This window comes from Streptomyces sp. NPDC031426, assembly GCF_055581585.1.
On sequence record NZ_JBVIJE010000010.1, the window covers coordinates 402 to 58,072 of the forward strand.

The 57,671-nt window shown below is 70.4% G+C and carries 46 protein-coding genes (1 of these 46 only partly in view); 13 read left to right on the top strand and 33 right to left on the bottom strand.

Going from position 1 to position 57,671, the window contains the following annotated elements:
- Positions 1–108: 108 nt before the first annotated feature.
- The 3 genes from ACZ5NH_RS21695 to thyX all read right to left on the bottom strand — a co-directional run bounded on the left by ACZ5NH_RS21695 (position 109) and on the right by thyX (position 3,810).
- The gene (locus tag ACZ5NH_RS21695; protein WP_468777418.1) at positions 109–1,794 is read right to left on the bottom strand and encodes a ribonuclease J; all 1,686 of its coding nucleotides are present in this window, start codon (positions 1,792–1,794) and stop codon (positions 109–111) included.
- 155 nt (positions 1,795–1,949) lie between these two features.
- Positions 1,950–2,849 (bottom strand): 4-hydroxy-tetrahydrodipicolinate synthase, encoded by a 900-nt coding sequence (gene dapA / locus ACZ5NH_RS21700; protein WP_388627752.1) that lies wholly within the window; start codon positions 2,847–2,849, stop codon positions 1,950–1,952.
- Positions 2,850–3,060: 211 nt separating this feature from the next.
- Positions 3,061–3,810, bottom strand: a complete 750-nt coding sequence (gene thyX / locus ACZ5NH_RS21705) for an FAD-dependent thymidylate synthase (protein ID WP_468777420.1) — start codon at positions 3,808–3,810, stop codon at positions 3,061–3,063.
- Positions 3,811–3,990: 180 nt separating this feature from the next.
- Here thyX and ACZ5NH_RS21710 point away from each other — a divergent pair, with 180 nt between their 5' ends.
- A complete protein-coding gene (locus ACZ5NH_RS21710; RefSeq protein WP_388627755.1) occupies positions 3,991–4,227 on the top strand; it encodes a hypothetical protein in 237 nt (78 codons plus the stop codon).
- Between the two features lie 88 nt (positions 4,228–4,315).
- On the top strand, positions 4,316–4,876 hold the full coding sequence (locus ACZ5NH_RS21715) for a hypothetical protein (RefSeq protein ID WP_468777422.1): 561 nt from the start codon (positions 4,316–4,318) through the stop codon (positions 4,874–4,876).
- A gap of 113 nt (positions 4,877–4,989) precedes the next feature.
- On the opposite strand, the gene ACZ5NH_RS21720 is transcribed toward ACZ5NH_RS21715, so the two are convergent.
- From ACZ5NH_RS21720 to ACZ5NH_RS21745, 6 genes are all read right to left on the bottom strand, one after another.
- Positions 4,990–5,442 carry a tetratricopeptide repeat protein gene (locus ACZ5NH_RS21720; RefSeq protein WP_388627758.1) on the bottom strand — a complete coding sequence of 151 codons (453 nt, stop codon included), beginning with the start codon at positions 5,440–5,442 and terminating at the stop codon, positions 4,990–4,992.
- 13 nt (positions 5,443–5,455) lie between these two features.
- A complete protein-coding gene (dapB, locus tag ACZ5NH_RS21725) occupies positions 5,456–6,208 on the bottom strand; it encodes a 4-hydroxy-tetrahydrodipicolinate reductase (protein ID WP_468777424.1) in 753 nt (250 codons plus the stop codon).
- Positions 6,209–6,234: 26 nt separating this feature from the next.
- A complete protein-coding gene (locus tag ACZ5NH_RS21730) occupies positions 6,235–7,614 on the bottom strand; it encodes a M16 family metallopeptidase (protein ID WP_468777426.1) in 1,380 nt (459 codons plus the stop codon).
- Positions 7,611–9,830, bottom strand: a complete 2,220-nt coding sequence (locus ACZ5NH_RS21735; RefSeq protein WP_468777428.1) for a polyribonucleotide nucleotidyltransferase — start codon at positions 9,828–9,830, stop codon at positions 7,611–7,613. The genes ACZ5NH_RS21730 and ACZ5NH_RS21735 overlap by 4 nt, the downstream gene beginning before the upstream one ends.
- A 343-nt stretch (positions 9,831–10,173) precedes the next feature.
- Positions 10,174–10,461 (bottom strand): 30S ribosomal protein S15, encoded by a 288-nt coding sequence (rpsO, locus tag ACZ5NH_RS21740; protein WP_031118350.1) that lies wholly within the window; start codon positions 10,459–10,461, stop codon positions 10,174–10,176.
- A 182-nt stretch (positions 10,462–10,643) separates the two neighbouring features.
- A complete protein-coding gene (locus ACZ5NH_RS21745; RefSeq protein ID WP_468777430.1) occupies positions 10,644–10,874 on the bottom strand; it encodes a hypothetical protein in 231 nt (76 codons plus the stop codon).
- Between the two features lie 211 nt (positions 10,875–11,085).
- Here ACZ5NH_RS21745 and ACZ5NH_RS21750 point away from each other — a divergent pair, with 211 nt between their 5' ends.
- On the top strand, positions 11,086–11,415 hold the full coding sequence (locus ACZ5NH_RS21750) for a DUF397 domain-containing protein (protein ID WP_451009711.1): 330 nt from the start codon (positions 11,086–11,088) through the stop codon (positions 11,413–11,415).
- A gap of 58 nt (positions 11,416–11,473) precedes the next feature.
- On the opposite strand, the gene ACZ5NH_RS21755 is transcribed toward ACZ5NH_RS21750, so the two are convergent.
- The 3 genes from ACZ5NH_RS21755 to eccD form a co-directional block, all read right to left on the bottom strand.
- Complete coding sequence (locus ACZ5NH_RS21755; protein ID WP_468777432.1) at positions 11,474–12,070, bottom strand: hypothetical protein; 597 nt, start codon at positions 12,068–12,070, stop codon at positions 11,474–11,476.
- A complete protein-coding gene (locus ACZ5NH_RS21760) occupies positions 12,067–12,750 on the bottom strand; it encodes a PQQ-binding-like beta-propeller repeat protein (protein ID WP_468777434.1) in 684 nt (227 codons plus the stop codon). Before ACZ5NH_RS21760 ends, ACZ5NH_RS21755 begins: the two co-directional genes overlap by 4 nt.
- 407 nt (positions 12,751–13,157) lie before the next feature.
- The gene (eccD, locus tag ACZ5NH_RS21765) at positions 13,158–14,663 is read right to left on the bottom strand and encodes a type VII secretion integral membrane protein EccD (RefSeq protein WP_468777749.1); all 1,506 of its coding nucleotides are present in this window, start codon (positions 14,661–14,663) and stop codon (positions 13,158–13,160) included.
- Between the two features lie 300 nt (positions 14,664–14,963).
- Between eccD and eccCa the strand changes: the two genes are divergently transcribed.
- Positions 14,964–18,929, top strand: coding sequence for a type VII secretion protein EccCa (gene eccCa, locus ACZ5NH_RS21770; protein WP_468777436.1), 3,966 nt, complete (start codon positions 14,964–14,966; stop codon positions 18,927–18,929).
- 134 nt (positions 18,930–19,063) lie between these two features.
- Here the strand turns inward: eccCa and ACZ5NH_RS21775 are convergent, their stop codons facing one another.
- The 8 genes from ACZ5NH_RS21775 to ACZ5NH_RS21810 all read right to left on the bottom strand — a co-directional run bounded on the left by ACZ5NH_RS21775 (position 19,064) and on the right by ACZ5NH_RS21810 (position 28,873).
- A complete protein-coding gene (locus ACZ5NH_RS21775) occupies positions 19,064–21,214 on the bottom strand; it encodes a protein kinase domain-containing protein (protein ID WP_468777438.1) in 2,151 nt (716 codons plus the stop codon).
- 28 nt (positions 21,215–21,242) lie between these two features.
- Positions 21,243–23,444: a protein kinase domain-containing protein gene (locus ACZ5NH_RS21780; RefSeq protein WP_468777440.1), complete on the bottom strand. Its 2,202-nt coding sequence runs from the start codon at positions 23,442–23,444 to the stop codon at positions 21,243–21,245.
- 9 nt (positions 23,445–23,453) lie between these two features.
- Positions 23,454–24,440, bottom strand: coding sequence for a protein kinase family protein (locus ACZ5NH_RS21785; protein WP_468777442.1), 987 nt, complete (start codon positions 24,438–24,440; stop codon positions 23,454–23,456).
- A 110-nt stretch (positions 24,441–24,550) separates the two neighbouring features.
- Positions 24,551–24,853, bottom strand: a complete 303-nt coding sequence (locus ACZ5NH_RS21790; protein ID WP_468777444.1) for a WXG100 family type VII secretion target — start codon at positions 24,851–24,853, stop codon at positions 24,551–24,553.
- A 40-nt stretch (positions 24,854–24,893) separates the two neighbouring features.
- Entirely contained in the window at positions 24,894–25,235 is a 342-nt protein-coding gene (locus ACZ5NH_RS21795) for a WXG100 family type VII secretion target (protein ID WP_451554083.1), read from the bottom strand.
- Between the two features lie 114 nt (positions 25,236–25,349).
- Positions 25,350–26,546 (bottom strand): S8 family serine peptidase, encoded by a 1,197-nt coding sequence (locus ACZ5NH_RS21800; protein ID WP_468777751.1) that lies wholly within the window; start codon positions 26,544–26,546, stop codon positions 25,350–25,352.
- A 99-nt stretch (positions 26,547–26,645) separates the two neighbouring features.
- Positions 26,646–28,346, bottom strand: a complete 1,701-nt coding sequence (locus ACZ5NH_RS21805) for a WXG100 family type VII secretion target (RefSeq protein WP_468777446.1) — start codon at positions 28,344–28,346, stop codon at positions 26,646–26,648.
- A gap of 74 nt (positions 28,347–28,420) precedes the next feature.
- Positions 28,421–28,873, bottom strand: a complete 453-nt coding sequence (locus ACZ5NH_RS21810) for a hypothetical protein (RefSeq protein ID WP_451554085.1) — start codon at positions 28,871–28,873, stop codon at positions 28,421–28,423.
- Positions 28,874–29,348: 475 nt separating this feature from the next.
- Here ACZ5NH_RS21810 and ACZ5NH_RS21815 point away from each other — a divergent pair, with 475 nt between their 5' ends.
- The 3 genes from ACZ5NH_RS21815 to ACZ5NH_RS21825 are packed head-to-tail and all read left to right on the top strand — an operon-like array spanning position 29,349 to position 32,682.
- Positions 29,349–29,825, top strand: a complete 477-nt coding sequence (locus ACZ5NH_RS21815) for a hypothetical protein (RefSeq protein WP_468777448.1) — start codon at positions 29,349–29,351, stop codon at positions 29,823–29,825.
- 11 nt (positions 29,826–29,836) lie between these two features.
- On the top strand, positions 29,837–32,146 hold the full coding sequence (locus ACZ5NH_RS21820) for a hypothetical protein (protein ID WP_468777753.1): 2,310 nt from the start codon (positions 29,837–29,839) through the stop codon (positions 32,144–32,146).
- 26 nt (positions 32,147–32,172) lie between these two features.
- Positions 32,173–32,682 carry a hypothetical protein gene (locus tag ACZ5NH_RS21825; protein ID WP_468777449.1) on the top strand — a complete coding sequence of 170 codons (510 nt, stop codon included), beginning with the start codon at positions 32,173–32,175 and terminating at the stop codon, positions 32,680–32,682.
- A gap of 196 nt (positions 32,683–32,878) precedes the next feature.
- On the opposite strand, the gene mycP is transcribed toward ACZ5NH_RS21825, so the two are convergent.
- Positions 32,879–34,120 carry a type VII secretion-associated serine protease mycosin gene (mycP, locus tag ACZ5NH_RS21830; RefSeq protein ID WP_468777451.1) on the bottom strand — a complete coding sequence of 414 codons (1,242 nt, stop codon included), beginning with the start codon at positions 34,118–34,120 and terminating at the stop codon, positions 32,879–32,881.
- Positions 34,121–34,131: 11 nt separating this feature from the next.
- Positions 34,132–35,658 carry a type VII secretion protein EccB gene (gene eccB, locus ACZ5NH_RS21835; protein WP_468777452.1) on the bottom strand — a complete coding sequence of 509 codons (1,527 nt, stop codon included), beginning with the start codon at positions 35,656–35,658 and terminating at the stop codon, positions 34,132–34,134.
- A gap of 196 nt (positions 35,659–35,854) precedes the next feature.
- Between eccB and eccE the strand changes: the two genes are divergently transcribed.
- The 3 genes from eccE (at position 35,855) to ACZ5NH_RS21850 (ending at position 41,388) form a co-directional block, all read left to right on the top strand.
- Positions 35,855–37,192, top strand: a complete 1,338-nt coding sequence (gene eccE / locus ACZ5NH_RS21840; RefSeq protein ID WP_468777454.1) for a type VII secretion protein EccE — start codon at positions 35,855–35,857, stop codon at positions 37,190–37,192.
- 14 nt (positions 37,193–37,206) lie between these two features.
- Positions 37,207–37,968 (top strand): hypothetical protein, encoded by a 762-nt coding sequence (locus ACZ5NH_RS21845; protein ID WP_468777755.1) that lies wholly within the window; start codon positions 37,207–37,209, stop codon positions 37,966–37,968.
- 348 nt (positions 37,969–38,316) lie between these two features.
- Positions 38,317–41,388 carry an SCO5717 family growth-regulating ATPase gene (locus ACZ5NH_RS21850; protein WP_468777455.1) on the top strand — a complete coding sequence of 1,024 codons (3,072 nt, stop codon included), beginning with the start codon at positions 38,317–38,319 and terminating at the stop codon, positions 41,386–41,388.
- A gap of 73 nt (positions 41,389–41,461) precedes the next feature.
- On the opposite strand, the gene ACZ5NH_RS21855 is transcribed toward ACZ5NH_RS21850, so the two are convergent.
- The 9 genes from ACZ5NH_RS21855 to rimP form a co-directional block, all read right to left on the bottom strand.
- Positions 41,462–42,409 (bottom strand): bifunctional riboflavin kinase/FAD synthetase, encoded by a 948-nt coding sequence (locus tag ACZ5NH_RS21855; protein ID WP_388627804.1) that lies wholly within the window; start codon positions 42,407–42,409, stop codon positions 41,462–41,464.
- A gap of 140 nt (positions 42,410–42,549) precedes the next feature.
- The gene (locus tag ACZ5NH_RS21860; protein ID WP_468777457.1) at positions 42,550–46,101 is read right to left on the bottom strand and encodes a trypsin-like peptidase domain-containing protein; all 3,552 of its coding nucleotides are present in this window, start codon (positions 46,099–46,101) and stop codon (positions 42,550–42,552) included.
- A gap of 377 nt (positions 46,102–46,478) precedes the next feature.
- On the bottom strand, positions 46,479–47,384 hold the full coding sequence (truB, locus tag ACZ5NH_RS21865; protein ID WP_388627809.1) for a tRNA pseudouridine(55) synthase TruB: 906 nt from the start codon (positions 47,382–47,384) through the stop codon (positions 46,479–46,481).
- A complete protein-coding gene (gene rbfA / locus ACZ5NH_RS21870; protein WP_388627812.1) occupies positions 47,381–47,833 on the bottom strand; it encodes a 30S ribosome-binding factor RbfA in 453 nt (150 codons plus the stop codon). Before rbfA ends, truB begins: the two co-directional genes overlap by 4 nt.
- A 51-nt stretch (positions 47,834–47,884) precedes the next feature.
- A complete protein-coding gene (locus ACZ5NH_RS21875; RefSeq protein ID WP_365718710.1) occupies positions 47,885–48,178 on the bottom strand; it encodes a DUF503 domain-containing protein in 294 nt (97 codons plus the stop codon).
- Positions 48,179–48,369: 191 nt separating this feature from the next.
- Entirely contained in the window at positions 48,370–51,441 is a 3,072-nt protein-coding gene (infB, locus tag ACZ5NH_RS21880) for a translation initiation factor IF-2 (protein WP_468777458.1), read from the bottom strand.
- Between the two features lie 144 nt (positions 51,442–51,585).
- Positions 51,586–51,882 carry a YlxR family protein gene (locus ACZ5NH_RS21885; protein WP_388627818.1) on the bottom strand — a complete coding sequence of 99 codons (297 nt, stop codon included), beginning with the start codon at positions 51,880–51,882 and terminating at the stop codon, positions 51,586–51,588.
- 130 nt (positions 51,883–52,012) lie between these two features.
- A complete protein-coding gene (nusA, locus tag ACZ5NH_RS21890; RefSeq protein WP_388627821.1) occupies positions 52,013–52,999 on the bottom strand; it encodes a transcription termination factor NusA in 987 nt (328 codons plus the stop codon).
- A 2-nt stretch (positions 53,000–53,001) separates the two neighbouring features.
- Entirely contained in the window at positions 53,002–53,520 is a 519-nt protein-coding gene (gene rimP / locus ACZ5NH_RS21895) for a ribosome maturation factor RimP (protein ID WP_468777460.1), read from the bottom strand.
- A 304-nt stretch (positions 53,521–53,824) separates the two neighbouring features.
- Here rimP and ACZ5NH_RS21900 point away from each other — a divergent pair, with 304 nt between their 5' ends.
- From ACZ5NH_RS21900 to ACZ5NH_RS21910, 3 genes are all read left to right on the top strand, one after another.
- Positions 53,825–54,334 (top strand): hypothetical protein, encoded by a 510-nt coding sequence (locus tag ACZ5NH_RS21900; RefSeq protein WP_468777462.1) that lies wholly within the window; start codon positions 53,825–53,827, stop codon positions 54,332–54,334.
- Entirely contained in the window at positions 54,331–54,825 is a 495-nt protein-coding gene (locus tag ACZ5NH_RS21905) for a ferritin-like domain-containing protein (RefSeq protein ID WP_468777463.1), read from the top strand. The genes ACZ5NH_RS21900 and ACZ5NH_RS21905 overlap by 4 nt, the downstream gene beginning before the upstream one ends.
- A 61-nt stretch (positions 54,826–54,886) precedes the next feature.
- The gene (locus ACZ5NH_RS21910) at positions 54,887–55,789 is read left to right on the top strand and encodes an aminoglycoside phosphotransferase family protein (RefSeq protein ID WP_468777465.1); all 903 of its coding nucleotides are present in this window, start codon (positions 54,887–54,889) and stop codon (positions 55,787–55,789) included.
- A gap of 52 nt (positions 55,790–55,841) precedes the next feature.
- Here the strand turns inward: ACZ5NH_RS21910 and ACZ5NH_RS21915 are convergent, their stop codons facing one another.
- Both ACZ5NH_RS21915 and ACZ5NH_RS21920 read right to left on the bottom strand, forming a co-directional pair.
- Complete coding sequence (locus ACZ5NH_RS21915) at positions 55,842–57,545, bottom strand: proline--tRNA ligase (protein ID WP_468777467.1); 1,704 nt, start codon at positions 57,543–57,545, stop codon at positions 55,842–55,844.
- An 87-nt stretch (positions 57,546–57,632) separates the two neighbouring features.
- Positions 57,633–57,671, bottom strand: the 3' portion of a protein-coding gene (locus ACZ5NH_RS21920) for a GNAT family N-acetyltransferase (protein WP_468777469.1). The gene runs 492 nt beyond the window's last position; only the last 39 of its 531 coding nucleotides appear in the window; its start codon lies beyond the right edge, outside the window; its stop codon occupies positions 57,633–57,635.

The following is a 57,671-nucleotide window of genomic DNA, read 5'->3' on the forward strand; positions in this document are numbered from 1 at the left end:
CTGGGCTTTTTTTTTTTCCCTTCCCCCCCCCCCCCCCCCCCCCTCCTCCCCCCCCCCCCCCCCCCCCCCCCCCCCCCCCCCCCGCTCGGGTGATGCTCCGACGGACCGTCAGACCTCCACGACCACAGGCAGGATCATCGGCCTGCGGCGATACGTGTCCGAGACCCACTTGCCGAGAGTGCGCCGGACGAGTTGCTGGAGCTGGTGCGGCTCCACGACACCGTCCTGGGCGGAGCGCTCCAGCGCTTCCGTGATCTTCGGGATGACGTCGGCGAAGGCCGAGTCCTCGATGCCGGAGCCGCGCGCCTGGACGTGCGGGCCACCGGTGATCTTGCCGGTGGACGAGTCCACCACCACGAAGACCGAGATGATGCCCTCGTCGCCGAGGATCTTGCGGTCCTTCAGGGCGGGCTCGCCGACATCGCCGACGGAGAGGCCGTCGACGTAGACGTAACCCGCCTGGACCTTGCCGGAGATCTTGGCCTTGCCCTCGACCAGGTCGACCACGACGCCGTCCTCGGCGATGACGATCCGGTCGTGCGGGACGCCGGTGAGTGCTCCTAGCTCGGCGTTGGCGCGCAGGTGGCGCCACTCGCCGTGGACCGGCATGAGGTTCTTCGGGCGGCAGATGTTGTAGAAGTACAGCAGCTCGCCCGCGGAGGCGTGGCCGGAAACGTGCACCTTGGCGTTGCCCTTGTGGACGACATTGGCGCCCCAGCGGGTCAGGCCGTTGATGACGCGGTAGACCGCGTTCTCGTTTCCGGGGATGAGCGAGGACGCCAGGATGACCGTGTCGCCCTCGACGATCCGGATCTGGTGATCCCTGTTCGCCATCCTCGACAGTGCCGCCATCGGCTCGCCCTGGGAGCCCGTGCAGACCAGGACCACCTCGTGGTCGGGCAGGTCGTCCAGCGTCTTGACGTCGACCACCAGGCCCGGCGGGACCTTCAGATAGCCGAGGTCACGGGCGATGCCCATGTTGCGGACCATGGAGCGGCCGACGAAGGCGACCCGGCGGCCGTACTCGTGAGCGGCGTCCAGGATCTGCTGGATGCGGTGGACGTGGCTGGCGAAGCTCGCCACGATGATCCGCTTGCGGGCGCCGGCGAAGACCTGGCGCAGCACGTTGGAGATGTCGCGCTCGTGCGGAGTGAAGCCCGGGACCTCGGCGTTCGTGGAGTCGGTGAGCAGGAGGTCGATGCCCTCCTCGCTCAGCCGGGCGAAGGCGTGCAGGTCGGTGAGGCGGTTGTCCAGCGGGAGCTGGTCCATCTTGAAGTCGCCGGTGTGCACCGCCATGCCGGCGGGGGTGCGGATGGCGACGGCCAGCGCGTCCGGGATGGAGTGGTTGACGGCGATGAACTCGCAGTCGAAGGGGCCGATGCGTTCACGGTTCCCCTCGGCCACCTCAAGGGTGTACGGGCGGATCCGGTGTTCCTGGAGCTTGGCCTCGATCAGGGCGAGGGTCAGCTTGGAGCCGATCAGCGGGATGTCCGGCTTCTCGCGGAGCAGGAACGGGACACCGCCGATGTGGTCCTCGTGGCCGTGCGTCAGGACGATGCCCTCGATATCGTCGAGGCGGTCCCGGACGGACGAGAAGTCCGGCAGGATCAGGTCGATTCCGGGCTGCTCCTCCTCGGGGAAGAGCACTCCGCAGTCGACGATCAACAGGCGGCCGCCGTACTCGAAGACCGTCATGTTTCGGCCGATCTCGCCGAGACCGCCGAGCGGGGTGACCCGAAGACCGCCCTCGGGGAGGGGCGGGGGCGGCCCGAGTTCAGGATGCGGATGACTCAAAAGACTCTCCTCACCACACGCGCCACGTACCGGTCGGGCACGTGGCGCGTGAGACGTTCGTGCAGAAGCAGTTGTCGTTGTGGGGTGCGGGCACCGGTGGCCCGTCTTTTCTGTTGATCTTCAGTTGTGAAGCCTGGGTGGTGCCAAGTCTGTTGTCAGAGCTGTACCCCGCCTGCGGCAAGATCGATCTTGAGCTGGGCGATCTCCTCGGGCGAGCACTCCACCATGGGCGGGCGCAGCGGGCCCGCGGGCAGTCCCTGGAGGGCGAGCGCGGCCTTGGTGGTCATGACGCCCTGGGTGCGGAACATGCCGGTGTAGACCGGGAGCAGCTTCTGGTGGATCTCGGTGGCCTTGACGACGTCGCCGGAGACGTACGCGTCGACGAGGGCGCGCAGGTCGGGGGTGACGACGTGGCCGACGACCGAGACGAAGCCGACCGCGCCCACGGAGAGCAGGGGCAGGTTGAGCATGTCGTCGCCGGAGTACCAGGCGAGGCCGGACTCGGCGATGGCCCAGCTGGCGCGGCCGAGGTCGCCCTTGGCGTCCTTGTTGGCGACGATCCGGGGGTGCTCGGCGAGCCGGACGAGGGTCTCGGTGTTGATCGGGACGCCGCTGCGGCCGGGGATGTCGTAGAGCATGACCGGCAGGCCGGTGGCGTCGGCGACGGCCGTGAAGTGCCGGTACAGGCCCTCCTGCGGGGGCTTGTTGTAGTACGGCGTGACGACCAGCAGGCCGTGCGCGCCGTCGCGCTCGGCCTGGCGGGCCAGCTCGATGCTGTGGTGGGTGTCGTTGGTGCCGACGCCGGCGACGACGTGGGCGCGGTCTCCGACGGCCTCCAGGACGGCTCGTACGAGGTCCGATTTCTCCGCATCGCTGGTGGTGGGGGACTCGCCGGTGGTGCCGTTGATGATCAGGCCGTCGTTGCCTGCGTCCACCAGGTGGGCGGCGAGCCGCTGCGCGCCGTCGAGGTCGAGTGCGCCGTCCGCCGTGAAGGGCGTGACCATGGCGGTGAGGACCCGCCCGAAGGGGGTCTGCGGAGTCGAGGTCGGAGCCATGGGTAACACGCTACTCGGTGCTCCCTGTGCGGTCTGCCCTCGGGGGGTCGGGAAAGTCAGGACAAATGCGGAGCCCGGCACTGCCTGCTCGGGGGTTCAAGCAGTGCCGGGTCCGTTTGATCAGGCTAGATGAACTTCTCTAAATGCCGCAATACGGACACTTCGCGAGGCTGATCCGTACATCCGTTCCGCGCGGGCGAAGAGGGCTTCGCTACGGGGCCACCCGTCCGTTGGCGTTGAAGGCTGCGTAGGTCAGCGGCATGAGCTTCGCCCACTCCGCCTCCATCTTCTCGCCGACCATCTCGATCTCCCGCTGCGGGAAGGACGGCACCTTGGCCAGCTCGTGCTGGGTGCGCAGGCCGAGGAAGTGCATCAGGGAGCGGGCGTTGCAGGTGGCGTACATCGAGGAGTAGAGGCCGACGGGGAGGGCCGCGCGGGCGACCTCGCGGGCGACGCCCTCGGCGAGCATCTTCTGGTACGCCGCGTACGCCTGCTCGTACGACTCCCGCAGGGTGCCGGTGACCGCCTCGTGCTGGGCCGGGGTGCCCTCGGCGAAGACGTACTTGCCGGGGCGGCCCTCCTGCACGAGCTTGCGCTCGGCGCCGGGGACGTAGAAGACCGGCTGGAGCTCCCGGTAGCGGCCGGACTCCTCGTTGTACGACCAGCCGACCCGGTGCCGCATGAACTCGCGGAAGACGAAGATCGGGGCGCTGATGAAGAACGTCATCGAGTTGTGCTCGAACGGGCTGCCGTGCCGGTCGCGCATCAGGTAGTTGATCAGGCCCTTGGAGCGCTCGGGGTCCTTCTTCAGCTCGTCCAGGGACTGCTCGCCGGCGGTGGAGACCCGCGCGGCGAAGAGGACGTCGGCGTCCGAGGCACTGGACTTCACCAGCTCGACGGTGACGTCAGTGCGGAACGTGAGCGACTCGGGGGTGGTCACGGGGGTTGGGGTCCTTCCCATCACAGCTGTGGTTCGCGCCCACCTTACGGGGCACCCGCCCGGGCCACGGCAGTACCTCGACGGTACCTGGCCTCAAAAATCCCACCACGGATTTTTTCCGACATGGGCACCTTTTGTGTCACTCAAGCGTCTGTATCAGTGAGGCCTACACGTTCGACCCCGAAAGGAGACGTTCCCCCGATGTTCCGTCGGCGCGAGCCCGTACCCTTCGCCTTCCTGGCCGAGGCGGACAGGTTCCGCAGCAATGTCACTCCCCCGCCCCGTCCGCGCTCTTCCCTCGGGGAGATAGCCGGGCGCTGGCTGCTGGGACTCACCCTCGTCGCCGGGCTGGTGGGAGCCCTGATCCTCGGCATGCCGGCGATGTCCACCCCGTCCAGTACGCCGACACAGCAGTCCCAGGCCTCCCAGGGGCACTGACTCTTCCGGCCACCCAAGGGTGGTGAGCGGGCACAGCGGCGGATAGCCTCACCGGCACAGCCACGCATGCACCGAGTGAGGAACAGCCGTGCCCCTGTCCTTTCTGACGGCCGACCGCACCTTCGAGGCCGCTTCCGAGAGCGCGCTGCCGTACGACGACCGGGAGCGCTGGCGGCGCCCCTACCGTCCCGGTCCCTGGCGGGTGGCTGTGGCGGCGCTGGCGCTGCTGCTCGCCTCCTTCGTGCTGTTCGCCGCGGTGGCCATCGCCCTGACCGGCTCGGTGTCCTCGGCCGGGGCGGTCTTCGTCGGGGCAGTCCTCGTCATCGCGGGCTCGCTGCGGCTGCTGCGCATGGGCGTGTGGGTGAGCGGGCGGGGGCTGCGCCACGTCGGCTTCCTGGTGACGCGTACGGCGCCGTGGGCGCGGGTGCTCTCGGTGCGGACGGTGCAGCAGCCGGTGCGCTGGCTGGGGCTGCCGCGGACGGTGCAGGGGCAGGCGCTGACACTCGTACGCAGGGAGCGGGCGGCCGAGGACACGTCTGAGTTGCTGACGACGCACACGCTGGACTTCCTGGGCCGCCCGGCCGCGTTCGATCGCGCGGCGGACACGGTGGAGGCTTGGGCGGCGGAGTACGGCGGCAGGCGCCGCTGACCGAACTGCGGCCCTGTGCTGGTGCGGGCCCCGCCGCGCGCCGGGAGGTGCCGCCGTGCCGCCCCCAGCGGCATGACTGCCCGTAGCCAGGTGGGTACGGCCGCCGGCCGGCGTCAGGCCTCGACCGGCCTGCCGTCGTGCAGGGCGATGGCCCGCTGCATCGCCTTGCGGGCGCGTGGGGTGTCGCGGGCGTCGTGGTAGGCGACGGCGAGGCGGAACCAGCAGCGCCAGTCGTCGGGGGACGCCTCGGTCTCGGCCTTGCGCTTCGCGAAGACCTCATCGGCCGAGTCGCGGTCGATCCGGCCGCTGGGCAGGCGCTTCAGCTCGTCGACCGGCAGGCCGCCCTCGGCGTCGAGTTCGGCGGCGAGGGCGTTGGCCCTGCGGACGAACTGGGTGTTCTTCCACAGGAACCACAGGCCGATGACCGGCAGGATCAGCACCGCCACCCCGAAGGTGACGGTCAGGACCGTGCCGGACTGGATGAGCAGCACGCCGCGGCTGCCGACCAGGACGAAGTAGAAGACCAGGACGGCGGCCGTGACGAGGTAGGTGATCTTCGCGCGCATCGGGGAGTCTGTCTCAGCTCAGGTCCAGGAAGTGTTCCAGGCCGAAGGTCAGGCCCGGAGCGGTCACCACGCGGCGGGCGCCGAGCAGGATGCCCGGCATGAAGCTGCTGTGGTGCAGGGAGTCGTGGCGGATGGTCAGGGTCTCCCCCTCGCCGCCGAGCAGCACCTCCTGGTGGGCCAGCAGGCCGCGCAGGCGGACGGCGTGGACCGGGATCCCGTCGACGCTGGCGCCCCGCGCGCCGTCCAGGGCCGTCACCGTGGCGTCCGGCGCCGGGGCCGTACCGGCGGCCCTGCGGGCCTCGGCGATGAGCTGAGCCGTGCGCATGGCCGTACCGCTCGGCGCGTCCACCTTCTTCGGGTGGTGCAGCTCGACGACCTCGACCGACTCGAAGTACGGCGCGGCGATCTGCGCGAACTTCATCGTCAGCACGGCCCCGATGGAGAAGTTGGGCGCGATGAGCACACCGGTCTCCGGAGACTCGGCCAGCCAGCCCTTCAGCTGCGCGAGGCGCTCCTCGGTCCAGCCCGTCGTACCGACGACCGCGTGGATGCCGTGGTGCACGCAGAAGTCGAGGTTGTCCATGACCGAGTCGGGAGTGGTCAGCTCGACGGCCACCTGAGCGCCGGTCTCCACCAGCGTCTGGAGCTTGTCGCCCCGGCCGAGGGCGGCGACCAGCTCCATGTCCTCGGCGGCCTCGACCGCCTTGACCGCCTCGGACCCGATCCGGCCCCTGGCACCGAGGACCGCCACGCGCAGCTTGCTCATCTCTTGTGCTTCCTTGTCAGGAGTGGTTAGGCGACGGCGTCGTGCAGCCGCGCGGCCTGCTTGTCCTTCAGCGGGCCGATGACCGACAGCGACGGGCGCTGTCCCAGGATGTCGCGGGCGACCGAGCGGACCTCGTCCGGGGTGACCGCGGCTATCCGGTCCAGCATGTCGTCGACGGACATCTGCTCGCCCCAGCACAGCTCGCTCTTGCCGATGCGGTTCATCAGCGCTCCGGTGTCCTCCAGGCCGAGGACGGTGGAGCCCTGGAGCTGGCCGATGGCGCGGGCGATCTCGTCGTCGGTGAGGCCGTTGACGGCGACGTGGTCGAGTTCGTCGCGGCAGATCTTCAGCACGTCGTGCACCTGGCTCGGCCGGCAGCCGGCGTACACCCCGAACAGACCGCAGTCGGCGAAGCCGGAGGTGTACGAGTACACGCTGTAGGCGAGGCCGCGCTTCTCCCGGACCTCCTGGAAGAGGCGGGAGGACATGCCGCCGCCGAGGGCGGTGTTGAGCACGCCCATGGCCCAGCGGCGGTCGTCGGTGCGGGCGAGGCCCGGCATGCCGAGGACGACATGCGCCTGCTCGGTCTTGCGGCCGAGCAGCTCGACCTTGCCGGAGGTGCGGATCGTACGGCTGCCGTCGCGCGGGCCGATGGGCTGCGCTTCTAGGCCGGTGAACGCGCCCGCCTTCTCGAAGGCCGCGCGGACCTGTCGTACGACCTTGTTGTGGTCGATGTTGCCGGCGCAGGCGACCACCAGGTGGGTGGGGTCGTAGTGCTTCCGGTAGAAGCGGCGGATGCGGTCGGCGGTGAGGGCGTTGACCGTGTCGACCGTGCCGAGGACGGGGCGGCCGAGGGCGTTGTTGCCGAACATGGTGTGCGCGAACAGGTCGTGCACACAGTCGCCCGGGTCGTCCTCGGTCATGGCGATCTCTTCGAGGATCGCGCCGCGCTCGACGTCGACGTCCTCCTCCAGGATCAGCGAGCCGGTCAGCATGTCGCAGACGACGTCGATGGCCAGCGGCAGGTCGGTGTCGAGCACGCGCGCGTAGTAGCACGTGTACTCCTTGGCCGTGAACGCGTTCATCTCGCCGCCGACGGCGTCGATGGCGGAGGAGATGTCCAGCGCGCTGCGCTTCTGCGTGCCCTTGAAGAGCAGGTGCTCCAGGTAGTGCGTGGCGCCGTTGAGGGCCGGGGTCTCGTCGCGGGAGCCGACGTGCGCCCAGATGCCGAAGGTCGCGGAGCGGACCGAGGGCAGGGTCTCGGTGACGATGCGCAGGCCGCCCGGAAGGGTGGTCTTGCGGACCGTGCCGATGCCGCCTGTGCCCTTGATGAGGGTTTGGGTACGGGCGACGGCCCGCGCCTCCGAAGAGGGGCGGGCCGTCACCTTGGAGCTACGGGACGTCACTGCTCGGCGTCGTCCTTGTTCTCGTCGTTGCCTTCCTCGCCCTCGATCACCGGAACGAGGGAGAGCTTGCCGCGGGAGTCGATCTCGGCGATCTCGACCTGGACCTTCTGGCCCACGCCGAGGACGTCCTCGACGTTCTCCACGCGCTTGCCGCCGGCCAGCTTGCGGATCTGCGAGATGTGCAGCAGACCGTCCTTGCCGGGCAGCAGGGAGACGAACGCACCGAAGGTGGTCGTCTTGACGACCGTACCGAGGTAGCGCTCGCCGACCTCGGGCATCGTCGGGTTGGCGATGCCGTTGATCGTGGCGCGGGCGGCCTCGGCGGAGGGGCCGTCGGCGGCACCGATGTAGATCGTGCCGTCGTCCTCGATGGTGATCTCGGCGCCCGTGTCCTCCTGGATCTGGTTGATCATCTTGCCCTTGGGGCCGATGACCTCGCCGATCTTGTCGACCGGGATCTTGACGGTGATGATCCGCGGGGCGTGCGGGCTCATCTCGTCGGGCCGGTCGATGGCCTCCATCATCACGTCGAGGATGTGCAGGCGGGCGTCGCGGGCCTGCTTGAGGGCCGCGGCCAGGACGGAGGCGGGGATGCCGTCCAGCTTGGTGTCGAGCTGGAGGGCGGTCACGAACTCCTTGGTGCCGGCGACCTTGAAGTCCATGTCGCCGAAGGCGTCCTCGGCACCGAGGATGTCGGTGAGGGTGACGTAGTGCGTCTCGCCCTCGATCTCCTGGGAGATCAGACCCATGGCGATACCGGCGACCGGGGCCTTCAGCGGCACACCGGCGTTCAGCAGCGACATGGTGGAGGCGCAGACCGAACCCATGGACGTCGATCCGTTGGAGCCGAGGGCCTCGGACACCTGGCGGATCGCGTACGGGAACTCCTCGCGCGTCGGCAGCACCGGCACGAGCGCGCGCTCGGCGAGGGCGCCGTGGCCGATCTCGCGGCGCTTCGGGGAGCCGACGCGGCCGGTCTCACCGGTGGAGTACGGCGGGAAGTTGTAGTTGTGCATGTAGCGCTTGCGGGTCACCGGGGAGAGGGTGTCCAGCTGCTGCTCCATGCGGAGCATGTTGAGGGTGGTGACGCCCAGGATCTGGGTCTCGCCACGCTCGAACAGCGCGGAACCGTGCACCCGCGGAATCGCCTCGACCTCGGCGGCGAGCGTACGGATGTCCGTCACGCCGCGGCCGTCGATGCGCTTCTTCTCCTTGATCACGCGCTCGCGGACCAGCTGCTTGGTGAGCGAGCGGTACGCGGCGGAGATCTCCTTCTCGCGGCCCTCGAACTCCGGCAGGAGCTTCTCGGCGGCGAGACCCTTGACGCGGTCCAGCTCGGCCTCGCGCTCCTGCTTGCCGGCGATGGTGAGCGCCTGGGCGAGCTCGGGCTTGACCGCGGCGGTCAGGGCCTCCAGGACGTCGTCCTGGTAGTCCAGGAAGATCGGGAACTCGCCGACCGGCTTGGCGGCCTTGGCGGCGAGGTCGGACTGGGCGCGGCACAGGACCTTGATGAAGGGCTTGGCGGCCTCCAGACCGGCGGCGACGACCTCCTCGGTCGGCGCCTCGGAGCCACCCTCGACCAGCTTGATGGTCTTGTCGGTGGCCTCGGCCTCGACCATCATGATCGCGACGTCGCCGTCCTCCAGGACGCGGCCGGCGACCACCATGTCGAAGACGGCGTCCTCGAGCTCGGTGTGCGTCGGGAAGGCGACCCACTGACCGCGGATCAGCGCGACGCGGACGCCGCCGATCGGGCCGGAGAAGGGCAGACCGGCCAGCTGCGTGGACGCGGACGCGGCGTTGATCGCCACGACGTCGTACAGGTGGTCGGGGTTGAGCGCCATGACCGTGCAGACGACCTGGATCTCGTTGCGCAGGCCCTTCTTGAAGGACGGGCGCAGCGGGCGGTCGATGAGGCGGCAGGTGAGGATGGCGTCCTCGGAGGGGCGGCCCTCACGGCGGAAGAAGGAACCGGGGATCTTCCCGGCCGCGTACATCCGCTCCTCGACGTCGACCGTCAGCGGGAAGAAGTCGAGCTGGTCCTTGGGGTTCTTGGAGGCGGTGGTGGCCGACAGCACCATGGTGTCGTCGTCCAGGTACGCCACGGCGGAACCGGCGGCCTGCTTGGCCAGGCGGCCCGTCTCGAAGCGGATCGTACGGGTGCCGAAGGCGCCATTGTCGATGACGGCCTCGGCGTAGTGGGTCTCGTTCTCCACTAGCGTTTTCTCCGTTACATATCGTCTTTCGTCCCTTGGCTGCCCGTGTGGCAGGGGGACTGCGGTGGAGAAGCGCGCCGTGCGGTGCGGGCCGGTCTTCGATCGAAGCACCCGGGGCTCGCTTCCCCCCGGGGGCCACTACCGAGGACCGGCGGCGGCTAGGTGCGCTTCTCCTCGTTCTGTGTCGTACGTCGTTCTGTGTCGTACGTATTGCGTTGTGCTACCACACTACAAAGCGTGAGTGACACTCCGCACGTTTCCGCACGTGCGAGGAAGGTTTCCGCACGTACGACGAAGGGAGCGGCCCCCGGGTCCTTCCGGGAACCGCTCCCTTCACGGCGTCTTACTTGGCGCCGGCCGCACCACGGCGGATGCCGAGGCGGTCGACCAGCGTACGGAAGCGCTGGATGTCCTTCTTCGCCAGGTACTGGAGAAGGCGGCGGCGCTGACCGACGAGGATCAGCAGGCCACGACGGGAGTGGTGGTCGTGCTTGTGGGTCTTGAGGTGCTCCGTCAGGTCGGAGATCCGACGGGAGAGCAGAGCGACCTGGACCTCGGGGGAGCCGGTGTCACCCTCCTTGGTACCGAACTCGGCCATGATCTGCTTCTTCGTAGCGGCGTCGAGCGACACGCGTACTCCTCATAGTCTGTTGAATGCCACCGAGTGCCCCCGGTCTACATCTCGGGGGAGCTTCCGTTACTCGGGAGGCGGGGATCCGCTGGGCGCGGCCACCAGAGCCCTTTCAGTGGGCTCCGGAGGTGCGTACACAAACGGCCGTCACTCAGGGTACCAGTACGGTTCGGCCGTCCGTGTCACCCGTCGCGCCGGGCGTTCCAGATGAGGACGGCCACGACCACGAGGACCAGGACGATGACCGTGATCCACACGAAGCCGCCGCCACCGGATCCGTGGCTCCCGTAGTGGTGGTGGCCGCTGGAGTAGCTGCCGTGATAGCTGCTGTGGTGACCGCCGCCCCGGCCGCGCCCCAGGGCGAGGGGGCCGGTCGACGGGAGGGACCATGGGGCGGTGCCAGGCATGCTCATGCCCGGGAATTTACGTGCCCATGGCATGTCATGGGCACGCGCGTTGCGTGCCTGTGACGAAATCTCCGCGCCCCGGGCACAAGCGGCCGCCCGGTGAGATCGACCGTCCCTCCCCCAGGCGTTGACCAGCCGGTTTCACGGTACGCGTGCGTGGTCTCCCAGTAGGGTGACGGCGCAACGCTGTCCGTATGCCGAAGGGGGCCGCTTCACCATGGCCGAGACACAGGGCACGAGCGCCGGGACACCGGCGCCGGAATCGCAGGAAGACGTCAAGGCGCGCAAGGAGCGGGAACGGGACGAGCTGTACGCGCTCGACATCTCCGGCGTGGAGTGGCAGTGCGCGCCCGGCACGGAGGAGCACGAGGAGCGGGTCGAGATCGCGTACCTGCCCGGCGGGGCGGTGGCGATGCGCTCCTCCCTCGACCACGACACCGTGCTGCGCTACACCGAGGCGGAGTGGCGTGCGTTCGTGCTGGGGGCGCGGGACGGGGAGTTCGATCTGGAGCCGTCGGAGCGCAACGGGGGACTTTCGGCGCAGTGAGCGGAAGACGGAAAAGGGGCGGCACGCGCGCGTGCCGCCCCTTCCGCCTTGCGCCGTGTCAGTGCTTCACTCCCGCGGTGCCCACTCCGATCACCGACAGCACCGGGTTCTTCGGGTGCACGAGGTCGCCTGTCAGCACACGGCGGGCGAAGAAGGCGTGCCCCTGTTCGTACAGGATGTCCGACTGCTCCGGGTCGCTGAGTTCACCCTCATCGTCCGCCGGGAGACGAAACAGGAGGTACGCGGTCTCCTTGTCGGTCCGGGGGTTCCAGTCCACCACGGCCGCCGGCTGGACGTCGTCCTGAGAGGTGCGGAAGATGATCAGATCGTCACCGTTCCTGCGGACGGGGACGACCCGCTGGAAGAGCCGGCCCACGAACTTGGTGACGGCGGTGCCCTTCTTGACGTCGAAGGTCGTGATCTGGTTCTCCGGCTTCCTGGTGACGTCGTCAGTGTCCTTGCTCATGACGAAGACCCGATCGCGGCCGACCACCATGCCGGAGCACTTGTCGACGGCGTCGAAGAAGCCCTCGACGTTGCCGCCACACTTGGGGTCGTAGCCGTTGATCGAGATGGTGGCCAGCCGCTCACCGCTCTTCGGATCCAGAGTGATCAGATCCGTGACCCGGAAGTCCCCCGCCTCGACGGCGATCACGGGTGGATCGGCGGACGGCAGGTAGATGCTCCGCAGACCATTGCTGACCGAGTAGCGCCACACGGTCTCGCCGGGGTGCGCGGCTCCAGCTTCTCCACCCGGTAGGTGGGGTCGCCGGAGTCGCCGCACTTGACAAGGGCCAGCAGGGCCCCACCACCGGCATAGGCCGAGTCGTGGCACTGGGAGGTGCCGCGCGTGCCCCACAGCCGCTTGCCGCTGTCCATGTCATAAGCCGCCGACCCGTCGACCCAGGCGATGGCCACGACGCCCCGGGTCAGGGAGACGTTGGTGCTGGTGATGGAGGCGGCGTCGGCCGCCGGCAACTTCCGCTGCCAGAGCTTCTTGCCGGTGTCGAGGTCGACCATGAGCACCTCGTCACAGGCACCTGCCTGGGGAGAGTTGAAGTTCCCGGGCTCGACGACAACAGCTGTCCGGTCGTCGGCGGTGACGTCGCGGCTGACGGCGCAGACGTGACCGCCGAGTTGGAGGGTCCATGCCTTCGCGTCCGAGTCGGGGTTCGGCTCGATCCTGTAGCCCTCAATGCGGTCGGCGAGGGCCCGCGCGACGATCTTGGGGGTGGCCCAGGTGGCGGGCGCGATCCGCTGCTGGCTACCGGTGAGGCCACCTTCGTTGTGTTGTACGACGACCTGGCCCTCCGGTGAGACCGGAGTCTTCTCCAAGGTGCTGCGTATCGCGTCAGGTGCCTGCTTGACCGCCGTGGTGTCGGTCCGCTCCTTCGTGCGGCCGCCCGCGTGGTAGCCAGAGCAGGCCCGTGCCGAGGCACACGACGGCGGCCAGTACCGCGGCGACCACGCCGAGGACACGCCTCCGCCGTCCGACCAGCGACCGGTCCGCCGGCGGTGCGGACTCGGTGGACATCGACGGAGGCGGGCCGAAGCTCACGCTGCCAGGTCCTTTCGGTGATGTCGCCGCAGATCGTCGCTGGTGACCACGGCTGTGCCGCACATGACCGTGGTGATGGTGATCGCGTTCTTGTGGGGTCTGGGCTTCGAGCGCCTCGCAGCGGCACGCACGGGCCCGCTTCCGAGCGCCGCGGTTGCTGAGTCTCCCCGGCGGCCCGAGCAGATCATTTGCTGGTCATCGCCCGTGCGGTCGCGTACACGTTGAAGACGGCCAGGGTCAGCGGGATCAGCGTGAGCAGGACGAAACCCTCGCAGATTTCCAGGAAGCGGCCCCAGAACGGGGTCAGACCGCCCCGCGGCAGGATCAGGCCCATCGCCGTCACCACCGCCGTGGCCGCGGCGATGGCGGCGATCAGCCAGATGGTGCGGATGTCCAGGGCGGTACGGTCGCCGGTCAGCGCCTCGAGCATCACATGGCCCGGCGGGTTGAGGGCGAGGCCGAGGCCGAGCAGGACCACGGAGGCGAGGCCGGCGGCGAGGACGGGGGCGACCTGGGCGGTGTAGCGGAAGAGGCCGGCGCGCATCAGCATCGCGACGCCGGTGGCGAATGCGAGGACCTGAGCCCAGATGCCGTCGGAGAAGCCCAGTACCGCCGAGGCGCCGACGGCGAGCACGGCGCAGCCGCCGACGAGGCCGACGAGGAGTTCGTGACCGCGCCGGGCCTGGGCCTCGACGCGCTCGGTGTCCACCGGCTCCGGCACGGTGGACTCGGTGCCGTAGGCGGACCGGCTGGGGCCGCCGCTGCTCGGGGTCTCGAAACCGATCGGCAGCCGGGCGAAACGCATGGACATGCCCGGCAGGAAAGCGAGCGCGCCCACGGCAACGGGTGCGCACAGGGCGGCCATCTCTGTCGCGGACCAGTGCGTGAGGGTCGCGACGAAGACGACGACCAGGGTGACCGCCGAGGCGAACACGAAGGCCACGAACGGGCTGTCGCCATGCGGGGAGCACAGGGCGAGAACCAGTGCCGCGACGAGAACGGCGGCACACGCGAGCAGGAACTGCAGTCTGCCGATGCCCTCGCCGTGGGTGAGCGGCAGCAGTCCGCTGCCGGCTACGCCGACGTTGGGCAGCGCCCCCAGGCCGAGGGCCACGGCCGAACCGCGGTCGTCGTAGACCCGGGCGCGGATCGCGGAGAGGACGACCAGCAGGACACCGGCGACGGCCGCGAGGATGCCGGCCAGGCCATGCATGTCGTGGCGCGGGTCGGCGGTCCAGGCGACGAACGCGAGCAGCGTCGGCAGCACTCCGCCGCCAACAAGGCCCGCGGCCCGGGTCAGGTCGGCGCTCCACAACTTGTGCTGCTTGGTGACGGCAGAGGCGACGGCCTCGGCGACGTCGTCGAAGACGGCCGGCGGCAGGGACTCGGCGAACGGCCGCAGGGTGAGGAGTTCGCCCTCAAGAATGCGCTGGGTGGCGAAGGAGCGGGCGCTGTCCAGCACGGTGCCGTCTGTGCGGACGAGGTGGTAGCCGACCGGAACGCCCGCCTCGGGGCTCTGCTGGGACAGCCGGAGGATCTCCGGATAGAGGTCGGCGACCGGGACGTCGTCGGGCAGTGCCACGTCGATACGGCTGTCGGGCGCGACGATGGTGACCCGGCAGAAGCCGAGTCCAGTGCCGGACCCGGCGGGGGCTCCCGTCCCGGGTCCGCCGGTGGCGGCGGCCGTCATGCTCACCTGCTGCTCCCCCTCAGTGGTGGTGGTGCGTCTACTTCGTGAAGGTCTCGTGCCGGTTCGCCCCGCGCGCGGCGGCACGGGTGCCGTACGGCAGAGTTCCCGGGCCTTCCCCCCTCGGCATCGAGGGAGTTGTCCCGGTATGTCCAGCCTGCTCAGCGTGTGCTCACGCGAACATCCGGCACCCTACCGCTCACCCGTGTGCCGTGAACTCAGTAGGATCACGCGGCGGCCTGCGCTCGCCGGACACGGGGCGGCGGGTGGAAAGCCTGGGTCGGGCAAGGGAATTGGTGAGCAGTGAGCCAGATTGTCGTCAAGCGCCCCGCTAGGGCGCTGCCGTCCGAAGTGCCCACGGAAGAGGTCGTTGTCCAGCCACCGCCCGAACTGCCGCGGGGGCATCAGGAGAGCGTCCTGATGCAGCTCCTGCCCACGCTGGGCATGGGCGGCTCGGTGGTGTTCTTCTTCACGAACGGTCAGCCGTTCATGAAGATCATGGGCATGATCATGATTGCCTCGACGGTGGCGATGTCCATCGCGATGGTGGTCCGCTTCCGCCGCGGCTCCCAGGGCCAACTGGCCGACATGCGCCGCGACTACCTCAGCTATCTGTCGCAGACCCGCAGGTCCGCCGTGAAGACGGCGAAGGCCCAGCGGGACGCCCAGTACTACCTGCACCCCTCCCCCGAGCAGCTGTGGGCGCTCGTCGCCGAGGGCAGCCGGGTGTGGGAGCGGCGGCCGGGCGACGAGGACTTCGCGCATGTGCGCATCGGACTGGGCCCGCAGCCGCTGGCGACCCCGCTCATCGCTCCCGAGACGGGACCGGTCGAGCAGTTGGAGCCGCTCACCGCGGGCGCGATGCAGCGCTTCCTCGCCACGCACAACACCGTCGGCGACCTGCCGATGGCGGTGTCCCTGCGCGCCTTCTATCACCTCACGGTCAGCGGTGAGCCGCAGTCCGTACGGGCCTGTGGCCGCGCCCTGGTCGGCTCACTGGCCTCCCTGCACTCCCCGGAGGACCTGGTCATCGCGGTGGCCGCGGGCCGTGAGGCGCTGCCGCACTGGGACTGGGCCAAGTGGCTGCCGCACGTCCAGGCCTCCGGTGAGGTGGACGGGGCGGGCACCCGCCGGCTGATCGGCACCGACCCGCGCGAGCTGGAAGATCTGCTGTCGCTCCGGTTGACCGGCCGCCCCCGCTTCCACCCCGCCGCGTCCCCGCTGCTGGACGCGCCGCACATCGTGCTCGTCCTGGACGACATCTCCCTGCTGCCGGACTCGGTGCTCGCCAACCCCGAGGGCCTGCAGGGCGTCACGGTCGTCGAGGTCGTACCCGGCGAACTCACCACGGCGGGTGGCGACCTGTCCGTCGTCGTGCAACCGGGCCTGCTGCGCCTGGAGTCCGGGCACGGCGAGGTCTATGAGGGCGCCCCGGACGCGCTTTCCTACGAGTCCGCCGAGGCGCTGGCCCGGCAACTGGCCCCGCTGCGCATGGTGTCCGGTGGCGACGACGACGAACCGCTGCTCGCAAACCTGGAGTTCACCGACCTCCTCGGCCTCGGCGACGCGGCGTCGGTCGACACCAAACGGACCTGGCGCCCGCGCGCGCTGGCGGAACGTCTGCGCGTACCGATCGGTGTCGGCGAGGACGGCCGGCCCGTGATGCTGGACCTGAAGGAGGCCGCGCAGGAGGGCATGGGCCCGCACGGCCTGTGCGTCGGTGCGACCGGTTCCGGCAAGTCGGAGCTGCTGCGCACCCTGGTCCTCGGCCTCGCCGTCACCCACTCCTCCGAGACCCTGAACTTCGTCCTCGCGGACTTCAAGGGTGGCGCGACCTTCGCCGGCATGGCGCAGATGCCCCACGTGGCGGCGGTCATCACCAACCTGGCCGACGACCTCACCCTGGTCGACCGCATGGGCGACTCGATCCGCGGTGAGCTCAACCGCCGCCAGGAGCTGCTGCGCGACGCGGGAAACTACGCCAACATCCACGACTACGAGAAGGCCCGCGCGGCCGGTGCCCCGCTCCAGCCGATTCCGTCGCTGGTCCTGGTGATCGACGAGTTCAGTGAGCTGCTGACGGCGAAGCCGGACTTCATCGAGATGTTCGTGCAGATCGGCCGTATCGGCCGTTCGCTGGGCGTGCATCTGCTGCTGGCCTCGCAGCGCCTGGAGGAGGGCCGCCTGCGCGGCCTCGAGACGTACCTGTCGTACCGCATCGGCCTCCGGACCTTCTCGGCGGCGGAATCCCGTGCCGCCCTCGGCGTCCCCGACGCCTACGAACTCCCCAATGTCCCCGGTTCCGGCTTCCTGAAGTTCGGCACGGACGAAATGGTGCGCTTCAAGGCGGCGTACGTCTCGGGCGTGTACCGTTCCGGCCCGCAACGCGCCGCGCTGGGCGGCGGCCCCCTGCCGGTGGACCGGCGCCCGGTGCTGTTCACCGCCACCGAGGTGCCGGTGCAGTACACGGCCATCCCTCAGCAGCGCGTCGAGTCGGCTGCCAAGGTCGACGAGGCGCTGGCCGACACGGTCCTCGACGTGATCGTGCGCCGGCTGGAGGCCCAGGGCCCGGCCGCGCACCAGGTGTGGCTGCCGCCGCTGGAGAGCCCGCCCTCGCTGGACGCGCTGCTGCCCGGCCTCGCGGCAGTACAGGGCCGCGGTCTGACCCAGCCGAACTACGAGGGTGCCGGCCGCCTGGTCGTCCCGGTCGGCCTGGTCGACAAGCCGTACGAGCAGCGCCGCGACCGCCTCATGCTCGACTTCTCGGGCGCCGCGGGCCACATGCAGATCATCGGCGGCCCCCAGTCCGGCAAGTCGACTCTCCTGCGCTCTCTGATCTGCTCCTTCGCGCTCACACACACGCCGTACGAGGTGCAGTTCTATGGCCTGGACTTCGGTGGCGGCGGTATGGCCGCGGTCGACGGCCTGCCCCACGTGGGTGGCGTCGCCTCCCGCCTCGACCCGGAGCGCGTCCGACGCACCGTCTCCGAGGTGTACGGCGTCCTGACCCGCCGCGAGGAGTACTTCCGCTCCGCCGGCATCGCCTCGATCGCCGACTACCGCAACCGCCGCGCCCGCGGCGAGATCTCCGTGACGGACCAGCCCTGGGGCGACGTCTTCCTGATCATCGACGGCTGGGGCAACTTCCGCACCGACTACGAGGCCCTCGAACCGGTGGTCCTGGACCTCGCCGCACGCGGCCTCGGCTACGGCATCCACGTGGTCATCACGGCATCGCGTTCGATGGAGGTCCGGGCGAACCTCAAGGACCACCTGATGAACCGCCTGGAGCTGCGCCTGGGTGACGTCATGGACTCGGAGATCGACCGCAAGGTGGCGGTGAACGTCCCCACCGGGGTTCCCGGTCGCGGTCTGTCCCCCCAGAAGCTGCACTTCATGGCGGCGGTGCCGCGCATCGACGGCCTGACCTCCGACACCGACCTCGCCGAGGCCACGGCGGCGCTGTCCACCGAGGTCGGCCGCCACTGGCAGGCCCCGGGCGCACCCAGAGTACGGCTGCTGCCGCGCCAGCTGGAGGCGGCCCAGCTGCCGCCGGGCGACCGCTTCCCGAAGCAGGGTGTCGCCTTCGCGCTGGACGAGGACAACCTCGAGCCGGTGTTCGTGGACTTCGAACAGGACCCGTTCTTCCTCATCTTCGGCGAGAGCGAGTCCGGCAAGTCCAACCTGCTGCGTCTGCTGCTGCGGCAGCTGTCCCTGCGGTACGGCGGCGACGAGGCGAAGTTCTTCGTCGTCGACAACCGTCGCTCCCTGCTGGACATCACCCCCGCCTCCCACCTTGCGGAGTACATCCCGATGTCCAGCCAGATGGACCACCACATGACGGCCCTCGCCGACCTGATGCAGCGCCGCACGCCCACGGCCGACGTCACTCCGCAGCAGTTGCGGGACCGGAGCTGGTGGCGGGGCCCGCAGGTGTTCGTGGTCATCGACGACTACGACCTCGTCTCCACGTCCAGCGGCAACCCGCTGAGCGGCCTGACGGAGATGCTCCCCTTCGCCCGCGACGTCGGCGTCCGCTTCATCATCGCTCGCTCCTCCGCGGGCGCGAGCCGTGCCTCGTACGAGCCATTCATGCAGCGCATGAAGGAACTCGGCGCCCAGGGAATCGTCCTGGCCGGCGACCCGGCGGAGGGTGACATCCTCGGCGGCGTTCGCCCCCGGCCGATGCCCGCGGGTCGGGGTGTCTTCGTGTCGCGGAAGCGGGGGAAGCCGTTGGTTCAGACGGGGTTGGTGGACGTGGAGTACTGAGGTATACGGCGCTGCCGGCCTCTGCCTGGTGGCAGGTGGAGGCCGGCGCAGATATCAGCGGATGTTCACAAAGGGCCTTTCTTCATCTTCTCGTGTCGTGCCCGCAGGCAGCACGCACTGACTCGGCACGCCTCTCAGAAAACCGGCAATGCGTACAACGTCTCGCCGTTGGTCACGAAGACACGGTTACCGTCGGCTGCGAAGGTGAGGCTCCCGGCGTCACTTGTGAAGCCGAGGTTCCCAAGGGGGCCGGAGAGACTGTAGGACCAAATCTCTTTGGCCATGGCCGCAGTGTCCGTCGCTTTCACGCTGGGGGCACTCCCGGCATCGATCAGCCAGACTCCGTTGCCCTGCCGCAGGATGGGGAAATCGCCTGCTTGCAGGGCCTGCCCGGCTTCCCATCGTTCCTTGCCGTCGCTGACGTCGTAACCGTAGGGCTCGGCGTCCCCCTCGCTGTCACAGGCAGTGGAATACACGATGTCGCCGTAGACGCTGGGCCGTGACCATTCGTCGACGCTGTTGTCGTAGTAGGCCCTCTGCGTGTGGGACCACAGCTGCTTGCCGTCCGAGATCCTGCGCGCGGAGAGTGACTTGCCATTGAGGTAGACCACTCCCTCCTGGGCCACGGGGACGAGAGTCCGCTTCTTCGCCAGGTTCCGGGCCGTCCACTCCGTGCGCCCGTTCGTCGTGTTCACGGCCATGGCATGCCCGGTGGTGGTGGCGACGACGAGCCTTCCCTGGTCGGCGGCGGCTCTGGGCAGGAGCTTCGCGTGGAAGTCATCCGGTACCGATGCGGTCCAGCGGATCCTGGCGTCGGAACGGCCCACGGCACGCAGACGGTGGTCCTTCGTCACCAAGTAGATCGCGTCCGCGTCCGCGGTCAGCAGCACGGCGACGTCCGCCTTTGCCGTCCACTTGGGCTCACCGGTGGAGGGCACGAAGGTGTGCAGGACGCCGTCGTTGTCGGCGGCCGCGAGCAGTCGGTCCGAGAGCGAGAGGTAGCGGCACGACATCTGCATCGTCGGAGCGTTCCAGCGGCGCTTGCCGTCGACGACGTTGAGAGCCACCACACCGGTGACGGCATTGCCGACGATGACGACGTCCCGTATGGGCAACGGTTCCGGTGCCTCGGAACTCGACACCGAGGTCGCTTGCCACAAGGGTTTCGGTGACCCGCCGATGATGTAGTCACCCCGGTCCGCGGAGAGCAGCCGTGCCTCGGGTGTCTTCACAGCGGGCGGGTAGGCGAAGAGCTCCTTCCGGCGGCGGTCGCTGCGGCCGCGCAGCAGCCACCAGCCGGTACCTGCCCCGCCTGCGGCGAGTACGGCTCCGCCCGCGGCGAATCCGGTGAGCAGGTGCCGCCTGCTGGGTCCTGTTCCCGTCTCCGCCGTGGACAGCAGAGGGGCGGTCAGGTTCCTGATCTCACGCTCCCTCTCCTTGATCGCGTCTCCCACCGGCCCGTGCTTCCACACTCCGTCCGCCTTCTTGGGCGGAGCGAAGGCGGTGACGATCTGTTCGGGGGTGGGCCGTCCCGCCGCCTCTTTGGCGAGGCAGGGGGCGATCAGGGCGTACTGCTCGGGCGACAGTCCCTGCCAGCGCGGCTCGCCGTGGACCACCTCGTACTGGACGGCGGCCACGTGCGTGCCCTCGAACGCCCGGTGCCCGGTGGCCGCGTAGACGAGGACGGCACCGAGGGAGAACACGTCGGCGGCAGCGGTCACGCGTCGGCCGAGCACCTGCTCGGGGGCGCCGTACCCAGGCGTGACAGGGATCTGCCCGGTAGTGGTGAGCGTCAGACCGTGCTCGGGGCGTGCGATGCCGAAGTCGATGATGCGCGGGCCGTCCGAGGTGAGGACGATGTTCGGCGGTTTGAGGTCGCGGTGGACGAAGCCGGCAGTGTGGATGTCGCGCAGGGTACGGGCGATGGACGCGGCCAGAGCGCGGACCCCGCTGTCGTCCAGCGGGCCGAGACGGTCCACGATCTGGTCCAATGTCGGTCCGGCGAGGAACTCGGTCGCGATCCACGGCCGTCCGCCCTCGGTCTGCGCGCCCAGAACGGCGGCCACACCCGGGCTCCGTACGGCCTGGGCTGCCAGCGCTTCCCGGACGAAGCGCTGAGCGAGGTTGGCGTCGTGGGAGAGCTCGGGCCGGAGCACCTTCACGGCGGCGACGGTGCCCGCGTGGTCCTGGCCGACGTACACCTTGCCCATGCCGCCCTCGCCCAGCACGCCGAGCAGCCGGTACGGGCCGAGGCGGATCGGGTCGCCGGTCCCCAGGGGTCTCATCGCGGATCGCTTTCTCTTCTGACTGGATTCACTGGAGAGGGAAGGCCGCCAGGAAGCCGCTGCCCAGCCCGATGACCACCTTCGCCTTTTCATGAGCGACGAAGCGGTCACCAGTGGTCTTGTAGGAGTGCGCCGGGGTACGGGAGGACAGGTCGAGGGCCCACAGCTCCGAGCCGCGCCTGCTGTACCCGAAATCGGTGCCGATCACGGGCGCGTCGTTCAGGTCCGCCTTCGCCCCTTGACTGCCCTTCTCCTCCCACTTGACCCGGCCGCTCACCGGGTCGAAGGCGACGAGCCCGAGCCCCTTCTCGACCGCGTACAAGGTGCCGTCCTTCAGCGTGGGCAGCCCGTAGGCGCGGCCCGGCCTGATCGTCTTGGAGTCCCAGGCCACCGCGCCGTCGGCGAGCCGCAGGGCCCGCAGTCCGCCGGCGCCGATGTACAAGTGCTGGGCGTCGGTGGCCAGGGCCCGGCGTACGCGATCGGGCTTCACCCCGTCGAGCGGCCGGTCCCAACGCACGGCTCCGCTGCGGGCGTCGCGCACGACGGCGTGGACCGTTCCGTCGTTGGCCTCCTGAAGCGCAACGAAGCGGTTGCCCACGACGGCGGCGGAGAGGACGTAGAACCGCTCGGTGCCCGGCTTCCGGGCGGGCAGCGGTGTCGTCCACAGCCGCTTGCCGGTGCTGATGTCGACCGCGCACAAGTACCAGGACTGACCGGCCGTGAACGTGTTGTGCTGGTACGCTCCACGGCCCCCCACCACATAGGCGGCGCCGTTCGCGACGCAGACGAGCTGGGCCGGATAGAGATCACCGTTCAAGTCGTCGAACACCGCCAGGGGTTCCGCGACCTCCCCCCGGAGCAGGTTGACGGACGCCAGGACCATCCGAGGCCCGCCGATGGGGCTGTGATGCGGGGTTTCGTCGACGGAGGCGAGGGTGAGGAGCTGCTCACCATCAGTGGCGTTCTTCCAGGAATAGACCAGCTGTGTCGTCCACTGTCGGTGTCCCGTCCGGGCCTCGATGCCGAACGAGCCGTCGTCGGCCACCGTCATCACCAGGTCCCCTGCCACGAGCGGTTGCGACAGGATGTCCCGCTCGAAGATGCCCGGGTCACCGATCTGGACCTGCCACAGGGAGTCCAGCTTCTTCTCCGGCAGCAGGCTGTTGCTGGGCCCCGGAGTGGGCTGCCTGCCGCCCGATCCGCCCCACTCACTCCAGGCAAGTGATCCCGCCCCGCCCGTCGCCGCCAGGGCCGCCCCCGAACCGGCGAGCAGCAACCGGCGACGCGACCACCGCGCGGGGGACGCGGTTGGCGCCACCTCCTCCGGCGGGGCCGGCAGCCGCTGCGGTGTGATCTGCCAGACCCCGGTCGCCCGCCGCGCGATGTCCGCGAGCAGGGCATCCGGTAGATGATCGGCGAATTCACCCGCGCCGTCGTGCAGTTGGGAGGCGATCCATCCGGTCGTGGGTCGCCGGAAGGGATTCTTGTCGAGGCACTGCGCGAGCACCGGCACCAGGCTGCCGGGCACACCGCTCAGATCGGGCTCGGCGTATTGCACCCGGTACAGCAGATCCGCCGCCTGCCCATGACCGAAGGGCGGGCGCCCGGTGGCGGCGAAGACGAGCAGTCCGGCGAGCGCGAAGACGTCACCGGCTGCTGTGTGCTCCTGTCCGCCCGCCTGCTCCGGTGACATGAAGGCAGGGGTGCCGACGGCGACCCCGACCCGGGTGAGGTGATCGTCCCCGGCCGCACGCGCGATACCGAAGTCGATCACCTTCGGCCCGTAGGCGGTGATCAGGATGTTGGACGGCTTGAGGTCACGATGGACGACGTCGGACGCGTGCAGCTGTCCCAGCGCCCCGCACAACGCCGCTCCGAGCGCCCGTACCGACGCCTCGGGCAGCGGACCGCACAGCTCCACAGCCTCGTCGAGGGGCGGGCCGAGCACGTACTCGGTGGCCAGCCACGGCGTCTCGGCGCGCGGATCCGCATCCACGACACCAGCACCGAACCTCTCCCCCACGACCCTCGCCGCGTCGGCCTCCAGCCGGAATCGGGTACGGGAGGCCGGATCGGAGGCGATGCGTGCGTGCATCGTCTTCAGCGCGACGGTACGTCCGCCTGCCGTGCGGGCGAGATAGACGGTGCCCATGCCGCCGCTGCCGAGGCGGGCGATCGGGCGGTAGGGGCCGAACGCCTGGGGGTCGTCGTGGGTAAGAGGGGAGGGCATGGCCGTCGTTCAGTTCGGGTGCGGAAGGGGGACGGGACTGGTGGGTGGTGCGGGTGTCGCCTCTACAGGGATCTCCGCGGTGAGGACGGCCGCCGACTGGTGGGCGAGGGCGGCGATCACGCGGCCGGGAAGCCAGCCGGGGGTGAGGAGAGCAGCGGAGCGATCTCCGGAGCTGGTGCCGGTGTCCGTGTCGGTGTCCGCGCCGACGGCCAACGCGCCGATCAATTCGGCCAGTTGCGGGCGTTCGCTCGGGTCGCGGGAGAGGCACCGGGCGATGGCCGTGCGGAGGGCATCCGGCAGTTCGTCCCGCTCGGGCGTCGTATGGCCGGTGGCCGCATAGGCGAGCGTCGCCCCGAGGGCGTAGACGTCTCCAAGGGGGCGTGGGTATCCGCCGGATGCCTGTTCCGGCGGCAGACTGCCCGCTTCAAGCCCCGGGAGCCCGGAGCGTGGCGTACCGTCCGGCGCGGCCGTCCGCACCGCGCCGAAGCAGGAGAGACGGGGCCCATCGGCGGCCAGGAGAACGGCCGCCGGTGAAACGCCGGCGAACGTCAGTCCCTGCCCGTGCACAACCGTCAACGTCTCGGCGAGGGCCACGCCCAGCGCGCGTACGGTCCGCTCGGGCAGCGGGCCGGCGTGTACGGCGAGGGCGGTCGGCAAGGGCAGAACAGGCTGGTAGGGACGGGAGCACCAGGCCGGCTCGTCGGGACCTGCGAGGGCCGTGGCCGGGGCGGCGCACGGACCGAGCAGGTAACGCGATGCGTCCGCTTCGGTGAGGAACCGCCGGGGGTCGCTTCCCGGCAGCGGGAGGGAGAGCAGAACGGTGTGCTGACCGTCGGAGCTACGGGCGATGTAGCGCCGCTCGGGAACGGGGATCTTGGTCCGCGCGTCGTCCAGAGCGGTAATGAGCGTGTACGGGCCCACTCGCCGCCGCGCGTTCGCGGCTCTGCCCGGTTCTTCCCCGGCGGCCACACCCGTGACACCACCTGTGGCGTGCATTTCCTGTTCCGGTTCCTCCGCTTTGCCGGGACGCCCCGGACACAACTGGGGGTGGGCACCCTCCGTGCGTGCCCACCCCGCTACCGCGACGTGCCGATGATCCCGGCCACTTACTGGAAGTAGCTGGCGGCCTTCTTGTCTCCGCCCATGTAGTCACCGCCGGCGGCGTGCACGGCCCGGCCGATGGCGCGGAGAGCCTCGTGGAGAGCCCGGGCCTCCTGGTCCCACTCGGTCTGCTTCTTGATGTAAACCTGGTGGGCCTCGCCCTCCCACATGCCCGAGACCCTCTGGACCTCGCGCTTGATCTCGTCGAGGCTGGCCTCCAGGTTCTTGGCCTGGTTGGCGATCTCGGTCGCCATCTGGTCGAGACCGTCGTAATGGACTTCCGTCACGCCACTGTTGTTGACGCCCATGATTCCTCCGTTGTTCCGAGAAGTGCTGGTCTGGCCGGGATCAGAGTTTCGACAGCGCCGAGTGAGCGCCACCGAGGTCCACGTCGATGCTCTGGACCTTGGCGCGGACCTCGTCCTCGGTGTGGTCGTTGATCTTCATGGTGGTGTTCATCGACTCGATGAACCCGACGAGGATGTTGCCCATCCGAGCCATGTGCTCGTTGATCTCAGTCTGCTTGGCGTTGAACGCGCCGGCGCCGATGCCCTTCCAGTGGCCTTCGACCGAGTCGATCAGACCCTGGAGGCGCGCGAGCTGACTCTTGATGTGGTCGAACTGCCCCAGAAGCCTCTGCTCAAGGACTACGACTGAATCTTTGGTGATCTTCTGAGTGCCTGCGGCCATTTCGATGCCTTTCTCTGTGAACTGACCTTGCCGGGGCGCCGACTTCAGGGGTCAGCACCGGTGGCAAGCGGACCTCTGCCCATTCGGCGAATGAGCAGCTGCGCGGGGGACCGGTCAGGCGTTACGCCGTGCACGCAGCACAGCGAATCCGGCGCCTCCGATGACTAGTACGGCGGCTGCGGCGCCGATGATCACCCAGGTCTGGGTGCTGCTATCGGAGCCGGTGGTCTTTGCGGCGGCGGAGGTGGAGCCGCTGGAGGATCCGGCGTCCTTGGTCGGCTTACCGGACGAGGTCTTGGCCGAAGGGGCATCAGCGGCCGAGGTGTCGTCGCCGTTCTCGGCGGCCAGAGGGTCGACGTTGACCGGCCCCGGGTCGATGTTCTTGTTGATCAGTACTCGGCGCGGGCGGATGAGCCCGTAACCGAGATACCGACTGGGCTTGTCCTTCGGCCAGGACCGACCCGCGGTGTCGAGGAGGGCCCGAAGGACCTGGTTGGCCGTCCAGCTGGGGTGAGCCGACCAGACCAGGGCGGCGGAGGCGGAGGCGATGGCAGTGGACGGGCTGGTTCCCGAGGTCTTGCAGTACTCGGTGAACTTGGTGTCACACCAGCCGGGAATGTCGACGCCCGGCGCCGCGAAGTCCACGTAGTCGCTCTTCGTCGAGAGCTTGGCGACCGTTCCGGAACTGTCAGTGGCTCCGACGCCGACGACGTACGGATCCGTGACAGGGTATTCACGCTTGCCCTTTTCCCCGTTATTGCCGATGGCAGCAAACAACAGCTTTCCCTTGGAGGCGGCATACTTGATTGCATCCTCCTCGTTCGAGTCCGGGTAAGGGCTGCCGAAGGACATGTTGATGATCTTGGCATCGCTATCGGCGGCAGCACGGATCGCTTCGGCAGAACTGGGTGACTTCGGGTCGTCTTTGGCGCCCTTCGCTTCAGTCAAGTAGATACGAATGGGAATGATCTTCGCACTCGGCGCCAACCCCTTGATGCCGCCGCCCGCTCCCGTTCCGGCGATAATCTCGGCCATGGAGGTGCCGTGACCGTTGTAGTCATCAGTGGCCCGGTATCCCACGGTTTTCGGCAGATCGTCGGCCAGCACCTGCCCTTTGAGTGACGAGGTCGCCGGGTTGACCCCGGTATCGATGACGGCGACCTTCACCCCTTTGCCTGTACTGTACTTCCATATCTCGTCGGCGCCCATGGATTTCAGGTACCACTGCTTCGACTGAATGTCCGAGGCAGCAGCTGCCCCTGGAGCCAGGCCAGCCGAGCCGACGACCAATGCGCCCAGTGCCGAGCACATCGCCGCCAGACGTCTCACATTGCGCCTCGTCAGGAAAGCAGTCGTTCTGCCGCGCCGGCCGGTCCCTGGCTTCATGCCTGTGTACGTCCTCGCTTGTGTTCAGTCACGCTTCTTGGGCGCATCACGCCGCTGCTTCTGCGACGGGCGGTGTTGCTGCTTCTCGGTTGACCCGCCGACACGATCGGTCTCACCGTCCGCGTTCTGGCGGTTGCCGACCGCACCACGGCCGAGCCCTGCACCACGGGAGCTGGCCTCGGAGCCTCCTGCGAGGGTCGATCCGGCGGCATTCCGGGGCGCACCGATCGCACCCTCGGGGTTGCTTGCCGAACGCAGCACGGACTGGCCGGTGCCGGGCTCCGCCTTCGCCGCGGGCGCGCCGACCACTCCTCGCTGCCCGAGAGCACCCTTCGGCTGCGCCGAGGAGACCGGCTCATCAGCGCCGACGACCATACCGCGCGGGACACGGGAATTGGGCGCCGCTCCCCCGGTACGGCCAGTGACAGGCTTGCCGCCCACGACACCGTTGCGCACCGGACTGGTCGGGCCGGCACCTCCTGCACGCTCACCAGGCGTGTTGGTCATTCGCGGCGTTCCACCGGTGATGCCACGCCCCAGCGGGGAGCGGCCGGCCTGCTGAGTGGACCCGCGCAGCGCCGACTCACCGGCCGGAGTCGCCGTACGGCCCATGGCGCGGGCCGCCTGCCCCATGGGTCCCTGCGGCACACGGCCGCCGGTAACGGTACGCCCGACCTGCTCCTCGGGCTCCTGCGGCACTCGGCCACCTGTGGTGCCCGAAGGGCTGGTGCGCCCCTGTGCCGAAATCGGCAGCCGACTGGTCGGACGATAGCCCGTGGTACGTCCGCCGTTCGGCGCGATCGGTGGAGCCATCGGTCCGGGCCCCAGAGGGGGCGTGGGGGCTGGCCCTCCACCGCCGGCCGTCGGAAGCGTGGGCGCGGAGGGGCCGGGCTGTGTGGTGTGTGCCGGAGGAGGCAGCGTGCCGACGGTGTTGATTTCCGTGCCGACATCATGACCGACGGGGTGCACGCTGGGCGCGTGAACTTCCTTGGGGTGCGGCACCGCGCCGCCTGTTGTTGTTTCGTGCGAGCCGACAACCGCGTTGTGGCCGCCTGCGACGCTTCTTTGGGCCGAGGCCGTCTGCGTCCCGGTGCCATACGCGCCACTCTCGCCATCGTGGGGGCCCGACGGCCGGGGCACCCCGAAGTCCGGGAGCTTGTCGAGCTGGGCCATGGACGGCTTGGGCTGCGTGTGCAACGCCGTGCCGGCCACCGAGTAGTAGGACCCCAACCGGTTCATCTGGTTGATGGCCTCTTGCCGGTTCTTCTCGACCTTCTGCGCGAGCACGTAGTCCGGGTTGCTCTCGACCTGCTTGGCCTTCGGCAGCAGCCAAGGCCGCTTCTGCTCGCCCGCGGGGCGGGGATCCCGTTCCCGGGGCATGGAATTGTGCACGGAGGCCAGGCCCGTCGCGGCGGCAGTGACCTCCGCACCCACATTGTGAGCGTAGTCCTCGAACTCCCCGGCCCACTTGAGGAGTGACGCGGCGTACTTATGGAAGGACGTGGCGCCCTCACCCTCCCAGTCGACCTGTTCGACGTACTTGCGCAGGTCCTTGGCGGCGGTACTGATGGCGTCGCGGGCATCCCAGATGGCCTTGCCGGCCATCTCGAGATGCTCGGGGTTGCCGTGCTCGACCACGTCGATCATGTCGTTGAGATCGCACTCGTCGAACTGGCTCCTGCCGAACGGCATACCCCTGAAGAAGTTCTCCATCGTGGCGAGCACGTCGGACGCGCCGGCCAGCCCGTTCGCTTCCTTGAGGCCGCTCTTGTACTGGGGCTGCTGCTTCCAGTTGTCGCTCACTGGGTGCTCACCCCCGCGGACTTGTCGTCAGTGTGCTGCCTCGTGTCCTTCCGAGGCTCCTGGCGCTTGTCGGGGTGCGTCTTCTGGTACTCGTGGTCGATCTTGGCCTTGATCTCCCAGAACCGACGCCGAACTTCGTCCTCGGTGCCGTCGTACGTGCCGTCTGCTGAGCGCGCCGCACACTGCAGAGCCTCGATGTGCAGTCGCAAGGTTCCCGACATCTCCACGAGGACGTCATGCACTTCGGAGTACTTCTGGTGCAGGTAGTCCGCCTCGTGGAACGGAATCTTCGAGCCACCGAACGACTGGCGGTCAAGCCCGTGCTGCCCGAGCTCGGGCGGGCTCGCAGGAGACTTCTCGAACGTCGTCAGCGCGTTGCTCAACCCGTCACTGAACTTCGACAGCGCATCGGCGCCGCGCCTCAGATTCGCGCTGCCACCGTCACTCACTGTGGCCCCTTCCCCGTTCCCCGTTGGTCGAACTGTCGACAGTCCGGGGAAGCGCATCCGCACCCCTGGATCCATCGATGACCACTGTAGTCACTGTGCAATTCGCGGCCAACTGAACTCTGCGACGGTTCAGTTGCAGTGCTGTCCCGAAGTGACCGAGTCCGAGCCACCGAAGACCGACAACGGGGTCAATAGAGACAGAAGTACCCGCACATCTGCACGGAAGCTTCACGCGCACCCAGCCGCTCCACTCCAGCACGCCGCCGGGCGAGATCTTTGCAACCACAAAACGAATCCATGGAAGACCGGAACACTCCCGCCCGGCAGGCGGCACATCCGCCGGCGCCCGCGCCCGCACGGGGAATCTTCATGGCGGACAATCGACAGATAACGGACATGACTCAGTCTTTTCCTTGGCATGGTTGCTACTTTGACTCGGCACCGGAGTATCCGCGCGCGGGGAAGGGGTCCTTCCATGGCATGGGACGAGTGGGAGCAACTCAAGGCTGAGGCGGCCGAGGGTAAATCACCCCATATGCGACTCAACCAGCTCGCGGCAGACGGCGGAGGCGGCGGTGGCACAGGGGACTTGGTGGTCCACCAGGACGACCTGGGCGCCGTCGGGCACGAGGCCAACGTCCTTTACAACGGTGTGAAGAACCAGGCCGACATCGCCGCCGCCGGAGCCGGCAGGGGCTCGGCCGGCTCCACGATGCAGGCCGCCGCCACGCTGAAGTCGCACGGGTTCCAGACGGGCGGCGCCCTGGAGACCACCGTCGAGATGTGGACCACGCAGGTGAAGGCCGTACTGCAGGCGTGCGCGCACATCTCCGACCATCTGGACTACACCCAGAAGCGGCACGCGGAGGACGACGCCAAGATCGGCGCCGTGATCCGTGGCCGCGACGGCTCCGCCATGCCTGTGTCGCAACTCAACGAGTACTTCGAGTAGGAGCATCGCCGATGGCTCTCACATTCACGGATCTCGTTGAAGTCGACCTCGGCAAGCTCGCCACTGCCGTGTCGGACTGGAAGAAGGCCGTCGACGGCCTGAAGAATTCGGCGGAGAGCGCCCGAACGGGGATGCAGGCCAAGTCGGACTCCGCACGGTGGGCCGGTTTGAACGCAACGGTGACGCGCGAGTTCGTGGCCAAGACCGCCAAGGAGGTCTTGGATCTCCACACCGAGGCCAACAGCATCTACCAGGTACTTGAGGACGGGCACACCGAACTGGAGTCACTCCAGAAGCAGATGAAGACCGCCGTCCAAGTGGATGCCCCACAATTCGGTGTCCGTGTCGAGGACATCGGTGGTGGAAAGGTCCGATGCTTCTTCCCTCATGTCCGGGGTGACACGGATGAGCACACCCAAAAGCAACTGGACGACAAGCAGGAACTGGAGGACCGGATCAACCGGATCCTCGCCCACGCCGCCGAGATCGATGCCTCCGTCGCCCGGGCGCTGGGGAAGAGCCATGGGAACGACCCCTACAACGCGGGCCACAGCAGGTACGAGTCCCTGAACGACGCCGAGGCCGAGCGCGCCCTGGAGCTTGCGCGCAAGGGCCACAGGATGTCCGACGCGGAGCTGCGCGAACTCAACGAGCTGTTGCGGTTCAATTCCGGCGAGAAGGACGGCGAGTTCGCCACAGAGTTCTACCAGGGACTCGGCGGACCGAAGAAGGCGCTGCAGTTCTATGCCGAGATGTCGATCGACGGCACCGGCGCCGACGCGACCAAGACCCGGCTCAACGAGGTGCAAGACCTGCAGAAGGTCATGGGGTACACGCTCGCCAACGCCACCGACCCGGACCACAAGTACCATCTGTCCGACAGCTGGGGGGCGGACTTCCGACGCCTTGGCACCCAGCAGATCGGCTGGGAGCCGGGGCAGTTGAACAAGCCGTACGGCTACCAGGTGCTGGGCGGCCTGCTGCGTTACGGCACCTACGACTCACGGTTCCTCAACCCCATCGCGGAACATATCGCGCAGCTCCACAAGAAGGACCCGTACTTCTTCCTGTCGAACAAGCCGGCCGGGAGCCCGGACACCTATGGTTTCAACCCTTCAGGAAAGCTCGGCACCGGCAACGACCCGTTGAACAGCGTCCTGGAATCCCTGGGGCACAGTCCGGAGGCCGCGGAGAAGTTCTTCACCCAGCCGCCGCACGCCTACAACGAGGACGGCACGGTGAAGAAGGGCGGCGATCCGGGCTTCAGTTCTTACCTGGACCTGTTCACCGACAAGGACTTCGAGTGGACGGCGGACACCAACGCCGCGAACGTCCTGGCCGACGAGGACAAGACGAAGGCGGCCCTGAACTTCGGTCCTGAGGCCCTCGGCCACGCCCTGGAGGCGGCGACGACGGGACGTCCGTACGACAGTGACGCCACGGCCGACGCCATCAAGCACAGCGAGGCGCAGGCGCATTTGGTCAGCGACATCGTGAACAAGTTCGGTGGCGACCCGGAGCTCATCCGGCACAACGAGAACGGGGACCTGGACGGCGAGGAGACCGGTCCCTTGTACGCCCTGCGGGGAAGCCTCGGCGACATCACCGCCGACTACATGGGTGACGTCCAGCGAGCCATGTACGACGAGGATTCCAGCAGCGACCTCTTTCCAACATTCGGAGCCGCGGCCGACCTCGATCCGAACAACACTGCACGCTTCTTGGGTGAAGTGGGACAGGATCCGGACGCCTATTCCGCCATCACTACCGCCCAGCAGACCTACACGACCAACGTGGTGGACCACGTGATAAACGGATCCAGCCACTCGACGGCGTCGTTGGACGGACGAGTGGCTGCCGCCGTCGCCCCCGGCTCCGCGATCGCCGGAATCATGAGCGACGCCCGGGCTCATGCGATCTACGAATACCACACAGCATCGGATGCGGAGTTCAACGAGGCTGCGGCCGAGAAGCAGAAGTGGGTGAATCGCATTCTCGGCATGGGCCTTGAAAAGGTCGGCGAGCGAGTACCTGTCGCTGGCGCTCCTCTTGAATGGGCATCGGGGGACATTCAGGAATCCATCATGAAGAGCATCGAGCAGGACACATCGAGTGAAGCCGAGGCTCAGGCGGGCGAGGAGTACACCAACGGCAGGCAGGCGGCCCTGGATTCCGCCAGAGCCGCAGTCGATCACGCCCTTGTGAACAACACCACCATCGATCCGGACACCGCCGACGATCTCAGGAGAGCCGCGCGTACATCCGCCGGTCACAGCCACTCGGACGGTGCCCAGTGGAAATCGGAGAGTAGCAAGCATTGAGATACGCACGGTATGTTCTCGGCAGCATGTCGATCTCCGTTGTCGTCCTGGCTGCAGTCGGTTGTTCCTCCGATGAGCCGAAGCAGGAGTTCAGCGTCCCAAAAGCCCTGTGCGGGATCTCCGTCCCGACCGATGCTCTCTCTGATCTGCTGCCTGCCCCGGGAACGCATCTCAGCGTGGAGCACACTGGAAGTCTGGACGCCGGCTCCACGGTGTGCGCTGTCAAGGTCGACGCGGACACGGTGCTGGACGTCAGCGGAGAGCGCATCGAGACCGGCGATTCGGCGCGGAACGTGTTGCGCAGCCGACTTTCCATTCAGCAGCAGAAGTCCGCAGACAACAGCTCCATTGCGTACACCGACCACGCCGCCGCGTCACTGATCAAATGCGGCGGTGCGCATGTGCAGGAGGAGGACATCAGCACCCTCATCAAAATTCTCAAGCCGGCACGCCCGGGTGAATCAGCCATGAAGAAGTTGATTCAGGGATATACGGACTCACTGAAGGAACAGGCTCCGTGCAAATCGAAGTCGTGAGCCGCCACTTCAACGCGCGGTTGTGCCCGTCGGCAGCTCTCTCGTGCTTCTGAGCGGGTCGGCGAAATCGACATGCCGGACTCGTTCCTTGATCAGTTCGCTGATGTCTTCGCCACGGGCCGCCCAAGCGCTGACAGGCAAGGCGCCGTCAGCGGGCGCCGGGCTCCACAGCGGCCTTGCCTGAGCGACGCCCACGTCACGCCCGCGCCTCCACGCTCCGCCGCCTCCGCCGGGCGTCCCGCAGGGCCACCGCGCCTCCGCTCAGGCCCGCCACCAGTACGGCCACGCCGATGGCCACGTACGTGGCGATGCGGGCGGTGCGTTCCTGGGAGGTTTCGCCGAGGGTGAGCTTGGCGGGGGTCGGGGCCTCGACGTGGGTGAGGCCGGCGTCGGACTGGGGGGCCTCGATCGGGTGATCGTCCTCCGTTAGGGCGCGGACCGGGTCCACCACGCCCCAGCCGACCAAGCGGTCGTGGCCGGCGATGGAGCGCTCCGCCGTCTGCTCGATCTGAGCCACGACCTCGCGGGCCGTCCAGTCGGGGTGTTTGGCCTTGATCAGCGCGGCGACGCCGGCCACGTACGGCGCGGAGAAGCTCGTACCGTTGTCGGAGCAGTGGCCGCCTTTGGGCACCGTCGAGATCATGTCGACACCCGGGGCGGCGACTCCGACCCAGTCCCCGGACTGGGAGAAGGCTGCGCGTTCGTTGTTGCGGTCGGAGGCTGCGACGGCCAGGACTCCGGCGTAGGAAGCGGGATAGGTCGGCTTGACGTTGCCGTCGAGGCCGTCGTTGCCCGCCGACGCGACCACGACGATCTTGTGGTTCAGGGCCTCGTTGATGGCGTTGTGCAGGGCATCGCCCGGAGGCATGGCGTTCGCCGTGTCCTGGGAGATGTTGATGACTTGCGCTCCCACCGCGATCGCGTGCCTGATCGCCGCGGCAAGGCCGTCGGACGTGCCGTGGCCCTCGGAGTCGTTCTGCTTGATCGGGATGATCGTGGCCTTGGGGGCGAGGCCGACGAACCCGGTGCCCTTCATGGGGCGGGCGGCGATGATGCCCGCCACGCGCGTGCCGTGACCGACCGTGTCGGTCGTGGGCTTGGACTTGGCGCCGTCGATCGGCTTGCCCTTGCCGTCCTTGGCGGGAAGGAGGTTCTCCCCCAGGGACGCGTTCACCGCCTGGGTCAGCTGCGGGTTGCTCGTGTCGACGCCGGTGTCGATCACGGCCACCTTCACGCCCTCGCCCTTGGACTGGCTCCACAGTTCATCGAGGTTGACGCGCTGCAGGGCCCACGGGGTGCCGGTGTACTTGTGATTGCTCTTGGAGAACGTGCACTGGTCGGACACGGAGTCCGCCGCGGCCATCGGCGCCGCCAGCAGCGAGGCGGTGATGGCCAGCGTCGTCGCCAGGGTCGTACGGGTGCGCAGTGTGGATCGCATCGGCGTACCTCTCACGACCCCTGCGGCTGGCGCGCGCCCGCCGTGGACAGACGCGGGCCCGTCGGCAGGAACTCCGACCACGCGGCGGGGACGGGAGCCGGGTTCACGCCGGCGTAGCCGAGGCGGGTCTGCGCCAGTTTGGCCTCCTGCTGGAGTTCCTTGCGCTGCTGGGCCGTGATGCCGATGCCCTTGTCGTCGGTGGCGCTGTCGTCGTTGGACTGCAGGGCGTAGCGCAGGCCGGTGTCGGTCACCAGGAAGACCGGACCGTCCTTGGTCGCGGTGCCCTGGAACTGGCGGTACAGCTGGCCGGAGCCGGCGGTGACGTACGCGCTGGAGGATCCGGTGGGCAGGACCGCCGGGAAGTCCTTCCCGGCCCAGGTGGTCAGGGTGGTGTTTCCGTTGTCGGGATCGACGTGGTTCAGGACGGTGCAGATCGTGTTGCGGCTGCCGTCGGCGGTGGAGGCGTCGTTGACCGCGCTGGGTTTCTGCGTGGGCCATTTGTGGTCGGCGGCGAACGGCTCGCCCCGGGTGATGGCGCCCGCACTGACCTCCTGGGCGTGTCCGGCCTGGCCGAGCTTGACGAGGTCCCTGCTGGCCAGCAGCAGCTGGGCGACGAAGTCCGAGACCGGCGCGACCCGGCCGGGCAGCACCACGAAGTACTGCTCCTGGCCGTTGACCGGCGCCCTGAGGACCATGCCGACCTTGTCGGCATCGCCCAGCTCACCGGGCGCGTTCGCGGCGGCGCCCGGGACTCCGCTGATCGGCGGAAAGCTGATCCGGTCGCCCTGGTGAAGGGTGTCGATCCATGCCCTGGTCACCTGCTGCGGTTTACGGTCCGCGCCCACGAGGGTCTGCAGCAGGAGTGAGTCGGACGAGTCCACCGGGTACGCCGTGCCCTGGGCGTCGACCATGTACTGCTTCTTGTCCGTGGGAGTGGTGACGTACAGGAGTTCCCCACCGTGCAATTTCTCCGGCCCCTCGGTCAGCTTCTGGTCGCGCTTGGCCAGAACGAACGCGGCCTTCTGGATGGAGCTTCCGCTGCCGCTCGGGCGTTCGCAGACAGCCCATTCCTTGGCCGCTCCGGCCTCCTTGTCGGAGGGCAGGCGGTCGGGGGCGTAGGGGATGCCGATGGTGACACCGTGCGGGATCTTGCCGTTGTCGAGGATCGACTCGTCCACAGTGACGACGTTGACGTCGTTCTGGCTATTGAGGACGAGCTTGGCGGACGCCATGTTGAGGACCGGGTGGAGCTGCACCTTGCCCTGCGTCTCCAGCACGACGTATCGAGTGGTGGACTTACTGGCGATGATCACGTTCTGGCCGGGCTTGTCCCAGCCCTGCGGGGCGGTCGGCTTGAACATGCCCCAGGCGCCGAAGGCGGCGAGGACGACGACACCGACGATGGAGCCGGGCAGGACGGCACGAAGCGGCCGCGGCGCCGCCTCGTCGGAGGCATCCGGTGAGGACTGCACGAATGACGCGAGCATGCGACGCTTCGCGAAGGTGTAGGCGTTGAGTTGGTCCCGCCGAGATGCCATCTGTGCCTTTTCTCCCCGTGACTCACGCGGAGAGCGCCCGGGAACCGCTCTCCCCCGCCCTCCGTTGTCGGACCCGGCCCCTACTATGCCTGGTACGGAACGAGTCTTGTGGAGCGGGTAGGGTACCTGGGCCCTCAAGGGCCTTGTTCAGTGGCCTGGTTCCAGCGAGTTGTGAGCAAATCGGGGGGATGCCGTGATGGCTTCCGGAACGCGGACGCGAACGCGCGGTCGCTCGGCGGCACGAGGTCGCGCGGCCGGGTCCGCGTCGCCGACACGCGAGAGGTCCGCCCAGCGCGGAGTCGCGCAGCAGCAGGTCACGCTCGGCCTCAGGCCACGGCCGGGCCAAACAGGTTCATTCCGTTTGCAACGCCTCGTGCTGGTGGAGCTGGCGGCCGCCGCGCTGCTCGTCGGCCTCGCCATCGGGATGGCGGCCCTAGTGCCCGCCGCGGTCGTGGCTGTGACGCTGATCCTGCTGGCCTTCGTACGGCGGCGGGGCCGGTCCCTGCCGGAATGGCTCGCCACCGCACGTGAGTTGCGGGCGCGTCAGAAGCGGGCTGCGAGCACCCCGATACCACCGGGTACCGAACCGGGGCTGGTCCCCGCCGTGGAGTGCGAGCCCGCCCTGCGCACATACTCCTACGGCCCGCGTGACCGGCGCCCGCTCGGCATCGTCGGGGACGGCACCTTCGTCACGGCCGTGCTCCAGGTCGAGGCAGACGCGACCGCGCTACGGGCCGAGCGGAGCCGGCAGCCACTGCCCGTCGCCCTGGTGCGCGATGCTCTGGAGGTGGACGGGATCCGTCTGGAGTCGGCCCAGATCGTGCTGCACACCCAGCCGGCGCCCGCGCTGCACCTGCCCCAGCAGTCCGTCGCCGTTTCCAACTACCTTCCGCTGCAGGAGCAGACGGGTGCCCCGGCGGTGCGTATCACCTGGATCGCGCTGAAGCTCGACCCGGAGCTGTGCGCGGAGGCCGTGGCCGCACGCGGCGGCGGGCTGCTCGGTGCACAAAAGTGCGTCGCGCGGGCCGCGGATCACCTCGCGAGCCGGCTCACCGGCGCCGGATTCCGGGCGCGCGTGCTCGACGAGGAGGAACTGGTCGCCGCGCTCGCCACCTCTGCCTGCGCCAACCCGCTGGTCACGGCCGAGGCTGGGCGCAGCGAGACGCGGGAGCGGCGCACGGAGGAGTCCGGGCGCAGCTGGCGGTGCGACAACCGGCGGCACACAACCTACTGGGTCAGGCGCTGGCCCCAACTGGGCGGCGGTCGGGGCGAGTCACTGCCACACTTCGTCGCCCGGGTCACGGTGATACCGGCCCTCGCGACGACGTTCAGCCTCACTCTCACGCACGGCGAGCGACAGGAAGTGACCTTGTCCGCGCATCTGCGGGTGACCGGGCGCAGCGACGACGAACTCGTGGCGGCGCGACGCGCGCTGGAGAGCGCCGCCCGGCAGGCGGGCGCCGGTCTGGCCCGCCTCGACCGGGAACAACTGCCCGGAATGCTGGCCACGCTGCCCCTCGGAGGTGCGCGGTGACGACGACTCCGACGATGTCCCCGAAGTCGGGCACGGACTCACCGGCGGCATCCGGTCCGCGCCGGATGGGCGAGCTGCTGCGGCACGGACTGGGCCTGATCGGGCCCCGGCACGGTCGGCACGGGCTGACCGCGCAGCACCTGGACGCGCTCGCCCTGCCCATCGGGGACGACGGCGTGGTGGCAGGGGTCGACGCCGAGGGCCAGCCGGCCGTGCTGGGCATCAACCGGCCAACGCCGTACGACGTCGTGTTGATCGGTGGCCTGTGGACGGCTCAGGTGCTGGCGCTGCGCTCGGCGGCCACGGGCGCCCGGGTCGCGGTCGAGACGGGCCGGCCGCAGGCCTGGATGCAGATGGTGCACGCCATGGGAGGCGGACAGAACGGACTGTCCGTGTACGACGTCGGTCGTGTGCCGCCGCAGGGTGCCTCCGCCGGAACGCCCGTGCTGGTGGTGCGGGACTGCGGCATGCGGCCCCCGCGCGGCCGTGTGGTGTCCGGGCCCTGGCAGTCGGTGCTGACCCTGCTGCCGTATCTCAGCCCGGTCGCACCCCGGCTGCTGCGCCAGGCACGGCTCGCCGGAATCCAGCGGGTCTCGCCGGACGAGGCCGCTGAACTGGGTCGCACCATGGGACTGTCGCAGACCGAGGTGGAGTCGCTGCCGGCACTGCCCGACGGCGTCACCCTGTGGTGCACGGATCGTGACCGGCAGTACGTGCTGACCCAACCCACCGACGCCGAGATCGGATTGTTGGGCACTCCTCGCCGGATGGACTGAACTGCCCTTACCCATCTGTTTTGTTCGGGTTACCTCTGTTCCCCGTTCGCCCGTTGTCCGCCCATTGCTCCCTAATTCCTCTGGCGGGCGATGCAGCCAACGGGGCCGTTCGGAGTGCGCGGTGACCCTGTCGACATGTGCTCGGAGGCAGGCGGGCCTGCCGAGGGACGGCTCGTGGTGATTAGGCTGGGAGCGGGCGCGATGGCACAACCCGTTGACCGGGCGATCGGTGTCCCCGGGGGAGGACCGCCGACTCGGACTGCCCCGAACAACTACGGACGACTCGGAACGACACGACATGGTCGCCCCGGCACGGCATGAGGGTGTTCGACCACACCAGGAGGAACTGTGAACAGCGATCGGGACGGGATCCGCGGGGGCTGGGACACACCCGACGACGACCAGACCGACGCGGAGTCCGCCATCGAGATGACGGGCGAGTTCACCATCGACTACGCGCCGCCCGCCTGGTACACGCAGAACGCGCAGGGTTCGTCCGGTGCGCCTGCGACGGCTCCGGTCCCCCCGCCACCCCCGCAGGGCGCTCCGTTCACGCCGCCCCAGGGGACGTCGTACGCGCCGCCTCCGCCCCCGCAATCCCAGGGCGCTCCCTACGCCGCGCCCATGCCGCCGGCGCCGCCGGCGCCGCCCGTCGGAACTCCTGTCCCGATGCCGCGGTTGCCGGAGGGCTACGAGGCGCAGCAGCCGCAGGCCGCGCAGCCGGCTCAGCAGGCGCAGCCGGAGCCGCCGGTACCCGCGGTCGAGCCGGAGACGAGCAACGGGGACCTGGAGAGCGGGGCCACCATGCGGTTCTCCGCCGTGGCCCTGAAGCGCGAGATGGCCGAGATCGCCGAGCGCGCGGCCGCGCTGCGGGACGGCGCCGGTGACGAGGGCGCGGCGGAGGGTACGGACACGGGCTCCGCCGGTGCCGAGAGCGACGCGGTCGAAGCGTCCGCGCCGGAGGGCTCGGCCGAGGACGCCGAGGGTGCCGAGGAGCAGTCGGGTACGGAGCCCGCGGACGTGGTCTCCGCGGAGGCCGGGTCCGGGGAGGACGCGGCTGTCTCCGAGGCCGGCACCGCTGAGGACGAGGGCGAGGGCGAGAGCAAGGCCGAGGTCGAGGACACGGCCGAGGGCGACGCGGGGGCGGGGGCCGGGGACACCGACGGTGCCCGGGACGCGTCCGCCGACGACGCCGACGCCGACGCCAAGTCCGACGACGCCGAGGCCGACGCCTCCGCGTCCGTGGACGCCGCCGTGCCGCAGGACGCCGCGCCCCAGCCCGGCGTACCGGAGAGCGGCGCCCAGCCGGACGGCTCCGCCCAGACCGACACCGCGCAGACCGGCACCGCGCAGACCGGCGCGCCCCAGGCCGCCGTGCCGCCCGCGCCGGACCAGGGCGCCCAGCCCGGCTGGACGCCTCCGCCCGTGCCGCAGACCGGGGTGCCCCCGCTGCCGCCGTCCTACCAGCCCGCGGCGCCCGCTCCGGCGGCCCAGTGGCCTGCGCAGCAGCCCCAGCAGCCCGGCCCGATGCCCGGTCAGCAGCCGCCGTTCCAGCCGCAGGCCCTGCAGCCCGCGCCCGCCGCCTGGAACCAGCAGAACCAGGCGAACCAGCCTGGAGCGCCCACCGCACCGCAGCCCGGTCAGCCCGGTCAGCCGAACGCGGCCGGGCAGCCGGCGGCGGGTCCTGGACCGCAGCCGCACCCGGCGGGCCCCGGCGCGGCGGGCGGTTACGGCTTCCCGCCGCCCCCCGCACAGCCACAGCCCAACGGTCCCAACGCGGCCGGTGGCTACGGCTTCCCCCAGCCCGGCACCCCCAACCCCCAGCCTCATCCTCAGCCTCAGCCTCAGCCTCAGCCGGGTGGTTACGGCTTCCCGCAGCCGCCCGCACCCCAGCCGCACCCCACCGGCCCCAACCCGGCGGGCGGTTACGGCTTCCCCCCGCCCGGCATTCCGAACGCCCAGCCCCAGCCCGGCGGTTACGGCTTCCCGCCGCCGCAGAGCCCGCAGGGTCCGGACGGCGCGCCGGCGGCCGAGGCCCCGCAGGCACCCGCACCGCATGCCCCGCAGGCACCCGCACCGCAGGCCCCGCAGGCACCCGCACCGCAGCCCCCGCAGGCGCCGGTCGATCCGCGGTCCGGTGCCGCGTGGCCGCAGCCGGTCCAGCACGACCAGCGGCAGCCGACCAACCCCGGCGCCGCGCCGCTCGGTTACACGGCCGCCGTGGAGCTGTCCTCGGACCGGCTGCTGAACAACAAGAGGCAGAAGGCGAAGAGCGGACGGCCCGCGGCAGCGGGCGGCCGGTTCAAGCTCGGCGGCAAGAAGGAGGAGGCCGAGCGGCAGCGCAAGCTGGAGCTGATCCGCACGCCGGTCCTGTCCTGCTACCGGATCGCGGTCATCAGCCTCAAGGGCGGCGTCGGCAAGACGACCACGACCACCGCGCTGGGTTCCACCCTCGCCACCGAGCGGCAGGACAAGATCCTCGCGATCGACGCGAACCCGGACGCCGGTACGCTCGGGCGGCGCGTGCGCCGGGAGACGGGTGCGACGATCCGTGACCTCGTGCAGGCGATCCCGTACCTCAACTCCTACATGGACATCCGGCGGTTCACCTCGCAGGCGTCCTCCGGTCTGGAGATCATCGCCAACGACGTGGACCCGGCCGTCTCGACCACGTTCAACGACGAGGACTACCGGCGCGCGATCGACGTCCTCGGCCGGCAGTACCCGATCATCCTGACCGACTCGGGCACGGGTCTGCTGTACAGCGCGATGCGCGGGGTGCTGGACCTCGCGGACCAGCTGATCATCATCTCCACGCCGTCCGTGGACGGCGCGAGCAGCGCCAGTACGACGCTGGACTGGCTGAGCGCGCATGGCTACGCCGACCTGGTCTCCCGCTCGCTCACGGTGATCTCCGGTGTCCGGGAGACCGGCAAGATGATCAAGGTCGAGGACATCGTGGCGCACTTCGAGACGCGCACGCGCGCGGTCGTGGTCGTGCCCTTCGACGAGCATCTGGCCGCCGGTGCCGAGGTCGATCTCGACATGATGCGGCCGAAGACGCGCGAGGCGTACTTCAACCTCGCCGCGCTGGTGGCCGAGGACTTCGTACGGCACCAGCAGGCGCACGGCCTGTGGACCAGCGACGGCAACCCGCCGCCGGTGGCCGCCCCTCCGATGCCGGGCCAGCCGATGCCGGGCCAGCCCTATCCGCCCCAGCAGGGCCAGCCGTACCCGCAGGTGCCGGGCCAGCAGCCGTACCCCCAGGCCGCCCCCGGCCAGCAGCCCTATCCGCAGGCCGCACCGGGTCAGCAGCCGTACCCGCCGCAGCAGCCCGGCCAGCCGTACGGCTACCCGCAGCCGCAGCAGCCCGGCTACCCGCAGCAGCAGCCGCCGCAGGGCCCGCCCCCGCAGCAGTAGCAGCAGTGAACGAGAGGGCGGCCGGTGCGATCAGCACCGGCCGCCCTCTCATGTCGTAGAGCCCGCCGAAGGCCTACTCCTCCGCCGCCACGATCTCCCGGCACCGCTTCACATCGGCGGCCATCTGCTCCAGCAGGGCCTCCAGCGAGTCGAACTTCGCCTGGCCGCGCACGTAGGCGAGGAAGTCGACGGCGACGTGCAGGCCGTACAGGTCGAGGCCGACGCGGTCGATGGCGTACGCCTCCACCGTGCGCTCGGTGCCGTCGAACTGCGGGTTCGTGCCGACGGAGATCGCGGCCGGCATGACCTCGCCCTGCGCGTGCAGATAGCCGGCGTACACACCGTCGGCGGGGATGGCGGTGTGCGGGAGGGTCTCGACGTTGGCCGTCGGGAAGCCCAGTTCGCGGCCTCGCTGGGCGCCGCGGACGACCACGCCCTCCACGCGGTGCGGGCGGCCCAGGATCTCCCGGGCGCCTTCGACGTCGCCCTCGGCGACCAGGCGGCGGGTCAGGGTCGAGGAGAAGGGCCGGCCGCCGCCCGCCTCACCGGTGACGTACAGGTCGACGATCTCGACCTCGAAGTCGTAGGTCTTGCCCTGCTCGGCGAGGAACTCCACGTTGCCCGCGGCCTTGTGGCCGAAGCGGAAGTTCGGGCCCTCCACGACCGCCTTCGCGTGCAGCTTGTCCACCAGGACCTTCACCACGAAATCCGCGGGCGAGAGCTTCGAGAACTCGGTGGTGAAGGGGAGGATGAGGACCGCGTCCACGCCCAGGTCCGCCATCAGCTCGGCGCGGCGGTGGTGCGGGGCGAGCAGCGGCGGGTGGCTGCCGGGGCGGACGACCTCGCTGGGGTGCGGGTCGAAGGTGACCACGACGGCCGGGACGCCCAGCTCGCGAGCGCGGTCGACGGCGTGCCTGATGATCAGCTGGTGGCCGCGGTGGACGCCGTCGTAGGAACCGATGGTGACGACGCTGCGCCCCCAGTCCTGGGGGATGTCCTCCAAGCCACGCCAGCGCTGCACTGTGACCGCTCCTCGAACCCGTGTCCATATCGACGCCTAAGACTTGCGCAGGTCTAAGGGTGCCATGCCGGGTGCCCCGGACCCGCATCGGTATCGGGGCTGTGACCGGGCGCACGTTCCCGGCGACGCCCTGTGGCCGCTCACGCCGGTACGCGGACGCCGGCGAGGTTCTCCAGCATGCGGCGGGTGCTGGGGCCCACGACGGCGGCCCATTCGTCCGGGGTGGCGGCCAGCCAGCCGGCCATCCGCGCGGCGAAGCCGGGCACGTGCCGACCCAGGTCGACCAGGCCGCGGTCGAAGCGGGTGGCGCCCTCGGGGGTGCGGACGAGGAGCAGACCGGTGCGGTGGACGAGCCCGCGGACCTCCTCCTCCCGGCCGTCGCCGTAGTCGTCACCGTGCTCGGCGGCCGCGTGCAGGACGGCGTCCAGCACGGACGGCTCCTGTTCCCGGGCGAGCAGCAGCTCCAGGAGCTCGCGGCGCAGCGGACGGGAGGCGGGGGTGCCGGCGGCGGCGAGGACGGTGGCGAGGGCGGCACGGAGCTGTTCGGGGGCGTCGACCAGCAGGCCGGTGACCAGGGGCAGCAGAACGGCGCGGGCGCTGGGGCCCTCGGCGAGGCGGCGGTCGACATGGGCGGCGAGGTGGCCGGCGGTCTGGGGGTGGAGCCGTACCGCCTCCTGGAGCAGGGGCGCGATGCGGCGGGCCAGGGCCGGGGTGGTGGCCTCGGCGAGGGTGCGCAGCGCCTCCCCCGCGTGCGGGCCGCGCAGCCGGGCGCGGAAGGCCTCCAGGACCGGTTCCGGGTGGCCGGCCAGGGCGGGGACCAGGGCGCTCGGCGGGAGCTGCGGGTCGCCGTCCGAGAAGTGCCGCAGGGCCGCGGCGAGGTGCCGGTCCCGGGTGTGCGGGTCGCGGACCAGCAGGGCGAGGGCGCCGCCGTGCAGGGCGCGGTCGGCGGGGCGGGCGAGCAGGGCGAGGGCGGCGTAGCGCAGCAGCTCGCGGTCGGCCTCCGCACGGGCGTGCGGCGCCGCGCGCAGGCCGTGGGCCACGGCCGCGGCCCGGCGGGCGGGGCGCTCGTCGTGCGCCCAGCGGTCGACCGCCCGGCAGATCGCCGACGGCTCGTCCTCGGCGAGGGTCGCGAGCAGTTCGTCGGCGCGCCGGTGCGCACTGGCCACCAGGTTCTCGATGAGCTCGTCCAGCGCGCCGTGCCGGTGGGTGTGCAGCAGCGCCTGCGCGGCGGTCGCGACCGTGGCGTGCGGGGTCGCGGGCAGCGGCCGTTCGTCGTCGAACCAGCGGGTCAGCCGCGGCTGTACGACGCCCGGCGCGGCCGCGAGCAGCCGGGCGACGACGTCCAGGTAGCGCTCGCCGGTCTCCGGGGGCGCCGGGTCGGCCAGCACGAGCCGGCCCAGCAGATCGAGCCGCTCGGTGTCGTGGACCGGCAGCTCGGTCCAGAAGCCGGGGCCGAACTCGGCGGGCACGGGCCGCTGGGCGCGGCGCCAGGCGACGATCCGGTCGGCGAGCAGCCGCAGCACATCGGTGTACGGCGTCGCGTCCGGGATCTGCAGCAGGGTGCGGGCGAGCAGCCGGGCGGCCCACCAGGAGCCGGTGTCGCGGTCCAGGGCGTCCGTCAAGTCCCGCAGCCGGGCCGCGAGTTGGCGGTCGCCGTGGTGCCGGGCGAGGAGCAGCAGGGCCTGGACGACGGGACCGACGCGATGGTGTGGCACCGGCACGGGAGCGGTTTCCCGGTCGGTAGGGGGGCGGTGGACCAGGGCGCGCAGGGCCTCGTCGAGGTCGAGATGCATGCCCTGGATCCAGTCGGCCAGCTCCTCGTGCGCGAAGCGGTAGCCCCGGCCGGCCGGGACGAGCAGTCCCTCGGTCAGTACGGCGGACGCCCAGCCGGTGCCGCCGCCGAGCCGGGCCGGGGCGGGCCCCCAGGGGAACACCGCCTCGAACGACGCCCGGTCCAGCTCGCCCTGCCCCGCGCCGAGGCTCCGCCGGGCGGCCTCGTGCACCTGCCCGGCCACGCGAGCGGCGAGCCGGCGTACGGCGGTGCCGCGCAGGCCGCTCTCCACGGCGAGCCGGACCGCGATCCGCAGGCACATCAGATCCAGGTGGGCGGCGAACACCTCGTGCCGGTCGACGGGTCCGGCGCCGGTCTGGACGTCCGGGGCGGCGGCCCGGACCTCGGACAGCAGCCGGAGGGTGAGCGGATGCCGGGTGTCGCGATCGGAGAGGGCACCGTCGGGGACCTCATACCGGACCCGGGCCAGCCGGGCCTCGTCCGGTGTGAGGTCGGGGAGGCGGAGGCAGGGCGGGAGGGGGGTGGAGGCAGTGGCGGGAGCCTCGGGAGCCGCCGATGCCGCCGGAGCCGCCGGAGCGTGCAGCAGGTCGGCGGGGAATTCCGCCGCCGCTCGCTCCCAGTGCTCCTCCCGGCAGGCCACCACCAGTCGTGCCCCGGTCCGGCGCAGCCACGCGGCCGTTCCCCTGGTCCAGTCGGGAAGGCGGTGGGCGAGCACGGGGGGCATCTCCTCGGGGCCGTCCAGCAGGAGCAGGAGCGGGCGGCCGGCCCGGGCGGCGAGGTGGGCCAGGTGTGCGGGGCTGACGTCCCCGAGGGATTCCGGCTCGACGGAGCGGGCGGCGGCGACGATCCTGGCGGCCCGTTCCAGGGTGCGGCGGGCCGCGTCGGCCACGGAGTCGTCGGCATCCTCCAGGTCGGCGCCGCGCAGCCAGAGCGTCGGGGCGGGCCGCTCGCCGGCCCGGCGGGCGGCGAGGGCAGCGAGGGCCGTCGTACGCCCGCTGCCGGGCGCGCCGACGAGCCCGAGCACGGCCCGGTCACCGGCCGTGAAGGCGGCCAACTCCCGTGCGACCCCGCGGCGTTCGACCGGCTCCACGACGCCGGCGAGAAAGCCCTGCGGGCCCTCCTGGCCGACCGAGGTGGCGGTCAGCTGCAGAACGCCGGCCTGGTTGAGGTCGGTGCCGTAGACGGGCACCGTGGCCGCGTTGCGGGCGAGCAGCTCGCCGAGGGGGCCGTCGGCCGGCCGGAGCGGCACCGCGAAGCCCGTGTCACGCTGCGGGGAGTGCAGGGCGGTGCCGAGGACGCCGATCACCGCGCCGGTCTCCGCGTCGAGCACCGGTCCCCCGGCCGCCCCGCCGCCCAGCCGCAGCGCGTCCTGTCCCGCGGTGCCGATCGCCAGCTCCAGCGCGTCCGGGAGGAGGTGGAAGCGGTCGGTGGCGGTGTACGTCACCTCGGTGGCGGCCAGCACCCGTGCCTCCCGCCAGCAGCCGGCGGGGATCCGTACATAGGTTCCGGCGTCGATCCGCTCCCGCACGGACAGCGGCAGCGGGTCGAGACCCAGGCCCTCGGTGCGGACCAGGGCCAGATCGCGCTCGGGCAGCGGGGTGACGGCGTCGGCGGCGACGACACAGGTGCGGTCGCCGCCGGCGATCTGCAGCACGAGCCGGGTCAGGCCGTCGACCGCCTCGTGGCTGGTGAGCAGGGTGCCCTGGTGATCGGCGAGGAAGCCGACGCCCCGGGGTCGCCCGGCGAGGTCGCGGATCTGGACGAGGGCGGGGTCGGGGCCGGGGTGCGGGTCCGGGATGACCGAGGGGTGCGAGAGGCCTGCTGCGGGGTTCGAGAGGCCCTTGGTGCCGCCGATACCTGTGGTACCGGTGGTGTATCTGGTGGCGCCCGCGGCGCCCATGCCGTCCGTACGGTTCCGGTCCCCCCGCTGGAAGTCGTCCGCTGTCTCCCGCGTACGGTCCGCCGCTGCCCGTCGACCGCCTCTGTTGCGCGGGCCCCGTCCCGCCATGGCCGTACCTCCCCGCCCTTGCCCATGTGCCCTGTTGACGACGGTAGGCGCGCGATGATCGGCGGGACAGCTCGCGTGGCGAACGCGCCCCCTTCCGCTCCCCCGGTTCACTCCGAGCGCCTGCCCGGTCGGGTGAATAGGCGGGAGCCGATGGATAACCCTAGAGGTGGGGGAACCGAGGGGGGATCGTGGAGCGGCGGCAGGGGCCCACCCCGTGGCCGGCCGCCGCTCCACGGGCAGCGCCCACGGCGGATGTCTCGGCGGATGTCTCAGCCGAAGACGGCCACGCTCTTGGCCTTGCCCCTGTGCTGTTCGACCAGTGCGAGGAAGCGGCCCTCGGGGTCGAAGACGGCGACGGGACCGGCGCCCGCGTACTCGTCGGGCATCTCCAGCCGGACGCCGTTCAGCAGCAGCCGGGCGCGCCGGGCGTCCACCTCCCAGCGCGGGAACGCGGCCGCGGCGGCGTCCGCGATCGGCATCACGGTCAGCTCCTGCTGGAGCTGGTCCAGCGTCTTCGCCGTATCGATCTTGTACGGTCCGACGCGCGTCCGGCGCAGCGCGGTGAGGTGGCCGCCGACGCCGAGGTCGGCGCCCAGGTCACGGGCGAGGGCGCGGATGTAGGTGCCGGAGGAGCAGACGACGGACACGACCAGGTCGAGGACCTGGGTGCCGTCGGCGGCGACGGCGTCCCGGACGTCGTACACCGCGAAGGAGGAGACGGTCACCGGACGGGCCGGGATCTCGAAGTCCTCGCCCTCGCGGGCCCTCTTGTACGACCGCACGCCGTCGATCTTGATGGCGCTGACCTTGGACGGCACCTGCATGATGTCGCCGGTCAGCTTGGCGATGCCCGCGTCGATGGCGTCCCGGGTCACCCTGGAGGCGTCGGTGGACGAGGTGACCTCGCCCTCGGCGTCGTCGGTGATCGTGTTCTGGCCCAGGCGGACGGTGCCCAGGTACTCCTTCTCCGTGAGGGCGAGGTGCCCGAGGAGCTTGGTGGCGCGCTCGACACCGAGGACCAGGACGCCGGTCGCCATCGGGTCGAGGGTGCCGGCGTGGCCGACGCGGCGGGTGCGTGCGATGCCGCGCATCTTGGCGACCACGTCGTGCGAAGTGAAGCCCGACGGCTTGTCGACGATGACGAGGCCGTCGGGCGTGGTGTGCTTCTGGGTCATTCCGCGGCGTCGCCGTCCGTCTCGTCGTCCGCCGGCTTCTTGTACGGGTCCGCGCCGCCCGCGTAGCTGGCGCCCGCGGAGGCCTCGCGGACCTTCTCGTCGGACTGCCGTGCCTTGTCGAGGAGGTCCTCGATGGTCCGGGCGGTGTCCGGCAGGGCGTCCGCGACGAAGGTCAGGGTCGGCGTGAACTTCACACCGGCCGCGCGGCCCACCTCGGAGCGCAGGATGCCCTTGGCGCTCTCCAGGCCCGCGGCCGCGGCCTTCCGCTCCTCGTCGTCGCCGTAGACCGTGTAGAAGACGGTCGCCTCCCGCAGGTCACCCGTGACCCGGGTGTCCGTGATGGTGACGTGCGAGCCGAGCCGCGGGTCCTTGATCCCGCGCTGCAGTTTCTGGGCCACCACCTCCCGGATGAGGTCCGCCAGCCTTTTCGCCCGCGCGTTGTCGGCCACTGGTCCGTCTCCCGTTCTTTCTTCTGCTTGCTCTGGTGTTGGGTCTGGTCGTCAGTCGTCTTCGCCGTGGAAGCGCCGTCGCACGGACAGCAGCTCGACCTCGGGGCGGCCGGCGACCAGCCGTTCGCACCGGTCCAGTACGTCGGTGAGGTGCGCCGCGTCGCCGGAGACCATGGCGAGGCCGATGACCGCTCGCCGATGGAGGTCCACGTGGTCCACCTCTGCCGCGCTCACCGCGTACTTCCGCTGGAGTTCGGCGACGATCGGGCGGACGACGGAGCGCTTCTCCTTCAGCGAGTGGACGTCGCCGAGGAGGAGGTCGAAGGACAGAGTCCCCACGTACATGTGTGTAACCGGTTCACCCGCCGGTACGGGATCGATGGCCCCGGGCCCGTGTGGGCCGGGGACACCAAAAGGTTACGCGAACCGGCGCGGTCGCTCGACGGGGTTTCCGTGGCCCCCGCAACAGCTCCCGCAACGGCAAGCTGGCCGGCAGGACCGTGGTCCCGCCGGCCAGCTTCAGAATCCATGGGCCATTACGCCCGCGGCTTCTCCCGCATCTCGTACGTCGCGATGACGTCGTCGACCTTGATGTCGTTGAAGTTTCCGAGGTTGATACCGCCCTCGTAGCCTTCGCGGATCTCGGTGACGTCGTCCTTGAAGCGACGCAGACCCTCGATGTTGAGGTTCTCTGCGATGACCTTGCCGTCGCGGACGAGGCGTGCCTTGGTGTTGCGCTTGACCTCGCCCGAGCGGATGAGGACACCGGCGATGTTGCCCAGCTTGGACGACTTGAAGACCTCGCGGATCTCCGCCGTACCGAGCTCGACCTCTTCGTACTCCGGCTTGAGCATGCCCTTGAGGGCCGCCTCGATCTCCTCGATCGCCTGGTAGATGACCGAGTAGTACCGGACGTCCACACCCTCGCGCTCGGCCATCTGCGCCGCGCGGCCGGCCGCACGGACGTTGAAGCCGATCACGATGGCGTCGGAGCCCATCGCCAGGTCGATGTCCGACTCCGTGACCGCACCGACGCCGCGGTGCAGGACGCGGATGTCGACCTCTTCGCCGACGTCCAGCTGGAGCAGGGAGGACTCCAGGGCCTCGACGGAACCAGAAGCGTCACCCTTGATGATCAGGTTCAGCTGCTGGACCTCGCCGGCCTTGAGCACCTTGTCCAGGTCCTCCAGGGACACGCGGCGCGTGCGCTTGGCGAAGGCCGCGTTGCGCTCACGGGCGGCGCGCTTCTCGGCGATCTGACGGGCCGTACGGTCCTCGTCGACCACCAGGAAGTTGTCACCCGCACCCGGGACGTTGGTCAGGCCCAGGACCTGGACCGGCGTCGACGGGCCGGCCTCGGCGACGTTGTTGCCGTTGTCGTCGAGCATGGCGCGGACCCGGCCGTAGGCGTCGCCCACGACCATCGTGTCGCCGACCCGCAGCGTGCCTCGCTGGACGAGGACCGTCGCCACGGCACCACGGCCGCGGTCGAGACGGGACTCGATCGAGATGCCCTGCGCGTCCTGGGCCGGGTTGGCCCGCAGGTCGAGCGAGGCGTCGGCCGTGAGGATCACGGCCTCCAGCAGCGAGTCGATGTGCAGACCCTGCTTGGCGGAGATGTCGACGAACATGGTGTCGCCGCCGTACTCCTCGGCCACCAGGCCGTACTCGGTCAGCTGACCGCGCACCTTGGTCGGGTCGGCACCCTCGACGTCGATCTTGTTGACCGCGACCACGATCGGCACGTCGGCCGCCTTGGCGTGGTTGAGCGCCTCGACCGTCTGCGGCATGACGCCGTCGTTGGCCGCGACGACCAGGATCGCGATGTCGGTCGACTTCGCACCACGGGCACGCATGGCGGTGAACGCCTCGTGACCCGGGGTGTCGATGAAGGTGATCTTGCGCTCTTCTTCGTTGACCTCGGTCGCGACCTGGTAGGCACCGATGTGCTGGGTGATGCCACCGGCCTCGCCCGCGATGACGTTCGTCTTGCGGATGGCGTCGAGCAGTCGGGTCTTACCGTGGTCGACGTGACCCATGACGGTGACGACCGGCGGACGGACCACCAGGTCCTCCTCGTCGCCCTCGTCCTCGCCGAACTCGATGTCGAAGGACTCGAGCAGCTCGCGGTCCTCCTCCTCCGGGCTGACGATCTGAACCGCGTAGTTCATCTCGCCGGCGAGGAGCTGCAGGGTCTCGTCGGAGACGGACTGCGTGGCGGTGACCATCTCGCCGAGGTTCATCATGACCGCGACGAGCGACGCCGGGTTGGCGTTGATCTTCTCCGCGAAGTCGGTGAGCGACGCGCCGCGGGAGAGACGGATGGTCTCGCCGTTGCCGCGCGGCAGCATCACGCCGCCGACGCTCGGGGCCTGCATGGCCTCGTACTCCTGGCGCCTCTGCCGCTTCGACTTGCGGCCACGACGCGCGGGACCGCCGGGACGGCCGAAGGCGCCCTGCGTGCCACCGCGGCCACCGGGACCGCCGGGACGGCCACCGAAGCCGGGACGGCCACCGCCGCCACCACCGGGACCACCCGGACGACCGGCGAAGCCACCGCCACCGCCGCCACCGGGACCGCCGGGACGACCGGCGAAGCCGCCACCGCCGCCACCGGGACGGGCGAAGCCGCCGCCACCCGGACGACCGCCGCCGCCACCGGGACGACCGCCGCCACCGGGACCGCGGCCACCGCCGCCGGGGCCACCGCCGCCGGGACGCGGACCCGCAGCAGGACGCTGCGGCATCATGCCGGGGTTCGGGCGCGGACCGGACGGACCGGGACGCGGACCGCCCTGCGGACGAGGCATGCCGGCCGGGCTCGGACGGGAACCGCCCGGAGCCTGCGGACGCGGACCGCCGCCCTGCTGGCCGGGGGCCTGCGGACGGGGACCGGCGCCGGGGGCACCCGGACCGCCCGGACGCGGACCGCCCTGCGGGCGCGGGGCCTGCGGACGGGCCATACCGGTGGAGCCACCGGAGGTGAAGGGGTTGTTACCCGGACGCGGACCGGCCGGACGGGCACCCGGACGCGGGGCCTGGCCACCGGCACGCGGGGCACCCTGGCCCGGACGGGCCTGGCCCTGACCGGGACCGCCCGGACGGGCACCGCCGGGCTTCGGGGCACCCGGACGGGCGCCGGGACGCGGACCCTGCGCGGCCGGGGCCTGCGGGGTCTGGGCGGCCGGAGCGGCCGGCGGAGCGGTGAACTCCGGGGCGGCCGGAGCCGGACGCGGCGCGGGCTTGGGACCCGGCACCGGACGCGGGCCCGGGGCGGGCGCGGACGCCGCAGGGGCCGCCGGGGCGGCCGGCTGCTGGGCAGCGGGCGCCGTCTGAGGCTTGGGAGCCGGCCTCGGGGCAGCCGGACGGGCCGCCTGCGCCGGAGAGGGCGCCGCGGGCCTGGGGGCAGCCTTGCGCGGGGCGGGCTTCGCGGCGGACTTGCCGTTGCCACCGCCCTGGAAGGCGTCAGTCAGCTTGCGTACTACGGGCGCTTCGATGGTCGAAGACGCCGAACGGACGAATTCACCGAGCTCCTGGAGCTTGGCCATGACGACCTTGCTCTCAACGCCGAACTCCTTGGCGAGTTCGTAGACCCGGACCTTAGCCACTTCGCTCCTTTGAGGTCCGGGTGAAGCCGGACCGTCGCTAGTTCATGGGCGTACTCATCGCGTACTCATCGAGTGCTCATCGCAATCTCGACCTGCTTTCGACTCGCGAGGTACCAGGCCGCACGGGGTTCCGTACGGCACGTCTTACGGTGTTGCCTGCTCGGCAACTGTTGTCTGCTCGACGTATCGGCGCAACGCCTTTGTGTCGAGCGGCCCCGGGGCGCGCAGTGCCCGCGGGAACGCCCGGCGGCGTACCGCCTGGTCGAGACAGACCAGTGCGGGGTGTACATAAGCACCCCGGCCGGGCAGCGTACCGCGAGGATCGGGGGCGCACGCGTCCTCGATCTTCACGATCCGCAGCAGATCGTCCTTGGCCGCCCGCTCCCGGCACCCCACACAGGTGCGTTCAGGGCATGCTCCGGCATGCGTCCGGCCAGACACAGTTAAGTCTACCTCCCCGCACCGACCTCACCCCTTCGGGGGAAAGATCGAACGGTTGTTGTCGTAAACCAAGCGGCCCGCGGCTTGGATCTATTCCCGGAGCCGCCCGGTTACCCGCTGTTACTCGCTCTTATTCGGCCATCTGTTCGGTGTCCGGCCGGATGTCGATCCGCCAGCCGGTGAGCCGGGCGGCGAGGCGGGCGTTCTGCCCCTCCTTGCCGATCGCGAGCGACAGCTGGTAGTCCGGCACGGTCACCCGGGCGGAGCGGGCGGCCAGGTCCACGACCTCCACCTTGCTCACCCGAGCGGGTGACAGGGCGTTCGCCACCATCTCGGCCGGGTCGTCCGACCAGTCGACGATGTCGATCTTCTCGCCGTTCAGCTCGCCCATCACATTGCGCACCCGGCCGCCCATCGGGCCGATGCAGGCGCCCTTGGCGTTCAGGCCCGAACGGGTGGACCGTACGGCGATCTTGGTACGGTGACCGGCCTCACGGGCAATCGCGGCGATCTCCACCGAGCCGTCGGCGATCTCCGGCACCTCCAGGGCGAAGAGCTTCTTCACCAGGTTGGGGTGCGTACGGGACAGGGTGACCGACGGACCGCGGACGCCCTTGGCCACCCGGACGACGTACGAGCGCAGCCGCATCCCGTGCGGATACGTCTCGCCCGGCACCTGCTCCTGCACCGGCAGGATGGCCTCCAGCTTGCCGATGTCGACCAGCACGTTCTTCGGGTCGCGGCCCTGCTGGACCACGCCGGTGACGATGTCGCCCTCGCGGCCGGCGTACTCGCCGAGCGTGGCGTCGTCCTCGGCGTCGCGCAGCCGCTGCAGGATCACCTGCTTGGCAGTGGTGGCGGCGATCCGCCCGAAGCCCGACGGGGTGTCGTCGAACTCGCGGGCCTCCTGCCCCTCTTCCAGGTCCTCGGGGTCCTCCTTCGCCCACACGGTCACATGCCCGGTCTCCCGGTTGAGCTCCACGCGCGCGTGTCGGCGGCTTCCCTCGGTGCGGTGGTAGGCGATGAGGAGGGCCGACTCGATCGCCTCGACCAGCAGGTCGAAGGAGATCTCCTTCTCCCGAACCAAGCCCCGCAGGGCACTCATGTCGATGTCCACGGCTACGCCTCCTCCTCTTCCTTCATGTCCTTCTCGACCTTGTCGTCCTTGCGGCTGAACTCGACCTGCACGCGCGCCCTGGCGATCTCCGGGAAGCCGAGCCTGCGGCTGGTGGCCTTGCGGCCCTTGACCCCGGGAACCTCGACGTCCAGACCGTCCTCGTCGACCTTCAGGATCCGGGCGATCAGCTCGCCGCCCTCGGTCAGCTGGAACTTCACGAGCCGGTCGGTGGCGCGCACGAAGTGCCGGTGTTCGGTGAGGAGGCGCTCCGCGCCGGGGGTGCCGACCTCCAGGTCGTACGCCGCGTCGCCCATCGCGTTGGTCTCGTCGAGCTTCGCCGAGAGCGCACGGCTCACATCGGCGATGGCGTCCAGATCGGCTCCGGTGTCGGAGTCGACGACCACGCGCAGCACCCGCTTGCGTCCGACGGAGTCCACGGCGATCTCTTCGAGATCCAGTCCCTGGGAGGTGACGAGCGGTTCGAGCAGCTCTCGCAGCCTCTCGCTCTGGGTGGTGCTCATCCGGGTGACTCCTCGGCCGCGTGTGCTGTTGTGGGATGGGTCGCGTGTCTGGTCAAAGGGTATCCGGTCGCGGGCACTGTTGCGTGCGTGTGGCTCCGGCGGTGGGGCGGGCGCCTTCCAGCTCGGGGGGGCTGTTGTTCGTTGGCGGGTGCGGGTCGTGGGGGGCTGGTCGCGCCGTTCCCCGCGCCCCTGGGGTGGGTTCACTGAGCCGGTGACATGAGGCGCAGGGATGCGCGGGTACCGTGATCACGGCGGGCTGCCCTCCCGCCCGTGTGTTCGTACGAGCCCCCCGAGGACGTCAGCCGTGCCGTACCCCCCACCCTTGCGCGCCCCCTCGGGGCCGCGCAGAAGAACCCTGCTCGCCTCGGCCGCCGGGGCCGCCCTGCTGGTGGGGTGTTCGGCTGGGCCGGACTCCGGTGGCAGCAGCGCCGCGTCGGCTTCTGAGCGGGCACGCGCGCGTGCCGCGCGGGACAGCCAGAGGCTGCTGGAGCGGTACGACGCCGTGCTCGCCGCCCACCCGGGGCTGGCGCAGCGGCTGGGCCCGCTGCGGGCCCAGGTGGCCGCGCATGTCCGGGCGTTCACGGACGGCACGACGCCCAAGCCCGCGAAGTCCTCGGCCTCCCCTTCCGCCGAGCCGGCCGTCCCGGCCGCCGAGAGGGACGCCCTCGCCGAGCTGGCCGCCGCCGAGCGCACGCTGGCCGACCGGCGTGCCAAGGCCCTGCTGGAGGTGCCGGGCGAGCTGGCGCGGCTGCTGGCGTCGGTGGCGGCGGCCGGGGCCACGCACGCGTACCTGCTGACGGAGGGGGCGAAGTGAGCGACGAGGTGAGGTCGGCCGAGGTGAGGGCGCTGCAGGCGGCGCTGGCGGCGGAGCACGCGGCGGTGTACGGCTACGGTGTCGTCGGCGGCAAGATCAGCGCGGCCCGCCGGACCGAGGCACGGGCGGCGTACGACGCCCACCGGGCGCGCCGGGACGCGCTGACCCGCGAGGTCCGTGAGCTGGGCGGGCAGCCGGTCGCCGCGAACGCCGCGTACGCGCTGCCGTTCCCGGTGCCCGACGCGGCGGCGGCCGTGCGGCTCGCCGCCCGGCTGGAGGAGCGGGTGGCGGGCGTCTACGCGGACCTGGTGCGGGCGGCGACGCGCGCGCGGCGCGGTGCGGCCGCCGCAGCGCTGCGGGAGGCCGCGGTGCGCGCGGTGCGCTGGAGCGGGGAGAGCGTAGCCTTCCCTGGGCTCGCCGAGCGGTCCTCCGGCGAAGGGACCGGCGCGGCCGGTACGACACCCTCGGCCTCCGCCTCGGTGACCCCGTGAGCCCGTGAGGCCGTAGACACCTCGTACGACAGGACCCGGACTGGAAGGAAACGACTCGCGCATGGCTTTCGAACCGCCGCCGCGCCTGGTACGGGCGCTCGGTGAGACGGCACCGGCCGGGGACGACTGGCTCGCCCGGCTGCCCACGATCGCCGAACAGGCCGTTGCCAGGCGCGAGTTGACGGTGGAGCGGGTTCAGGTGCCGGGCGGGCGCAGCAGCCTGGTGGTGCTGGTGCGGCGGGCCGACGGCACCCCGGCCGTGCTGAAGCTGGCCCCGCCCCGGGCCCGCCCGGAGAGCGAGCGGGCGGCGCTGGCGCACTGGGGCGGGCTGGGCGCCGTACAGCTGCTGGAAGCCGGTGGTGCGGAGGACGGTGTGCTGCTGCTGGAGCGGCTGCACCCGGATGTCTCCGTGCGGTCGCTGCCGGAGGCGAAGGCGCTGCTGGAGGCCGCGGGCACGCTGCGGCGGCTGTGGGTCGAGCCGCCGGCCGGTCATGCCTTCGAGACCGTCGCCGAGCGCACGGGGCGCCAGGCGGCGGCAATGCGGGCGGGGGCGGAGGCCGACCCCGAGGTGGCGCCGCTGGTCGACGCGGCGCTCGCGGCCCGTGAGGAGCTGCTGGCGACGCCGCCCGAACACCGGTTGCTGCACGGCACGTTCCGGCAGAGCAAGGTGCTGGCCGGGGAGCGGTGGCCGTGGCTCACGGTGGGTCCTGATCCGGTGGTGGGTGAGTGCGCGTTCGACCTGGCGCGGTTGGTGCGGGACCGGGTGGAGGACCTGATCGCGACACCGGCGGGTGCGGCGACGACGCGGCGCCGCATCAAGCGGCTCGCCGAGTCGTTGGAAGTGGATCAGGAGCGACTGCGGGGGTGGACGCTGTTCCGGGCGGTGGAGTCCGGGGTGCGGGCGCGCCGGGTCGGGCGACCGAAGGACGGGGAGCTTCTGCTGGAGTTCGCCGGGTGGCTGTAGAGCCGACGAAGCCCCCTGAGCCCATCTCAGGGGGCTCGTTGGCGTTTGCGTGCTACGCCGCCAGACGGGCGATCGCGTCCTCGACGGTGAGTTCCTCGCGCTCGCCGGTCTTGCGGTCCTTCAGTTCCAGGACGCCCTCGCCGGAGCGACGGCCGGCGACCAGGATCTGCGGGACGCCGATCAGCTCGGCGTCGGTGAACTTCACGCCCGGGGAGACGCCGGCCCGGTCGTCGACCAGGACGCGGAGGCCCGCGGCGGCCAGCTTCCCGGCGACGTCGAGGGCCAGCTCGGTCTGCAGGGCCTTGCCGGCGGCGACCACGTGCACATCGGCCGGGGCGACCTCCTTGGGCCACACCAGTCCCTTGTCGTCGGCGCTCTGCTCGGCGATGGCCGCGACCGCGCGGGAGACGCCGATGCCGTAGGAGCCCATGGTCACGCGGACCGGCTTGCCGTTCTGGCCGAGGACGTCGAGCTTGAGGGCGTCGGTGTACTTGCGGCCCAGCTGGAAGATGTGGCCGATCTCGATGGCGCGGTCCAGGTTCAGGCCGGTGCCGCACTTGGGGCAGGGGTCGCCCTCCCGCACCACGACGACGTCCACGTAGTCGTCGACCTCGAAGTCACGGCCGGCGACGACGTTCTTGGCGTGGGTCTGGTCCTTGTTGGCGCCGGTGATCCAGGAGGTGCCGGGGGCCACGCGCGGGTCGGCGATGTACTTGACCTTCTCGCCCAGGCCCTGCGGGCCGACGTAGCCGCGGACCAGGTCGGGACGGCCGGCGAAGTCCGCCTCGGTGACCATCTCGACGACGGCCGGGGCGAAGTGCGCCTCGACCTTGTCCAGGTCGACCTCGCGGTCGCCGGGCACGCCGACGGCGACGATCTCGCCGTCCACCTTGACCAGCAGGTTCTTCAGCGTGGCGGAGGCGGGGACGCCGAGGGAGGCGGCCAGGGTCTCGATGGTCGGGGTGTCCGGGGTGGGGATCTCCTCCAGCGCGGGCACGTCCGAGGCGTCGACCGGCTTGAGCGCGTAGGTGATCGCCTCGGTGTTGGCGGCGAAGTCGCAGTTCGGGCAGTCGGCGAAGGTGTCCTCGCCGGCCTCGGCGGGGGCCAGGAACTCCTCCGACTTCGAGCCGCCCATCGCACCGGCGGTGGCCGCGCAGATGCGGTAGTCCAGGCCGAGGCGCTCGAAGATCCGCTGGTAGGCCTCGCGGTGCAGGGCGTACGACTGCGCGAGCCCCTCGTCCTCCAGGTCGAAGGAGTACGAGTCCTTCATCAGGAACTCGCGGCCGCGCAGGATGCCGGCGCGGGGGCGGGCCTCGTCACGGAACTTGGTCTGGATCTGGTAGAGGATCACCGGCAGGTCCTTGTAGGACGTGCACTGGTCCTTGACCAGGAGGGTGAAGATCTCCTCGTGGGTGGGGCCGAGGAGGTAGTCGCCGCCCTTGCGGTCCTTGAGGCGGAACAGCTCCTGGCCGTACTCGTCCCAGCGGCCGGTCGCCTCGTACGGCTCCCGGGGCAGCAGGGCGGGCAGGGTGACCTCCTGGGCGCCGATGGCGTCCATCTCCTCGCGGACGATCCGCTCGACGTTGGAGAGGACCTTCTTGCCGAGGGGCAGCCAGCTCCAGATGCCGGCGGCCGTGCGGCGGACGTAACCGGCGCGGACGAGGAGCTTGTGGCTGAGGACCTCGGCGTCCGCCGGGTCGTCGCGCAGCGTCTTCGCCATCAACTGGGACATGCGCTGGACCGGTGCGTTGGCCATGGTTCTCGTACTCCTGCCGGGTAAGGGTGATGGCATAGGAGGTTAGCCGGGCTGCCTGTGCCGGTGGAAATCGGATTCGCCCCGGCTCTACTTGCGGCGCAGTGGCAGGTGGGCGCCCATCACGGC

Coding starts and splice junctions, on each gene's coding strand:
- ACZ5NH_RS21775 (WP_468777438.1), bottom strand. CDS start 21,214: ATGAGACCCCTGGGGACCGGCGACCCGATCCGCCTCGGCCCGTACCGG.
- eccD (WP_468777749.1), bottom strand. CDS start 14,663: ATGACGGCCGCCGCCACCGGCGGACCCGGGACGGGAGCCCCCGCCGGG.
- ACZ5NH_RS21815 (WP_468777448.1), top strand. CDS start 29,349: ATGGCATGGGACGAGTGGGAGCAACTCAAGGCTGAGGCGGCCGAGGGT.
- ACZ5NH_RS21845 (WP_468777755.1), top strand. CDS start 37,207: ATGTCCCCGAAGTCGGGCACGGACTCACCGGCGGCATCCGGTCCGCGC.
- eccE (WP_468777454.1), top strand. CDS start 35,855: ATGGCTTCCGGAACGCGGACGCGAACGCGCGGTCGCTCGGCGGCACGA.
- dapB (WP_468777424.1), bottom strand. CDS start 6,208: ATGAGCAAGCTGCGCGTGGCGGTCCTCGGTGCCAGGGGCCGGATCGGG.
- ACZ5NH_RS21860 (WP_468777457.1), bottom strand. CDS start 46,101: ATGGGCGCCGCGGGCGCCACCAGATACACCACCGGTACCACAGGTATC.
- thyX (WP_468777420.1), bottom strand. CDS start 3,810: ATGGGAAGGACCCCAACCCCCGTGACCACCCCCGAGTCGCTCACGTTC.
- ACZ5NH_RS21780 (WP_468777440.1), bottom strand. CDS start 23,444: ATGCCCTCCCCTCTTACCCACGACGACCCCCAGGCGTTCGGCCCCTAC.
- truB (WP_388627809.1), bottom strand. CDS start 47,384: ATGACCCAGAAGCACACCACGCCCGACGGCCTCGTCATCGTCGACAAG.
- rimP (WP_468777460.1), bottom strand. CDS start 53,520: ATGAGCACCACCCAGAGCGAGAGGCTGCGAGAGCTGCTCGAACCGCTC.
- dapA (WP_388627752.1), bottom strand. CDS start 2,849: ATGGCTCCGACCTCGACTCCGCAGACCCCCTTCGGGCGGGTCCTCACC.
- ACZ5NH_RS21825 (WP_468777449.1), top strand. CDS start 32,173: ATGTCGATCTCCGTTGTCGTCCTGGCTGCAGTCGGTTGTTCCTCCGAT.
- ACZ5NH_RS21800 (WP_468777751.1), bottom strand. CDS start 26,546: ATGTGCTCGGCACTGGGCGCATTGGTCGTCGGCTCGGCTGGCCTGGCT.
- eccB (WP_468777452.1), bottom strand. CDS start 35,658: ATGGCATCTCGGCGGGACCAACTCAACGCCTACACCTTCGCGAAGCGT.
- ACZ5NH_RS21910 (WP_468777465.1), top strand. CDS start 54,887: ATGGCTTTCGAACCGCCGCCGCGCCTGGTACGGGCGCTCGGTGAGACG.
- ACZ5NH_RS21720 (WP_388627758.1), bottom strand. CDS start 5,442: ATGCGCGCGAAGATCACCTACCTCGTCACGGCCGCCGTCCTGGTCTTC.
- ACZ5NH_RS21710 (WP_388627755.1), top strand. CDS start 3,991: ATGTTCCGTCGGCGCGAGCCCGTACCCTTCGCCTTCCTGGCCGAGGCG.
- ACZ5NH_RS21750 (WP_451009711.1), top strand. CDS start 11,086: ATGGCCGAGACACAGGGCACGAGCGCCGGGACACCGGCGCCGGAATCG.
- ACZ5NH_RS21875 (WP_365718710.1), bottom strand. CDS start 48,178: ATGTACGTGGGGACTCTGTCCTTCGACCTCCTCCTCGGCGACGTCCAC.
- ACZ5NH_RS21795 (WP_451554083.1), bottom strand. CDS start 25,235: ATGGCCGCAGGCACTCAGAAGATCACCAAAGATTCAGTCGTAGTCCTT.
- ACZ5NH_RS21785 (WP_468777442.1), bottom strand. CDS start 24,440: ATGCACGCCACAGGTGGTGTCACGGGTGTGGCCGCCGGGGAAGAACCG.
- ACZ5NH_RS21790 (WP_468777444.1), bottom strand. CDS start 24,853: ATGGGCGTCAACAACAGTGGCGTGACGGAAGTCCATTACGACGGTCTC.
- ACZ5NH_RS21915 (WP_468777467.1), bottom strand. CDS start 57,545: ATGGCCAACGCACCGGTCCAGCGCATGTCCCAGTTGATGGCGAAGACG.
- ACZ5NH_RS21745 (WP_468777430.1), bottom strand. CDS start 10,874: ATGAGCATGCCTGGCACCGCCCCATGGTCCCTCCCGTCGACCGGCCCC.
- mycP (WP_468777451.1), bottom strand. CDS start 34,120: ATGCGATCCACACTGCGCACCCGTACGACCCTGGCGACGACGCTGGCC.
- ACZ5NH_RS21820 (WP_468777753.1), top strand. CDS start 29,837: ATGGCTCTCACATTCACGGATCTCGTTGAAGTCGACCTCGGCAAGCTC.